The organism is Nocardia concava NBRC 100430 (genome assembly GCF_000308815.1).
GTDB classification, from domain to species: Bacteria; Actinomycetota; Actinomycetes; order Mycobacteriales; family Mycobacteriaceae; genus Nocardia; species Nocardia concava.
Genome location: NZ_BAFX01000119.1, coordinates 1 through 40,688, shown reverse-complemented (window position 1 = coordinate 40,688; position 40,688 = coordinate 1). Strand labels below are relative to the sequence as shown.

The window sequence follows — 40,688 nt, the reverse complement described above, 5'->3', positions numbered from 1 at the left end:
GTGGCCGAGGCCTTGCAGCGCGGTACGACGGTGCTGCTTTCCAGTCACATCCTGTCGGAGGTGGAGCGGCTGTGTAACCGCGTCACCATCATTCGTGCGGGACAGACCGTCGAGACCGGCACGCTGGCCGAGATGCGGCATCTGTCGCGAACCTCCATCACCGCCGAAATGGTCGGCAGCCCAGGCGATCTCAGTCGCCTCGCGGGCGTCGAGGACATCAGCGTCGATGGCAATACCCTGCATTGCCAGGTCGACAGTGAACACCTGGGTGAACTCATCCGGGTACTCGGCGACGCCGGGGTGCGCAGCCTGGTCAGTCAGCCGCCGACACTGGAAGAGCTGTTCCTGCGCCACTATTCACTCGACGGGCAGGCCCCGTCCGATGAGCGGGAGAAGGTGTCATAAATGACCGCCGTCACCGCGACCGCGCCACGCGCGTTCGAAACACCGTCCTTCGCAGCGGATTTCACCGGAACCGGCAAGCTGCTGCGGCTGTATCTGCGGCGTGACCGGATCGTGGCGCCGCTGTGGATCCTGCTGCTGTCGCTGCCGTTGGGCAGCGTGTACATCAAGAGCCTCGAGAAGATCTATCACACGCCGGCCGACTTCCAGGACTACGCCAACGGGATCCTTTCCAACCCGGCCGAATTGGCCATGTACGGGCCGGTTTACAACATCAGTCTCGGCGCCACCGGCATCTGGAAGGCGGGGATGTTCTACACGCTGATCGGCGTGGCGACCATCCTCACCGTCATCCGGCACACCCGCGCCGACGAGGAGACCGGGCGCACCGAACTGCTGGCGTCGACCCGGGTGGGGCGGTTCGCGGGGCTGACCGCCGCGCTGATCGTCGCGTACGGCGGGGCGCTGGCCACCGGACTGATCGGATTCGCCAGTCTGGCGGGCACTTCCGTGCCGCGCGAGGGCTCGCTGGCCTTCGGGCTGGCGCTGGCCGGCTCGGGCATCGTGTTCGCCTCGGTCGCGGCGGTGACCGCGCAGCTGTCGGGCAGTGCCCGGGTGGCGCGCGGGCTCGCCTTCGCGGTGCTCGGCCTGACCTTCACGCTGCGCGCCATCGGTGATGTGCGCTCCGGGGACGGGCCGACCAGTCCGCTCACCTGGATGTCACCGCAGGGCTGGTCGCTGCAGGTCCGGCCGTACGCGGGCGATCACTTCGCGGTGCTGGGGCTGCACGTGCTCACCGCGCTGGTGCTCACCACGGTCGCGTATTACCTGCTGGCACACCGGGATGTCGGTGCGGGGCTGCTCGCCGAGCGGCCGGGCGCACTGACCGCCTCGCCCACGCTGGCCGGTCCGTTCGGCCTGGCCTGGCGGCTGCAGCGCGGCACCATGCTGGCCTGGACCGTGGCACTCGGGTTGTACGGCTTGATGATCGGCAGCGTCACCAACGACATCGGCAAGCAGCTGGGCAGCAATCAGACCATTCGCGATCTGATCACCCGCATGGGCGGCTCGGAATCGCTGGAGAAGGCGCTGATCAGCTACGGCTTCACCATGATCGCGGTGGGCGCGGCCGCCTACGCGGTGTCGGCGGCGCTGCGGCTGCACGCCGAGGAGACCACCGCGCACGCCGAGATCGTGCTCACCGGTGCAGTCTCCCGAATCCGCTGGGTGGCTTCGCATTTGAGCTTCGCACTGCTGGGCCCGGTGCTGGCGCTGACGGTGGCGGGCCTGCTCGGCGGCCTGGTCTACGGCCGCGCCGCCGGTGATGTGGGCGCCAAGACCGGCCAGGTCCTCGCGGCCGCCCTGGTGCAGGTGCCCGCGGTCTGGACCTTCGCGGCGCTGACCGTGTTCCTGTTCGGCGTACTGCCGCGCTGGACCACCGTCGCCTGGGGATTCCTGACCGCCGCCATCGCGATCTTCCTGCTCGGCTCGCTCTCCGGTGCGCCGCAATGGTTCCGCGATCTCAACCCCTTCGAGCACGCCCCGAAGGTCCCCGGCGAACCCTTCACCGCAACGCCGCTGATCGCCCTGCTCCTGGTCGACGTGGCCTTGATCGCGGTGGGCCTCATCGCATTCCGCCGCCGCGACCTCCGCTCCGCCTGACCGCGAACGCCCCGCGAACGGCCGCACCGGAACCTCCGGTGCGGCCGTTCGGCGGTGTGGGCGGTGGAGGGGCAGTGGTGAGGGGTGGATTCGGGTGGAAACGGGTGGTAACCCAGTAAGTGGATCGATTACTGCTGAGGAGGTGAGGGACATGTATGAGGGTCTTGCACTCGGGATACATCTCCCTGCGGGATGGCTGTGGCCGACGCTGATTTTCTTCGGGCTCATCATCTTCGGGGCGCTGCTGGTCCTGCTGCTGGTGAGCGGCGCCCGATTCGACGATCAGGGCTCGAATTACGTGCCGACGACGACCGGGACCTGTGAACCGTTCTGCGGGGCGCGCACTCCGGTTCCCGGATATCCCAACTGATCGGTACCGACGAGGTTTCCGGGCCGTGTGCGCGGATACTCCACGGGAGTAGTTCGACGAGTGGGGGTTCCCATGGGGCAGCGGATCCCGGCCGTGGTCGGGTTGTACTTCCGCGAGGCGGGGCAATGGCGGCGCATCGCCGAATTCCGGCTGGCGCCGGACGGTCACGCCACCTTCCGCGCGGTCGATCCGGTCGAGGGACTGGTCGCGCGGGTCTGGTATCACCAGGGCGTCGACATTCTGAGCGAGAATCGCACCGTGCTGCCCGCCGACGGGGCGGCCTTCCTGCGGGCGCTGTTGCAGCCGTTCGGTTTTCGTGATTACTGGTTCCGCGACGACAGCTCGCCGCGCAGCGGGATCACCCGCATGTCGCACGCGGTCACGCGCAGCGCACCCGTCGTGCATCCGGACGACGGTGAAAACGGTTGGGCAGACGGCGATTCCGAATGCCACCGCTGCGCCGAGGGTGACACGGAAGGTGCCGAGACCGCGCACCGGTCGACGGCCCGGCCCGCCGCGTGGCGACTGCTGGACGCGGACGTCCTCCGGTTCTGATAGGCGTGAATCTCGCTGCGCCACAGTGGAATCGCTACAGGCTGTTGGCCAGCAGCGCGTACTCGGCCGTCGCCTTGCGGTGCACGGCCGCCAGATCGGGTGCGTACACCACCGCGACATAGCGCCGGTAGCCGACGAAGCACCGATACGTGTCGTCCGCGTTGGAATCGGTCCAGTGGCCGCACCGGGTATTGGGCACCTTGTCCGGCGCCCGGTCGGTGGCGAAATCGCTGCCGAGACTGGTGAGGAAGCCGCTGACCAGATCGTTGCCCGCCGCGAGATCGCGCACCCGGTAGATCTCGTTGGCGTCGACGAATCCGATGGCCTCGGTGCCGGTCTTCTCCAGCAGTGCCTTGCGGGTGGCCTGATCTCGCACGGCGTCGAGGATCCAATTCGTGTGGTAGACCGCGAAGGTGTCCGGCTCGGGCGCGCGCCCCGCATCGCGCCTGTCGGTGATCAGTCGGGCCAGCAGGCCGTCCGGATCGGGTTTCAGGGTGTCCAGTTTGTCGGTGGGCGTCTCCTGGAAGGCGTCGATGGCCGGCACCTCGGCATCGAGGGTCCGCTTCGCCAGGCTCTGCAGATCCCGCAGATCGGCGCTGGGCCGGCCGGCGAAGATGGACAGGACGAAGTCCTTGCGCGCCATCCGAACTCCGATGGTGTTCACCCCCGGCCGGTAGTGCGCGAGCGCGTCCGGATACTCCGCGATCGTCACCCGCTGGTTCTGCTGCAGCGCCACCGCGAAATCCTTGTCCTCGAACTCGCGCGCGGCCAGCTTGGCCGAATCGCCGTCGGGGAAGCGCATGAGCACCATGCTGACCTGGTTCGCGTTCGGGTCCGCGTGCTCACTGCCCTTGGGATCGGGCCGATCCGCTCCGCTGGCCGCGAAGGCCACGATGAAACCGTGGCTCTGCAGCACGGCTTTGGCCAGGTCGGGCAGTCCGTCGTACTTCACCAGATCCTTGACGTCGGTGTGCACGAAGCTGCCCCGGCCGACATTGAGGCTCTGATCGATGGCCAGCGTCGGCGCCAGCGCCGCCGCCATCCGAATGCCCTCCAGCACATCGCCGTGCCCGCCCGCGCCGGTGTCGTAGTGGAAGCGGTCGACCGCCATGCCGCCGACATTCAGTGTGCGGACATCCATTTCGGCCGCCACCGGATGCCCGCCCTGCCCGCAGCCGGTCAACAACCCGGCGACCACCAGGCAGATGGACGCGACAACCGTTGTGCCCCTGGTGCTCCGGCCCATGGCGTTCCCTCCCGCACGGCTACCCCGAATTTTCGGCCGCGCACCCGGGGGCTGTCCAGGTTGTTCGAGATGATTCCGCCGCCTAGAGGCTGTTGGCCAGCAGTGCGTACTGCGCGGCCGCCTTCTTCTGGGCGTCGGACTCGCTGGTGCCGTTCACCACGCCGACGTAGCGCTTGTAGCGGACATAGCAGCGGTTGGGCGTCTTGCTCGAGGCGCGGTGCGTGCACTTGGCGTCGGGCACCTTGTCCGGCGCGGTGGCGGAGGTCTCCTGCAGATTGCCGATCATGCCGGTCACGAAGTCCTCGCCCGCCTTGGCATCTCGCACCCGGATCACGAAATTGCCATCGGTGACCGAGGATTGGTCGGCGCCGGTATCGGCGACCAGCTTGGTCCAGAAGCCCATGTCATCGGCGAACAGGATCAGCCAATTGGACGGGAACACCGCGAAATTGTCCTGATCGACGGTCTTGTGATCGCGGTCGTCGACCAGGGTGCGGGCCAGCAGCCGCTCGGAATCGACCGGCAGCCCGGCGATCTGGTCGGCGGGCGTCTCCTGGAAGGCGTCCAGCACCGGCACCTCGGCGTCCAGGGTCTTCTTGGCCCAGGACAGCAGATCCTTGGAATCGGCGCTGGGCCGGATCACGAACAGCGAGATCACGAAGTCCTTGTGCGCCATGGTGACACCGACGTTCGCCACACCCGGCCGCCAGTGCGCGTAGGCATCGGGATAGTCGGGCAGGGTGAGCTTCTGGTTCACGTTCAGCGCCACATTGAAGTCGGCGTCCTCGAGCTCCCGGGCGGCCAGCTTGGCGGCATCGGTGGTGGGGAAGCGCAGCGCCCGGATGGTGATGGTGGTGCCGTTGGCGTCCGGATGGTCGCCGACGTCCGCGCGGTCCGAACCGCTGGCCGCGTACCCGGCCACGAAACCCCGATTGGTCAGCACGCCCCGCACCGCCGCGGCCAGATGGCTGACATCCAGCACATCGTCGACCGTGGACAGCACCGCGCCGCCGCGGCCGATGTTCAGGCTGGGGTCGATCTTCGTGGTCGGCGCGACGGCCGCGGTCATCCGGATGCCCTCGAGGGTGTTGCCCTTGCCGTTGTTGTTGCGGTCGTAGGTGAAGCGGTCCACCGGATAGGAGCCGGTGTCGAGGGTGCGGACATCGATCTCGCCGGGAACCGCGGTGCCGGACTTCCCGCACCCCGCCAATAGCGCGGTCAGTGCCAGACAGGTGATGGCGGTGACGACACGTGCCGGGCGGCCCATGATGCTCCCTCCCGCGCGGCCCCGAGGGCAGCGCTCCAGTTGCACAAGATTTTCCGGCCGATATCGGCCTACTGTCCACCTCTATCCGTGTCGCCCGGGTGGGGCGTTAACGGGCACACTCCCGGCTACACCCAGATGCCCTTGCCGACGGTCACCACGCCGCCATTGCTGACCGCGAACCGCTCCCGGTCCCGGTCCAGATCCACCCCGATGATCTCGCCCTCGGTCACCACCACGTTCTTGTCCAGGATCGCGTGCCGCACCACCGCGCCCCGGCCGATGCGGGCGCCGGGCATGATCACGCTGCCCTCGACCGTCGCGCCGTCCTCCACCATCACATTGGAGAACAGCACCGAATTGCGGACCGTCGCCGCGGAAAGGATGCTGCCCGCGCCCACGATGGACTCCTGGGCCAGGCCGCCGCGGCCGAACTTGGCGGGCGGAAGATTCTCGGCCGCACCGCGAATCGGCCAGTGCTTGTTGTAGAGGTCGAAGACCGGGTCCACCGACACCAGATCCATGTGGGCCTCGTAGAAGGCGTCCAGGGTGCCGACGTCACGCCAGTAGCCGCGGCTGCGGTCGGTCGCGCCGGGGACGATATTGGTGGAGAAGTCGTAGACCGCGGCCGCGCCCGAGCGCACCAGGCCGGGAATGATGTCGCCGCCCATGTCGTGGTCGGAGTCGTTGTCGTCGGCGTCGGCGCGGATGGCGTCCACCAGCACCTTGGTGGTGAAGACGTAGTTGCCCATGGAGGCGAAGGTGACGTTCGGGTCGTCGGGGGTGCCCGGCGGGTGCACGGGCTTCTCCAGAAAGCCGATGATGCGGCCGGATTCGTCGGAATCGATGCAGCCGAAGGAGCCGGCCGTGCTGCGCGGCACCCGGATGCCCGCCACCGTGACGCCCGCGCCGGAGTCGATGTGCGCCTGCACCATCTGCTCGGGGTCCATGCGGTACACGTGGTCGGCGCCGAAGACCACGATGTACTCGGGGTCCTCGTCGTAGATCAGGTTCAGCGACTGCATGATCGCGTCCGCGCTGCCGGTGTACCAGCGCGGGCCGAGCCGCTGCTGCGCCGGGACCGGGGTGATGTACTCGCCGCCGAATCCGGACAGTCGCCAGGTCTGGGAGATGTGCCGGTCCAGCGAATGCGACTTGTACTGGGTCAGCACACAGATCCGCAGGTAACCGGCATTCACCAGATTGGACAGCACGAAGTCGATGAGCCGGTACGCGCCGCCGAACGGAACCGCGGGCTTGGCGCGGTCCTTGGTGAGCGGGAAGAGTCGCTTGCCCTCGCCACCGGCGAGCACGATCCCGAGTACGTGCGGCTGGCTCCTCACACCTCTGAAACTACCGCCTGTAGGGGAACCCCGAATGTCCAGCATGTCCCGTGTTCGTCGCGATCTTGCGGGCCGCGTCGATTGGTTAGCCACGTGGCTAACGTCTAGTTTGGATCGGTGAGTTACGGCGCGGACGGAACTCGCGGACTGCGAGTGGCCATGATGACCCGCGAATACCCGCCCGAGGTGTACGGCGGGGCAGGCGTGCATGTGACCGAACTGGTGCCGCGACTACGGGAATTGTGCGATGTCACCGTGCACTGCATGGGCGTCGCGCGCACGGATGCCGTGGTGCATCAACCGGATCCGATGCTCTACGCCGCCAACTCGGCATTGCAGATGATGTCGGCGCAGCTGCGCATGGCCGATGCCGCCGGCTTCGCCGACGTGGTGCATTCGCACACCTGGTACACCGGGCTGGCCGGGCACCTGGCCGCGGAGCTGTACGGGATTCCGCATGTGCTGACCGCGCATTCGCTGGAACCGCGGCGGCCGTGGAAGGCCGAGCAGCTGGGCGGGGGATACCGGCTCTCGTCCTGGTCGGAACACAATGCCGTCGCCTACGCCGATGCCGTGATCGCGGTCAGCGAGGGCATGCGCGCGGATGTGCTGGCCGCCTATCCGGACATCGATCCGGCGAAAGTCCATGTGGTGCACAACGGGATCGATGCCGAGGTGTGGCATCCGGGCGGGCCCGCGCTCGGGGTGCGGGACGTGCTCGGGGAGCTCGGGGTGGCGCAGGAGCGGCCGATCGCGGCGTTCGTCGGGCGCATCACCCGGCAGAAGGGCGTCTCGCATCTGCTGGCCGCCGCCCGGCATCTGGATCCCGACATTCAGCTGGTGCTGCTGGCCGGGGCCGCCGACACGCCCGCCATGGAGGCCGAGGTGGCGTCCGCGGTGCGCGCGCTGCGGGCCGAACGGGACGGCGTGTTCTGGATCAAGGAGATGCTGCCCACCGAACTGGTGCGCCAGGTGCTCGCCGCCGCAACGGTTTTCGTGTGCCCGTCGGTGTACGAGCCGCTGGGCATCGTGAATCTGGAGGCCATGGCCTGCGGGACCGCGGTGGTGGCCTCGGATGTGGGCGGGATTCCGGAGGTGGTGGTGCACGGGGAGACCGGGCGGCTGGTCCACTACGACGAGACCGCGCCCCACGAGTACGAGCGGGCGCTGGCCCGGGCCGTGAATACCGTTGCCGCGGACCCGGTCACGGCCGCCGCGATGGGGGCGGCGGGCCGGGACCGGGCGATCGGCGCGTTCGACTGGAACCGGATCGCGGCCCAGACGGCGGGCATCTACGACCGGGTTCGCAAGGGCTGAACCGGTTTCGGAGCCGAACGCGGCCGGCTCAGAGCGGGTAGCGCATGAAGACGTCGGCGCGGTCGTACGGGCTGGGCGGTAGCTCCGACGGCGGGACGTGCACGAAACCCATGGACTCGTAGAGGTGGACGGCGCTGGCCAGGCGGGCATTGCTGGCCAGGAAGAATTCCTTCGCACCCAGGTCGCGGACCCGTTCGATGGCGGTGGCCAGGATCGCGCGGCCGATGCCGCGGCCCCGGAAGCGCGGCGACACCGCCATTTTCGACAGTTCGAAGACGCCGGGATGCTCCTGGACCAGGGCGACACACCCGACGGGCTCGCCGTCCAGGCGGGCGATCAGCACCTCGCCGCCGCCGTCGACAATGGCCTGCGGGTTGTCGAGGGTGATGAGGTCGGCGGGCTCGACCGAGAAGAAGGCCTCGATCCATTCGAGGTTGAGGTCCTTGAAGGCAACGGCATCGTCCTTGAAAGCCAGAGAGTCGGCAGGCGAGGACATGGGGGCGACGACGATCGCGTCGGCTTCGGGGGTTACGGCTTCGGTCTGCTGAGTCACGAGAGAAAGCATGTCCGAGGTCGAACCATAACGTCCAATACTTGATAACTGCGATCAATATGATCAACTTATGAACACCGGTGTGGAGCTGCGCCATCTCCGCTATTTCCTGGCCGTCGCCGACGAACTGCACTTCGGCCGCGCCGCCGCCCGCCTGCACATCGCCCAGCCCGCCCTGACCCAGCAGATCCAGCGCCTCGAAACCCTGCTCGGCACCCGCCTTTTCGACCGCACCTCCCGCACCGTCGCCCTCACCCCCGCGGGCGTCGTGCTCCGCGACCGCGCCACATCCCTGCTCGGCCACGCCGAACGCGACCTCGCCGAGATCACCCGGATCGGCCAGGGCAGCCAGGGCACCCTGCACCTCGGCTTCGTCCCCTCGGTGCTGCCCCTCGAACCCCTGCGCGGCGTCCGCGAATTCCGCGACCGCTTCCCGCTCGTGGACGTGGATCTGGTCGAGGGCTTCACCAGCCATCTCATGGAACGCCTCGCCAACGGCACCCTCGACATGGCCATCGTCCGCGACCCCGACGACCAACCCGGCACCGTGACCGTCCCCCTGATCACCGAACCGTTTGTCGCCGTGCTCGCCGCCGATCATCCACTGGCCGACCGGGATTCGATCACCGGCGCGGAACTGGCGGACAACCCCCTGGTCTTCTTCCCCCGCGCCGCCGGCGGCCTGGCCCACGAAAAGAACCTCGCCCCACTACTCGAATCCGGCCGCCGCCCCCACGTAGTCCAAGAAGCCACGAACTGGACGATCATCCTCTACCTGGTAGCCGCGGGCCTCGGCGTCACCATCGCCCCGCGCAGCGCCACCTTCACGGCCCCCGCCTCGGCCCGCATCATCCCCGTCGCCGACACCGACGCCGCCACCACGATCTACATCGCCACCCGAGAAAACGAGGACCGCCCCTTGGTCCGCAACCTCCTCGAACTGCTCCCGAATCAGCGCACCCGGTAGGTCGCCACCACCACCGACGCGGTGACGGTCATCGGATCCGGCAGCGCCTCGATCCGTTCCACCCGCTCGTCGCCGGCATGAAACGCCGACGGTCCCATACCCACCACATGCGCGACATCGGCCCGGTTCAAGGCCATCGGGTATTCGACCAGTTCCCGCCCCATCAACTCGAACCGCTCGCCCAGCGCCCCCGCCAGCCGATCCTGTTTGCCCGCATCCACGCTCACCATTCCGAGCGGCCCGATCAGCTCCCCCAAATGCTTCGGCGTCGGCGTCACCACGATGAACCAGCCACCCGACCCGAGCACCCGCGCGACCTCATCGGCATTGCGCGGCGCGAACACGCACACCACGACACGTGCCGCCGCATCCCGTATCGGCAACCCGCGCCAGGCGTCGGCCATGACCGACCCGGCCCGCGGATGCGCCCGCGCCGCCCGCCGCGCCGCCGCCTTCGACACATCCAACGCGATCCCCCGCGCCCCGAGCACGGCATCGAGCACCGCCGCCAGGTAATACCCGGTCCCCGCCCCGATCTCCACCACCGCTGGACCCGGCGGCACGATCGAATTCGAGGCCGCCGCCGTCACATTCGCCCGCGCATCGGGTGTGCCACCGAATCGTCCCCGAGTGGCGACGGCTGTCGCGGACGCCGTGCTTCGTGGTGCGCCCGTGCCGGTTGGGGTCACGGTTAGGAGTTTCGCGGCCAGCCGTGCCACCGAGGGTGCAACAACGGACATTCCGGGCGTGGCGATTCCAGTGCGGAGCCCAATGCGCCGAGCCGACGCCGCTGGGCCGCGACGACCGGGGTCGCCGCCGCCGACCGGGTCCGCCGAATCACCTTCGCGCGGTGGGGGAGGTGGCTGCGCCTCGAAGATCGAGGCAACCGATCTTCCTGGCGCGGTAGTACCGGCGCGGCGCTCGTGATTTCGAGTCGGCGCCGCCTCGTCGGGTTCACTGGAAGCGCCACCGCTCAGCTGGGCCGCGGTATCGCTCACCGGGGTCGCGGGATCGATGTCGCGCCCGGTGACCGACGAGTTCTCGGCCGCGTTGGCAGCCGTTTGCGATTCCGCTCCGAATACTGCTGTATCGAGATCGACGGCGGGGCGGGATATCGGGTCGGCGGCCGCATAGGGCACCGCCGGGTCCCGGCTCATGTCGCGGCGGACGATGGCGGTCGCCACCTTCGCTGCGACGACTTCGGCGATGGGGGCGAAATGGCCGGCGGATTGGAAGGCGGCTCGGGCGTCGAGCATGGCCGGGGTGTCGCCGGTCATTTTGGTGGAGGCGCCGGTGAGGAGGGTGATGTAGCCCTGTTTGGCCAGGTCGAAGGTGTGGCCGGTGGGGCAGGTCAGGGTGCGGGCTCGAGGGGGTGTGTCGCCGACGGTCGGGTCGGGTACGGGAGCCGCGAGGGGGTGGCCGCAGTGTGGGCAGGCCAAAAGATCGGCGCAGGCGATGAGCCGGTCCGCGGGGGAGGGCTCGACTGCGTCGAGGTGGGGGGCATCGGCCCCGGTGTTCCCCAAGGGGTCGGGGGCGGGGCCCCCGAACGTCCCGTGGGTTGAGTTTTCGCTGCTAGGCGGTGACTTTGGTGAGTTCTTCACCCAGCGCTGCGGCTTCATCCGGCGTGAGCTCGACGACCAGCCGCCCGCCACCCTCGAGTGGAACCCGCATCACGATTCCACGCCCTTCCTTGGTTGCCTCGAGGGGACCGTCCCCGGTGCGGGGCTTCATGGCCGCCATCCTCTGCTCCCTCCAGATCTGCGCGGTCTGCTGCGCACTTTCATGGAACTCCAGTTGTCACCAACCAGGCAGCCCGCCGGTATGTGGCGGGCCGCACCTAGCCCATTCTTCCCTATCGCGGATCGGGGCGGGTACCTGAGTTCCAAAAACCGACCGACGTGGCGTTCAACGAGTACTCACATTCACCCAGCAATCGCTGATGTGATCGTCTACCATCCCTGTCGCCTGCATGAGTGCGTAGGCGGTCGTGGGCCCCACGAATTTGAACCCGCGCCGCTTGAGTTCTTTTGCGAGAGCGGTGGATTCGGCTGTGACAGCGGGCACATCGGACAGGCTCCGGGGCCGTTTGCGCGGGGCCGGGGCATAGGACCAGAGCAGTGTGTCCAGGCTCTCCCCGAGATCCCGGGCAACCCGCGCATTGTGGACGCTGGCCAGTATTTTGGCGCGATTGCGAACAATGCCCGGATCCGCCATGAGGCGTTCCACGTCGGCCTCTCCGAACTCCGCCACCCGCTCGATCGCGAAGCCCTCGAATGCCGTCCGGAAGGCGGGCCGCTTCCGCAAAATCGTGATCCACGCCAAACCCGACTGAAACGCCTCGAGGCACATTCGCTCGAAAAGCGCGTCATCGCCGTGCAGCGGCTGTCCCCACTCCTGATCGTGGTAATCCCGATAAAGCTGGCTACCTTCCGACCACCCGCAGCGAATCCGGCCGTCGCCGTTCGATTCCGTTGTCATCGCGGACCCGGCTCCTCGCTCCGCTGAACCGGGGTCGTTGTGACCTCGGCGGTGGAGGTCGTGGACTCGGCCGGTGCCGGTGCCGGTGCGGGTGCTGGGGCAGGAGCCGGAATGGGAGCGGGAGTCGGAATCGGCGCGGCCGGGGCGGACTCGCCGGGCAGCACCTGTGGAATGGGAGCGCCACCATTCGGGGACGGTTCGGCCGTGGACTGCGATTGCGCCGCGCCCGTCGCCCCCGTCGCCCCTGCCGTCGCGCGGGCCAGCTGCCCCTCCAACTCGTCGATGCGTGCCGCGAGCCGCGTCAGCGCCCAGTCCACCTCGCCCGCCTTGTACCCGCGGAACACCTGCTGGAACCGCAGCGCGCGCACATCGCAGGCGCTGATGCCCGAGGCGGGCAGCACGGTGACGGTCGTCCCCTCCGGTAGCGGCCCGAGCTCCTCGGAGCGCCCGAAGATCGCACTCGCCACCAGGAACAGCAGCGCGGCGACCAATCCGACGATCAGCACGTACAGCAGCATCGTGAGCATGCCCCGAGCTTAGGTGCAGCGCCCGCCCACGACCGCCCTAGCCCCTGGCGGAATCCGGCCCTCGAATTCCTTGCCTCACAACGGGAGAGCAAAACCTCGTCATCTCGGCGTGCACTACCTCGTCATCCCGGCGTGCACTACCTCGTCATCCCGGCGCGTATTTGGCCGGGATCCACAGCGGACAGGGTGGATTCCGGCCAAAAGCACGCCGGAATGACGGGGGGATCCGCGGAGGCGGTTACAGGTGGCGGGTGGTGTCGATGCTGAGGGACATGCCCGCGAGGCCGCGGCGGCGGACGGCGAGCTTGTCGGAGATCTCCAGCAGGGCCTTGCCGGAGGCGCTCTCCGGGGCGCGCAGCACGATCGGGGTGCCCTCGTCGCCGGCCTCGCGCAGCTGCTGCTCGATCGGGATCTGGCCCAGCAGCGGCACATTGGCGCCGATCGCCTTGGTCAGGTTGTCGGCCACGGTCTGCCCGCCGCCGGAGCCGTAGAGCTCCATGCGGGAGCCGTCGGGCAGATCCAGCCACGACATGTTCTCGATGACACCGGCGATGCGCTGCCGCGTCTGCAGCGCGATGGACCCGGCCCGCTCGGCGACCTCGGCCGCGGCCAGCTGCGGGGTGGTGACGACCAGGATCTCCGCGTTGGGGATCAGCTGGGCGAGCGAGATGGCCACGTCGCCGGTGCCCGGCGGCAGGTCCAGCAGGAGGATGTCGAGATCGCCCCAGAACACGTCGGCCAGGAACTGCTGCAGTGCGCGGTGCAGCATCGGGCCGCGCCACACCACGGGCGTGTTGCCCTGGGTGAACATGGAGATCGAGATGACCTTCACGTCGTGCGCGATGGGCGGCATGATCATCCGCTCGACCTGGGTCGGCCGCTGATCGGTGCCCAGCATGCGCGGCACGCTGTGGCCGTAGATGTCGGCGTCGAGGACACCGACCGACAGCCCCTTGGCGGCCATGGCGGCCGCGAGATTCACGGTGACGGAAGACTTTCCGACGCCGCCCTTACCGGACGCGACCGCGTACACGCGGGTCAGCGAGCCCGGCTGGGCGAACGGGATGACCGGTTCGGCGGCATCGCCGCGCAGCTTGCGGCGCAGTTCGGTGCGCTGCTCGTCGTTCATGACGTCGAGCTCGACGGTGATCGCGCCGACCCCGGCCACGTCGGCCACGGCCTTCGTGACCCGTTCCTGGATGGCGGTTTTCATCGGGCACGCCGACGTCGTCAGGTAGATCACAACGTGGACACTGCTATCCGCGCCGACCTCGACGCTCTTCACCATGCCCAGCTCGGTGATCGGCTTCCGGATCTCCGGGTCGTTCACCTTCGCGAGCGCGCCCCGCACATCCGATTCCGTTACCACTGGCATGCCGCCAGTCTAGGGACGCTAGATCCGTGGCAGGGCGGCGGGTGAGGGCGAGACGCCGGAGCCGTACGCGGTCTCCCAGGCCATCACATTCGCGACGTAGGCCATGGAGTTGTTGTAGCGGAGGATGGCCCGGGTCTGCTGGCCCGGATCGCGCATGTCGAGGCCGCCCTGGCAGAGGTACTTGCCCGCGGTCAGCGTGGCGTCGTACATGTTCTGCGGATCGGCGATGCCGTCGCCATTGCCGTCGGCCGCGTACTTGCGCCAGGTCTCGGGCAGGAACTGCATGGGGCCCACGGCGCGCCGGTAGCTGCCCGACAGTCCGTCCAGGTCGCCGCCCTCGGCGGTCGCGATCACGTTGTTGCCGTACAGACTTCCGTCCAGGACCGGTCCGTAGACGTTCTGCAGCGGATACCCGTTGTCGTCGATCTTGCCGAAGCCGTGGGTGGATTCGACGCGGCCGATGCCGGCCAGCAGGTTCCACGGCATATTGCAGGTCGGATTCTCCACGGCCAGAACATGTTCCGCGTTCTGGTAGGCGTCGTACGCCACGCCCGGCATGCCGAGCGGTCCGGCGGGGCGCGCCGACGGCATCCGGTCGTCCGGCTGCGCGACGGTCTTCACCTGCGGAGGGCCAACGGGCCCAACCTGTTTGGCCTCGTGCAGCAGCGGTTCCGGAGCGGCGGCGGGTTCGGCCGCCTCGGGTCTGGGTAGTTGCTCGTCCCCGTCGTTGGACAGCTGTTGCTGGACGGTGGCGGTGAGCTTGTCGGTGAGGTGCCCGTCGCCGGCTCCGGTAACTGTGGCGAGTCCGGCGGGCACCAGCCCGGTTAATGCGATGACCGATCCACGGCGAACCTTCGGGACCGGGGGTTTGCGGTGACGACCCACTGTGTGGTGACCCTCCATTGCCATCGGTAGATACCGGGGTGATGCAGTGGAAGCCACGTTACCTTATCTGAGACCTTCCCGTTACTACTTCGTGACCAATTCTCAGGTTTCGAAGTAATCCCAAGTCAAACGCGAGTTCCGGAGCGACGCTCCGAAACTCGCGAATCACACATTCGTTACGGGGCGGGCGCGGGCGCCGGAACCGGCAGCGGAATCGTGATGCCGAACGGCAGCGTGATGCCGGGCGCGGGAGTGGTGGTTTCGACGGTGTCCGGAGCGGAATCCGCCGGTGCCATCGGCTCGGGCTCGGGCGTCTTGGTCGGCTGAACAGTTTGCTGATCCTGCGGTTGCTGGACGGCCTGCTGCGGCTGATCCTGCTGTCCCGCCTGGACATTGCAACTGGTGAGCGCCTGATCCTTGACCACCGGCTTGCCGTCGGGGCCGAACACGATCGGCTTGCCCTCGGCGGTCGTGACCGGCTGCCCGTCGGACCCGATCACCTGCTCGCCGGGCGTACCGCTCTCGGGCAGCTTCTGATCCGGATTCGCCGGAACCGCCGCCTGCTCACAGGGATTCGCGGGCTGGACCGGGGCCGGGCAGAAGATGCCGCAGGGGATCGGCGGCAGACCCGGGATGGTGATCATCACCTGGGTCGGCGTCTGGACCGTGGTGGTCGGCTGCGTGGTCTCGGCCTCGGTGGTGGCCGGAATCGTGGTGGAGGCCACCGTGATATCGGGACCGCTGACCGGAACGTAGTTGTTGGGCACCAGATCCGGGGAAATGGTGACCTGCTGCGGCGCGCCGCCGGTCTTGTAGGCGTTGGCCCAGCTGAGCACATTGGCCGCGTAGGCGACGGAGTTGTTGTAGCGCAGCACGGCCCGCAGCTGCTGCTGCGAATCGGCCAGATCCAGCCCGCCCGAGCACAGGTACTTGCCCGCCGCCAATGCCGCGTCGAAGACGTTGTTGGGATCCGGTGTGCCGCTGCCCTTTCCATTGGCGGCGTACACCGACCAGGTGCTGGGCAGGAACTGCATGGGCCCGATGGCGCGCACGTAGTTGCCGTCGGCGGCCTTGATGATCTCGTTGCCGGGCAGCGTGCCGTCCAGCGCCGGGCCGTAGATCGGGCTGACCGTGGTGCCCGCGGCATCGGTGCGGCCGTTGTCGGCGTGGTTGGACTCGATGCGGCCGATGCCGGCCAGCAGGTACCACGGCAGGTGGCAGTTCGGGTCCGAGGACTGCAGCGCCAGTTCGGCATTGCGGTAGGCGGCCAGCACGATCTCGGGAATTCCGAGCACGCCGCTGCCGCCGGGCAGGGCGATGTCGTGCAGCGGAACGGTGCCGCCGAAGAGCGGGACGCCGTCCGCGGGCGGGGTCATTGCGCTGAGTTTGCGGGGGGCCTCCGGAGCCGCCGGAACCAGCCCTACGGTTTGATCCGAGGGCGTTTCGACGGGACTGTTCACGCTCGCGTTGTGCGCCGAGGCGGCCGCCAGCAAGGCGTCCGGAGCGGCCTGCGGGGCGGCGGTGTGAACCGTGGTATTGGTGGTCGAACCGGCGGTGACCAGGCCCGCTATCAACAGCGCCGACGCTGTCACCGGAGCAGATATTCTCTTCGCCACCACACAATCCCCTCAGTCGTGCGGCCGGTTCCCGGGGGTGACACTCATACTGCGGCAGTGTCTGGGTCGGTCGCTCGGAACAACGTGATCCAGGTTACCCATGAGTCAGCTCGTTCGGAACAACTTCTGTGGTCAGTCGCCATCTTTTTGTGCCGAAATTGCGACCTCGTCCGTCTTCCGCTCGGTACTCTTCTTTGCTTTCTTGACCCTGACGACCTCCCCGCCGACCGCCAGTTTCTCCAATCTGACCAGGGTCTCCTTGATGTCGTCCAGTTCCCTGCGCACGTAGTCGCGCGTGGCGACCTCGCCTACGGCCAGCCGCAGCGCCGCCAGTTCGCGCGCCAGGAATTCGGTGTCGGCCTTCGTCTGGGCCGCTCGGGACCGGTCCTCCTCCAAGGACACCCGGTCGCGATTGTCCTGACGGTTCTGCGCCAAGAGGATCAGCGGCGCGGCGTAGGCGGCCTGGGTGGAGAACGCGAGGTTCAGCAGGATGAACGGGTACGGATCCCAGCGCAGGGTGACGGCGAAGACGTTGAGCAGAATCCACACCACCACGACCACGGTCTGGATCACCAGATAGCGCCCCGTGCCCAGGAATCGGGCGATCTGCTCGCTGGTGCGGGCGAGCGCCTCGGCATCCCAGTCCAGCCCGCGGAAGCGGTTCTCCATGGGCGTTTCGAGGCGCTGGCGGGCGCTGAGTTTCTCCAGCCGTTCGCTCACGCGCGGCCTCCCGTCCCCTCGATCACGGGCACACCGTGCACGTCGTGATGGTCTTCGTCCTGCTCGCGCCAATCCTCGGGCAGCAGATGGTCGAGCACGTCGTCGACGGTGACGGCGCCCAGTAGATGATTCTCCGCGTCCACCACCGGTCCGCACACCAGGTTGTAGGTGGCGAAGTAGCGGGTCACGGCGGTCAGCGGGGCCTCGGGCCGCAACTGCACCAGATCGGTGTCGACGATGCCGCCGACCATGTTCGCGGGTGGTTCCCGCAGCAGCTGCTGGAAATGCACGCAGCCCAGGTAGCGGCCGGTCGGCGTGGCGGTGGGCGGGCGGACCACGAAGGCCATCGAGGCCAGGGCGGGGGTCAGCTCCGGATCGCGGATGCGGGCGAGCGCCTCGGCGACCGTGGTGGACGCGGTCAGCACCACCGCGTCCGGGGTCATCAGACCACCGGCGGTGTAGGGCGCGTGCTCGAGCAGGCGGCGCACCGGTTCGGAGTCCTCCGGATCCATCAGCGCCAGCAGCGATTCCGCCTCGCCCGCGGGCAGCTCGCCCAGCAGGTCGGCGGCGTCGTCGGGGTCCATGGCCTCGAGCAGGTCGGCGGCGCGTTCCACGCCGAGCTGTTCGAGCAGTTCCACCTGATCGTTCTCGGGAAGTTCCTGCACCACGTCGGCGAGTCGCTCGTCGTCGAAGGCCGAGGCCACCTCGATGCGGCGCTTGTGTGGCAGTTCGCGCAGCATGTGCGCGACGTCGGCGGGTCGCATGCCCTCGAACTGGCCGAGCAGCTGGGTGACGTCCTGGCCGGGCAGGTTGAGTTCGGTCTGGGTGAGCCCGCGCACCATCGCCCAGTCGACCACGTGCACCGCGCCGCGCCGCCCGAAACCGACCCCGAGGCGGCGGCGTTCGCGCACGGCGACCCGCGAGACCACCCAGTCGCGGGTGCGGCCCTGCTCGACGCCCAGATCGACCACGACCACATCGGCGTCGGCGAGTTGCGGGAGTTCGGGATCGTTGACCTTGACCGTGGAGTCCAGGATCTGCGCGACGGCCAGCAACTCGCCGGGCCGCTGCTCGAATCGCCGGACGCTGATGGTCCCGGTGGTGAGCGTGACCGCACCCGGATCGACGGCCTGGACCCGCAGCATGGGCACGAAAATCCGCTTGCGGGTGGGCAGTTCGACCAGGATGCCGAGGACCCGGGGCTGCTGGCGGTCGTACCGTATGGAGATCACGATGTCGCGGAGGCGGCCGATAGACTCGCCGTCCGGTCCCAGTACCACCAAGCCCGCCAACCGGGCGGCGAAAACCTTCGTCGCTGCCATGCTTGATAAGGCTAGTGGGTCGAACGCGTCCGAAATGTCGCGCCACGTGCTGGCGGGCTCGGTCAAGCCCCGGAGGAGGCAGCTTGCGTAACCACGCAGGGGCTCCGAGCACGCCGAAATGGACAAGGAGTGAGGGATGACATCGCCTGGATCGGTCAAGAGTGTGCGCCGGTCGGTGCTCGCCGTGCCCGGCAGCAACCCGCGCATGATCGAGAAGGCCAAGGGGCTGGCCGCGGACGAGGTGTTCCTGGACCTCGAGGACGCGGTCGCGCCGGCGGCCAAGGCGGCGGCCCGGGCCAATATCGTGGCGGCGCTGAACTCGGGCGGCTGGGGCGATCAGATTCGCGTTGTGCGGGTCAATGATTGGAGCACCGAGTACACCTACGCCGACGTCATCACGGTGGTGGAGGGCGCGGGCTCCGAGCTGGACGCCATCCTGTTGCCCAAGGTGATCGACGCGGGCCAGGTACAGGCGCTGGATCTGCTGCTGACCCAGCTGGAGAAGGCCAACGGCCTGCCGGTCGGCCGGATCGGGATCGAGCCGCAGATCGAGAACGCGCTGGGGCTGCGCAATATCGACGCCATCGCCACCGCGAGCCCGCGGGTGCAGACGCTGGTGTTCGGGCCCGCCGACTTCATGGCGTCGATCAATATGCGCACCCTGGTGGTGGGTGAGCAGCCCGAGGGCTACGAGCCCGGTGACGCGTATCACCACATCTATATGACGATCTTGCTCGCGGCGCGGGCGCACGGCCTGCAGGCCATCGACGGGCCCTACCTCGCGGTGCGCGATATCGACGGTTTCCGCCGCAACGCATCCCGTACCGCCGCACTGGGTTTCGACGGCAAGTGGGTGCTGCACCCGGACCAGATCACCGCCTGCAACGAGATCTTCAGCCCACGTCAGAGCGATTACGACCGGGCCGAGGAGATTTTGGACGCCTACGCCTTCCACACCTCCGTCGACGGCGGTGCCCGCGGCGCGGTCATGCTGGGCGACGAGATGATCGATGAGGCCAGCGCGAAGATGGCGCAGGTCATAGCTGATAAGGGTCGGGCGGCGGGAATGGCGCGAACCACGCGTTTCATCCCCCCGACCGTGGACGCGAAATAGCATGATGGAGGCATGACAAATCCCATGGGGAATGCGAACCGGGGCCGCCCGGGCCTCCCGACGCCTCCGTCGGGCTGGCCGATCGGCTCCTACCCGACCTATGCGGAGGCGCAGCGCGCGGTCGACTATCTGGCCGACAATCAGTTCCCGGTCGAGGGCGTGACCATCGTCGGCGTCGACCTCATGCAGGTCGAGCGCGTGCTCTACCGTCTGACCTGGGGCAAAGTCATTGGCGGCGGCATGGTTTCGGGCGCGTGGCTGGGCCTGTTCCTGGGTCTGCTGCTGAGCATGTTCACCACCGGCGGGGCGATCGGCCCGCTGGCGGTGGGTCTGATCGGCGGCATCATCTTCGGTCTCATCTCCGCGTCCATCCCGTACGCGGCCACCCGGGGCCAGCGCGACTTCGCCTCCACCATGCAGTTGGTGGCCGGGCGCTACGACGTGCTGTGCGATCCGAAGACCGCCGAGCAGGCGCGCGACATGCTCGCCAGGCTGGCGATCTAGTTCATGGATGTGCTGGACCAGGTCCGGGCCGGGGTGCTCGGACATTTCGGGGTGGAGTCCGCGGACTCGGCGTCGGTGACGTTCCTCGGGTTGGAGCCCATCGACATCCTGCGCGTGCCGGACGGTGAGTTCGTGCACTACGCGACGCTGGGCGGCTCGCGGCATCCGATGACCGATCCGGCGGCGGCGCTGGCCGATCCGGTGCGCGGGCCGCGCGCGGAGCTGGTGCTCACGCTGCGCGGCGGTGCGGGCGCGGGCTCGGGGCTGACCCGCACGCTGGGCGTGCTGACTGCGGCGCCCTCGGTGGAAGGCGTTGTGCTGCAGGCGGACGCGCTGCTGGATCTGGGTGAACCGCTGTGGGCCAACTCGCCGTTCACCGCTGTCCTGCTGGGCGACAGCGAGATTCCGGAAGTCGTGCTGCCCGAACCCGCCGAGCCCGTGCGATTCCTGACGGTGGTGCCGATCACCGCGACCGAGGCGGCCTGGGTGCGCATTCGCGGCGCGGCCGCGCTGCGGGACGCGTGGGCCGAGGCCGGAATCGACGTGCGCGATCCCGGGCGCTCGGCGGCCTCGCTCTAGGGCACAGCCTCCGTCAACTCGTTTGCAGGAAGGGGTTGCCGTCGATCGGGCAGGTGGCCCCCTTCGCGGGAAGCGTTCCCGCGGTGAGGTATTCGCGCTTCGCGGCCTCGGAGCAGGTGCTGTGCACGTACATGCTGCTGTGTCCGGCGCCCTCGACCACCAGCAGGTGGGCGTCGGCCAGTTCGGCCGCGCCGGCGGCGGCTCCGGCCAGTGGCGTCGCGGGGTCGTTGCGGCTGTTGATGATCAGGATCGGCGCCGACTTCCGATTCCACGGCCCGGTGTAGGGATGCACCGCGGTCTGCGGCCAGTAGGCGCAGGTCATGGCGGTCAGGACGCCGAGGCGGCCGAAGACGGGCACCCGCAGGTCCTCACTGGCCGCGAGCGCGCTGTAGCGGCGTTCGTCGCGCGGCACCCGGCTGTCGGCGCACTGGACGGCGTGGAAGGCCTCGGTGTAGTTGTCGTCGTAGGTGTTCGCGCCGGTGCCGCCCAAGCCCGCTGGAAGTCCCGGAATGGCAGCGCTACCGGTGCCGATATCGGCCACCTGCCGCACCAGCGCCGCGGTCTCGGCCAGCACATCGGTTGGTAGGTAAGGGGTTTCGCGCAGGTCGTAGAGCTGCTGCAGGGTGGCGGCGACGGTGGGCCAACCCGCCGGATTGGACAGTTCGCCCGCGGTGGCGACGACGGTGCCGTAGTCGTAACGCTTGCCGTCCCACGAGATCGGTTCGCGCCGTACGCGTTCCAGAATCCGCTGCCACTTCTGATGCGGATCCCCTTCGGAGAAGGCGCATTCGGGTCCGGCCGCCACACACGCATCGAGCATGGCGTCGAAGGTGCTCGCGAGACCGGTCGCGACATCCTGCCGGGTGTCGACGGGCCGATCGGCCGCGGCATCGTCGGCCCCGAGGGCATTGCCGCGGAAGTCCATCGAGCCGTCGAGCACCAGACCGCGCACGCGGCCGGGAAACATGTTGGCGTACAACGCGCCCACGTAGGTGCCGTACGAAATCCCGTGGTAGGTCAGCTTGTCGTCGCCGACGGCGCGCCGCAGCAGATCCAGGTCCCGGGCGGTGTTCTCGGTCGACATGTACGGCAGCAGGTCGGCGGCCCGCTGTCCGCAGGCGTCGGCCAGGGTCTTCGCGGCGGCGAAGAACGCGGGCTCACCGCCGGGCGTGCCGGGCATCGGGGGATAGGTGGCGAAGAACAGCTGCTGCTCGGTCGCGTCCGGAAAGCAGTGCACCGGTGCGCTGTTCGCGACACCGCGGGTATCCCAGGACACCAGGTCGAAGCGGGCGCGCAGGGCATCGGAGAACAGCCACGGCCACTGCGCCCGCTGCCGCAGGCGCGCCACGCCGGATCGGCCCGGGCCGCCGAAGTTGACGAAGAGGGTGCCGATCTTGTGTGCCGGATCGGACGCGGGGAGTTTGATCACCGACAGCTCGATGGAGCGGGCGTCGGGGTGCGCGTAGTCCAGGGGCACTCGCGCTGTGGCGCAGGAGAATCCGGAATCGCAGTCGGTCCAGTGCAGGTCGGGAGCCGGTGCGGCGTCGGCCAGGGCGTCGACATAGGTGTTGGGCGGTTCGGCCGAGGCGGGCACCGGCACGGCCAGCAGCAGCCCGAATATTGCTGTCCACCAACCCATCCGGCGGCGCGGCGCCGGGTTCCTCATCAAGAACACGCCCGCATTCATAGCAAGCGGGCGCACCCCCGGTCGAGGCGCTCAGCAACGCCCCTGGTGGGGCGGGGTGCTCACAACCACTTGTTGCGATGGAAGTTCGCGTACAGCCCGGCGCACAGCGCCACCATGAGGGCGATCACGGCCGGATAGCCGAAGGTCCACGAAAGTTCTGGCATGTGTACGAAATTCATGCCGTAGACGCCCGCGACCATGGTCGGCACCGCGGCCATGGCGGCATACGCGGAGATCTTGCGCATATCGGTGTTCTGCTGCACGCTCACCTTCGCCAACGCGGCATTGATCAGCGCCGACAATGATTCGTTGAAGTCGATGATCTGCTCGGTGACCGAGGTGTGGTGGTCGGTGACATCGCGCAGATAGCGCCGGATCTCCTTGGGCAGCGGCAGACTCGTGTCATGGGTGAGCACCTGCAGCGGCAGCTGCAGCGGTTTGACGGCCCGGCGCAGTTCCACCACTTCGCGTTTGAGCTGGTAGATGGCTTCGATCTCGATCTTGTTGGCCGGAGTGAAGACCGCCTCCTCCATGGCGTCCACGTCCTCCTCGATGGCGGCGGTGACGGTCACGTAGGAGTCGACCACACGATCGGCGACCGCGTGCAGGACCGCGCCGGGCCCCAGTGCCAGTTGCTTCGGGTCGGCCTCCAGATCCTTTCGGACGCCTGCCAATTCGGTGTGGTCGCCGTGCCGCACGGTGATCGCGAAGTCCGGCCCGGCGAACACCATGATCTCTCCGGTGTCGACGATCTCGGCGACGGTGTTGAGCTCGTGCTCGTGGTAGCGCACGGTGCGCAGCACCAGGAACAGAATGTCGTCGTAGCGTTCGAGTTTGGGGCGCTGGTGCGCCTTCACGGCGTCCTCGACGGCGAGGGTGTGCAGTCCGAAGGTTCGCGCCACATCCGACATCAACTCGACGTCCGGCTCGAGCAGCCCGAGCCAGACGAAGCCCTGCCTACGCTCCCGCACCTCGGCCAGGGCGTCTTTGTAGGAGCATTGATCCCACAGCCGCTGCCCGTCGACATACACCCCGCAGTCGACGATCCGGCCCGGCCGCGCGGGCTTGGGAGCGTCCGGTGCGGGCACCGACCGTCCGGGCCAGTGAAAGGACGGCAGCGGCGAATTCGAGGACACATCAACGATGCTAATCGTCCCTGGCCCGGGCGATCGGCCACCGCGCAGGCAATATAGGGGGCGTGCGCATCGATCTCCACACCCATTCCACCGCGTCCGACGGCACGGACACCCCGGCCGAACTGATCGCGAAGGCCGCCGCCGCGGGCCTCGACGTGGTGGCCCTGACCGACCACGACACCACCTCCGGCTGGGCCGAGGCGGTCGACGCCCTGCCGCCGGGGCTGACCCTGGTGCGCGGCATGGAGATGTCGTGTGTGGGGCTGGGGGAGGACGGGTATCCGGTGCCGGTGCACCTGCTGGCCTACCTGTTCGATCCGAACGACGAGTCCTTCGCGCAGGAGCGCGAGCGGCTGCGCGCCGAGCGCGTGGTGCGGCTGCGGGCCATGGCCGAGCAGATGGCGGCGGACGGCCTGCCCATCGATCCGGATGCGGTGATGGCCTCGGTGGGTCCGTCGGCGGGTCGCCCGCATCTGGCGCGGGCGCTGGTCGAGGCCGGTGTGGTGCCGACGGTCGACGCGGCCTTCCAGGATCTGCTGGCCCCGCACGGCCGCTACTACGTCGAGAAGGCCGACACGCCGTTGCGGCGGGCCGTCGAGATGGTCGCCTCGGCGGGCGGGGTGAGCGTGGTGGCGCATGCCCGGGCGCGCAAGCGCGGGCGGCTGCTGGCCCTGGACCACATTCGCGAGCTGGCCGAGATCGGGCTGGGCGGGCTCGAGCTCGACCACCCGGACCACAATGCCGCCGACCGCGAGGTGCTGGCCGGTCTCGCGGCCGAACTGGGTTTGCTGACCACCGGCTCCTCCGACTACCACGGCGCGAACAAGACCATCCGGCTCGGTGAATTCACCACCGACCCAACGCAATTCGAGGAAATCGTGGGCAAAGCCAGTGGCGTCCCGGTGATCAGCGTATGAGGGTTGTCCGGGGTCTGAGCGGAATCATCGCGGGGGGCACCGTGGTGCTGGCGGCCACGGTCGTCGGCACCGCGATCATCGGTGTTCGGCGCGGGTTTCCAGGCCCCGGATGGCTGGATGTGATGTGGCATGTGGCCGCGGCGGTGGCGGTTGTTGCCGCCCAGATATATGCGGACCGGCGTCAGGGTTTCACGGCGTTTTTAGGGTCGCTGGTCGTTTTCGGGATAGCCGGATATCTGCTCTGGGCGCAGTGGTGGAATTGAAATACGCATAACGGTTGCGACCGGTTGAACTGTGGTCGAACATTTGTCGATATGACCGAATTCGACGCCGATGTGCTGGTGCTGGGAGGTGGCCCGGCCGGAGCCTGGGCCGCCCTTGCCGCGGCCGCCGCGGGCGCGCGGGTGCTGGTCGTCGACAAGGCCCGGTGCGGAACCAGCGGCCCGACCGCGCGCGGCGGGGTCACGCTGTGGAACATTCCGGCCGGCGAAGCGCGCGGGCAGGCGGTGGAGCAGACCCTCGCACACGGTGGCGGACTCGGGGATCCGGAGTGGATGCACCGGGTGCTGGAGGAGACCCACCGGCGTGTCGGCCAATTGGTGCAGGGCGGCTTCCGCTTCCACGGTGAACACGCCGAGCGCCCGGCGCGGGTCTACCTCGACGGCGCGAAATATCTGGGGCGGTTGCGGCGCAGCATGGTCGTGGCCGGGGTGCGGATTCTCGACCACCATCCTGCTCTGCAGCTCATCACCGACGGCGACGGCGTGGTGTCCGGCGCGTCGGGTGTGGCCTTGCGCGGCGAGCCCCACCGGTGGACCGTGCGGGCGCGCTCGGTGGTGCTGGCCACCGGCGGCTGCGCCTTCCTCTCCGGCGGCGCGGGCACCGATGTGGACACCGGTGACGGGCTGCTGATGGGCGCCGAGGCCGGGGCCGAACTGTCCGGTATGGAGTTCTCCAACGCGTATTCGCTGGCGCCGGTGGCCGATTCGCCGCGGCTGGGCGGGCGGCCCGTGGCGGCGGTGTTCGCCTCGGATCAGGTCATGCATTTCGCCACGCTGTACGACGAATCGCGGGCGGTGCTGTGGGGGCAGGGCTGCGGTTCGCGGGCACAGGCTTTCGCGGCCATCGCCGACGGCCGCCGGGTCTACGCGGCTCTGGATGAACTGCCCGAATCGGTGCGCGCCGAGGTGCTGCGGCTGGGGCCCAGCCCGTCGGGGCACGTGCCGCTGTGCGCGGTGCTGCAGGGCACCGTGCGCGGGACCGGCGGGCTGCGGCTGGCCGGATTCGATTGCGCCACCACGGTTCCCGGCCTCTACGGCGCGGGCGACGTCACCACCCGCGAGCCCGTGACCGGCGCGGTCAGCGGTTTCGGCGGGCAGAACGGGGCGTGGGCCATCTCCTCGGGCGTCTGGGCGGGTGCGGGCGCGGCCGGATTCGCCGCGGCGCGCCGCAAGATCGGCAAGGCGCGGCCGGTGCCCGGCGCGGGGCTGGGCGACAAGGCCCGCTTGGATCCGCGCGCGGTGATCGGCCTGGTGCAGGAGCACACGCTGCCGCTGCGGCGCAGCTACTGGCGCAGCGACGGCAGCCTGCGCGACAGCATCGCCGAACTGGACGGCATGTGGCCGGGTGTCGAATTCGCGCTGGGCGGAAAGGGGCCCGATCGGGTGCGGGCCCGGCAGGCCGCCGCGCTGCTGGCTGTGGCCCGCTGGACCAAGTACTCCGCGCTGGCCCGCACCGAGACCCGCGGCATGCATCGCCGCACCGACCACCCGGGCGCCGGAAGTGACTGGCGGGTACGTTTGCTCTCCGGCGGTATCGAAAACGTCTGGGTCCGGCCCGACCTCACCACGGTCCACGCCCGCCCCGCTTGACAGCTCACCGCGCGGCTCGCGGCCGTGTTGTGACAGTTCTCCGAGTTCAGCTCCCCACCAGCGAGTTTCCGTTCATCCGGGTGTGACGCGGCTGCCTTACCCTTCAACGATGGTGAGGCGACGCGACGGCCCGGGGGGCGATTTGGCAGGCCGTCGCAGGGACTGGCAGAATGATCCGATCCTGGCCGTCGCCACCGCCCGGCCCGGGACACTCGGTGATCATGAACTCCGACTCGTGGGTTCTCACGGGATCACCCCGGCTGTATCGGACACACCCCTCCGGTTCTCGCTCGACGATCTGCGCTGCCGCGACACACTTCCCGCATTGCCGTAATACTTTGTCTTCGTTGCCACGACGAGGTGGCGACGGTTTCCTCGGAAGTGGCGTCGACGTCGCTGAACGCGACTGCGGCAAAAGATATATGAGCACCGAAACCATAAATTCAGCTATTACCGAACGGTAACCGTCAAACGGTTGAGTCCGAACCGATCAGGAGTGAAATCGTGTCACCCGTGACTGAAGCAGTGAATGCCACCGCGGCCCCGTCGAACCTGTCCGACATCACCAAGGAAGAAATCTTCGCCGGGCACCTTGGCGGCAAGCTCTCGGTCGAACTCACCGCTCCGCTGGAGACCCAGCGCGATCTGTCCATCGCGTACACGCCGGGTGTGGCGCAGGTCTGCCTCGGCATCGCCGAGGACGAGTCCCTCGCCAAGACCTACACCTGGGCCGAGCGCCTGGTCGTGGTCGTCTCCGACGGCACCGCGGTGCTGGGCCTGGGCGACATCGGCGCCCGCGCCTCGCTGCCGGTGATGGAGGGCAAGGCGGCGCTGTTCAAGAAGTTCGCCGGGCTCGACTCGATCCCGCTGGTGCTCGACACCAAGGACCCCGACGAGATCGTCGAGACCCTGATCCGCCTGCGCCCGAGCTTCGGCGCGGTCAACCTCGAGGACATCTCCGCTCCGCGCTGCTTCGAGATCGAGAAGCGCGTGATCGAGGCCCTGGACTGCCCGGTCATGCACGACGACCAGCACGGCACCGCCATCGTGGTGCTGGCCGGCCTGAAGGGCGCGGTCGCGGTGCAGGGTCGTGACATGTCCGGCCTGAAGGTCGTGGTGTCCGGCGCCGGCGCGGCCGGTGTCGCGTGCACCGACATCCTGCTGGCCGCAGGCGTTTCCGACGTCGTCGTGCTCGACTCCAAGGGCATCGTGAGCCGGGGCCGCGGCGATCTGAACGAGTACAAGACCGCTCTGGCCGAGCGCACCAACCCGCGCAATGTGACCGGCGGCCCGGCCGAGGCGCTGGCGGGCGCGGACGTGTTCCTGGGTCTGTCGGCGGGCACCATCGCCGAGGAGCTCATCGCGTCCATGGCGCCGGAGTCCATCGTGTTCGCCATGTCGAACCCGAACCCGGAGATCCACCCGGATGTGGCGGCCAAGTACGCCGCCATCGTCGCCACCGGCCGCAGCGACTTCCCGAACCAGCTCAACAATGTGCTGGCCTTCCCCGGCGTCTTCAAGGGCGCCCTGGACGCCGGCGCGCGCCGCATCACCGAGGGCATGAAGGTGGCCGCCGCCGAGGCGATCTTCAACGTGGTCGCCGGTGAGCTCTCCGCCGACAAGATCATCCCGAGCCCGCTGGACCCGCGCGTGGCTCCGGCCGTCGCCGAGGCCGTCGGCAACGCCGCCCGCGCCGAGGGCGTCGCGTAATCGCTCGTTGAGCGAGGAAGGGGCGCTTCGTCGTATGGCGAAGCGCCCCTTTCGTTTATCCCTCGAACGGGGGACGGCGGGTCCGCGAGGTAGCGTGCGGCCATGGATGTGACCAGGTCGCTGGCTCGGCAGTCGCTGTTGCTGGCTGCCGTGGCGGCGGTGCTCGACGGCGCGCAGATGGTGATGTGCGGGGCCTTCGGGCTGGCGCCGGTGCTGGCGACGCTGCTCACCGTGGCCACGGTGGCGGCGGATCTGGCATTGGCCGCGCCGGCGGCCACGGCGGCGGTCGTGGCCGTGGCGCAGGTGGTGGTGAAGGTGTCGGTGGCGCTGTTCGCACACCATTACGCGATCTCGGCACGGGTTTTCGATGTCGGGTTTCTGGTGGCCGGGTATCAGGCGGGGGCCTGGCTGAGCGGAGTGGTGTCGGTGGCGACCGTGATCCTGCTGGCGGGCGGGTCGCTGATGGTGAATCTGGTGGCGACGTCCGGCTCGTTCGATCCGCGGCGGCTGGTGATCGTCTCGATCGGGGCCGGGGTGGTGCCGTGGCTGGTGGGGCGGTACACGGCCGCGCGCGGGGCCTATATCGCGGAGCTGGAACAGCGGGAACGGTTGCGGCAGCAGGAACATCGGGCGGCGCTGGATCGGGCGCTGGCCGATGAGCGCGAGGCCATCGCGCGGGATCTGCACGATGTCATCTCACATCATGTGAGCGCCATCGGTATTCACGCGGGAGTGGCGCGAATGGCGTTGTCGCGCAGCGACGATGCGGCCGCGTCGCGGTCGGTGACGGCGGTGGAGGCGAGCAGCCGTGCCGCCATGGTGGATCTGCGGCGGCAGCTGGATCTGCTGCACGGGCGCGACGACGAGGGGCAGCGGCAGCCCGGGCTGGTCGATATCGAGGACTTGGTGGAGCGGGTGCGGGACGCGGGACTGACTGTGCACGTGACTGTTTCGGGGGAGCCGCCGGTGCTGCCGGAGTCGCTGGACGTCATGCTCTACCGGGTGGTCCAGGAGATGCTGACCAACGCCCTGCGGCACGGCCGCGATCCGGCGGAGCTCGAAATCGCCTACCGGCCTGCGAGAGTCGAGATTCGCGAGACCAATCCCGTCGCCTCCACCGCCGTCAGCGACGACGTGCACCGCGGCCTCGACGGCATCCGCCGCCGCGTCGACCTGTTCGACGGCACCGTCACCCACGGCACCGACCCGACCGGAACCCGTTGGGACATACGGGTTTCCGTCCCGATCGGAGCAGCATGACCATCACCGTCCTGATCGCCGACGACCACACCGTCTTCCGCTCCGGCCTTCGCGCCGTCGTCGACGCCCACCCCGATCTGGAATGCGTAGCCGAGGTAGGTGACGGCCGCGCCGCCATCGAAGCCGCCACCCGCACCCACCCCGACGTGGCCATCCTCGACGTCCGCATGCCCAAACTCGACGGCCTGGCCGCCACCGAGGCCATAGTCGCGGCCGGCGGCACCCGGGTCCTCCTCCTCACCACCTACGACAACGAAGCCAACCTCCACCGCGCCCTCTCCGCCGGAGCCAGCGGCTTCCTCCTGAAAACCCTTCCCCCGGAAGAACTCGTAGCCGCCATCCGAGTAGCAGTCCGCGGCGACGCCGTCATCGACCCCTCCATGACCCGCCGCCTGGCCACCCGCCTGGCCACCGCCATAGCCCCACCCACCGAACCCCCTGAACTCGCCCACCTGACGGCCCGAGAACGCGAGGTCCTCCTCCTACTCGCCGACGCCCGCAGCAACGCCGAAATAGCCACCGCCCTGGGAGTAGGCGAGGAAACGATCAAAACCCACGTCTCCCGAATCCTCGCCAAACTCGCTGTCCGAGACCGCATCCAGGCCGTCGTCTACGCCCACCAACACGGCCTTGTCGGCCCTCACCGGTGAGCTTTCCGAGACGGCGGCGCTATCCGCACGGGTACGGGGTATCGCCGTCGTAGCAGGTGTGGGTTCCGTGCTGGTTTAAGTTGTGGCTCCAGGTGTTGATTTGTTGGCTGAGCTGGTAGTACCAGGTGCCTTGATCGGATCCGATGGGGTTACCGCCACCCCCGTACGACCCGCCGAACACGACATTGAATCCGCTGGAGATCGCACCGCCCAACCCTTGGATCCCGTTCCAGAGCGACAGGTCCCAGCTCGCGGTGGGATGGATCGAGGTGGCGGGAGCCGCGGCCGCTGTGCCCGCGGTCGACAGCATGATGCCCGCGCCGGCAACCGTGACCACGATGCCGGAAATAGCGCGATTTGTCCTCATCGGTACTTCAACTCCTTTGAAAGGGTTGGATATTCGGAAGAATGAACTGGAGGAGCTGGTCCGGCCGTGACCTGCCCCCTACGTCGTCCCGACTCCGCCGGTTGTTAGCGGAGTATTGGCCGGAATATGCGGCGGGCCCGGTCGAATCGACCGGGCCCGGATGGGGGAGTGGTTACTTTCGGTGGCCGCAGGCCTTGTGGTAGTCGATTACTGCCTGGCGGGCGGTCTTCAGGTCTTGGGCGGCTTGGGGGTTGGCTTGGCGCCAGGCTTGGCGTTCGGCTTTGCGTTGGTCCTTGGGGAGGGTTTTGATCTTGGCGATTTCGGCGGCTACGTCGGGGTGGGCGGCGAGGTAGGCGGCTACCTTGGGGGCGGCGTCGGCTCGGGCCGCGGCGGCTGCGGCGGGGCCGCAGGTGGGGTCGGCGGAGGCGGTGGCGGGGAGGGCCAGGGCGATGGCGGTGGCTCCGGCGGCGCCTGCCAGGGTCGCGGCGAGGATGCGTTTCATGGGGTCGAATCTGCCCGGCCCGGCTGAAGATGCGCTGAATCCGTTGCTCATCTTCAGGCGATCTTCAGCCACCTCAGCTCCGCCGCAATGCCTCAACCCGACACCGCCGTTCACTGTTCGCAGCTTGGGCTATCGGTGGAGGTGGAGGCTGAAGCCGGTGCGGCCGGGCAACTCCAGGCCTTCGCGGAGGCGCATGGCGGGCATTTCGTAGTCGCCGTAGTTCTGGAGGCGGTAGGGGATGGGGTCGGTGGTTTCGAGGGTGAGGAGGCGTTCCTGCCAGGATTTGGTTGCGTCGGTGAAGGTTTCGGGGGATAGGCGGCCGGTGCGGTAGAGGACGAAGGGCGGGAGGACCTGCATGCCGGGGTGGTAGAGGATGCCGTGCTGGATGGGGTAGAGGAGGTCGTCGATCGGGCCGTTGATGCCGCGGTCGGAGTAGTGGGATTCGGGGCCGCCCACGGTGAGGGAGAGCATGGCGCGTTTGCCGGCCAGGGTGCCCTCGCCGAAGCGGTCGCCGTAGCGGGTTTCGTTGTGTTCGCCTACGCCGTAACCGAATCCGTAGGTGAAGACGCGGTCGACCCAGCCCTTGAGGATGGCGGGCATGGTGTACCACCACAGCGGGAATTGGAGGATCACCGTGTCGGCCCACCGGAGTTTGTCCTGTTCGGCACGGATGTCGGTGGAGAGGGTGCCGGTCTGGTAGGCGCGGCCGGAGTCGTGGACGGCGTCGAGCGGGGTGGAGGCGGCGGGGCCGAAATCGTCGGCGTCGATGACGGACTTCCAGCGCATCGCGTACAGGTCGCTCACCTGGACCTCGTGGCCCGCGCCGGTGAGGGTGTCCACCGCGATATCGGTGAGCGCGCCGTTGAGCGAGCGGCGTTCGGGGTGGGCGTGCACGATGAAGACTTTCATGTCTGCTCCTCGGGTCGATGTGTCTCGATCCTGTCGAGTTCGGCCGCCGCCGTTCAGGGATGCTTTTTCCGTAGGACCGGACTTCCTGGTACTCGCAGGGCCACCCGGTCGGTCGGTTTCGCACCGGATACTGGAGCGATGGACGATTTGGCCGACTTCCTGCGCACCCGGCGAGCCCGGGTCGATCCGGAAACCGCGGGCATTCCGGTCGATTCGCGCCGCCGCGTGACCGGGCTGCGCCGCGAGGAGGTCGCGCACCTGTCCGGCGTGAGCGTCGACTACTACGTGCGGCTGGAGCAGGGCCGCGCGCGGCAACCCTCGGCGCAGGTGCTCGACGCGCTCGCGCGGGTGCTCGGCCTGGACGAGGTGGAACGCGATCACCTGCATCGGCTGGCGCATCGGAGTGGGCGGGCGTCACGGCCGACATCAGCGGCTCGGCTGCGCCCCGAGCTGCTGCGAGTGCTGGGGCTCGTCGCCGACGCTCCCGCGTTCATCATCGACCACCGTATGACGATCCTGGCCACCAACCGGCTCGCCGACCTGCTCTACGGACGCCCCGCCCAGGGCCTGAACATCGCCCGCCACCTCTTCCTCACCGACGAGGGCCGCGCACTGTTCGCCGGTTGGGACGGCTGCACCCTAGACACCGTCGGCCACCTGCGCCTGGCCGCGGGCCGCCACCCTGACGACCCCGAATTGGCTTCCCTCATAGGCGAACTCGCCATGCGCAGCGAGCGCTTCCGCAAGCTGTGGGCCCGCGCCGACGTCCGCACCCGCACCCACGGCCGCAAGACCTACAACCATCCCCTGGTCGGCCCCCTGGAACTGCACCAGGAGAACTTCGCCCTCCCGGACACCGACGCCGAACTGGTCGTGCTGTCCGCCGCCCCGAACACCGCCGCCCACGACAACCTGTCCCTGCTGGCCAGTCTCGGCGCGACCGCCGAAGCCGAGCCGGAGCAGCTGGCGAACGAGCCTCGCGCCGCCCACTGATTCGGCCGTGAGCCGCCCGGATGGGCCTGGACCTACATTTCCGCAGTGAAATTCGCAGGAATCCGCGATCAGTCGGCGGTAAATGTAGGAATAGGCCCATTTCGGGGGATGCGGAGGATGAACACCGCTCCGGAAGTGCCGAGATCGGGTGCGGCGCAGCTCAGCTCGCCGCCGTGAGCGCGGGCCAGGCCGCGGGCGATGGACAGGCCCAGGCCGGAGCCGTCGGGGCGGTGGTCGCGGGCGGTGTCGAGGCGGACCAGGCGGTCGAAGATGCGGTCGCGGTCTTCGGGCGGTACGCCGGGGCCGCTGTCGGTGATCGTGAGTTCGACTGCGCTGGTGGGTGATTCGAGTGCCGGGACCGTGCGCAGGTCGATCGTGATGACGCCGTCGTCGTGCATGGCCTGGCAGGCATTGGTGAGCAGGTTGGTGAGGATCTGGCCGATACGCTCCGGATCGGCGCTGACCGATACGGGGTCGGTGGCGCCGGGTGCGAGGTCGCCGGTGAGGCGGAAGTCGATGTGCGGGTGGAGCATTCGCATGCGATCGACATGGCTGGTGGTCAGGGCGGGCAGGTCCAGGTTTTCGCGGCGCAATTGGAGTCCGGCGTCGATGCGGGCCAGGTCGAGCAGGTCGTCCACCAGCCGCCCGGCGCGCTGGGTTTCGCGGACCAGGAGGAGCAGCATGCGCTGGCGGTCTTCGGGGTCGGTGTCGGCGGGTTGTTGGAGGACGGCCTCGGCGAGGGAGCGGACGCCGGTGATGGGGGTGCGGAGTTCGTGGGCGGCGTCGCCGACGAAGGCTCGGATCTGTTGTTCGGAGGCGCGAGCTCGGGCCTCGGCGGCGGCGGTGTCGCGCAGGGCGCCCTCGAGGGTGTCGAGCATTTCGTCGAAAGCGGCTGCGGTGCGGCCGAGTTCGGTATCGGTGCGGGACGGGTTGAGCCTGCGGCCGAGGTGGCCGTGCGCGATGTCGCGGGCGAGCCGGGTCATGGTGTCGAGGGGTGCGAGCGCTCTGTGCACGAGTAACCACAGGCCGAGCACGATCACCGCGATCGCACCCGAACAGGCCAGCAGCAGAAGGAATCCCAGCCGGGACTGCACTCGCGCCAGCAGCGGCGTATCGATTTGGAGGGTGAGCCGCGAGTCATTGAGCGTCCCCGGCCCGGCGAGGCGGACGAAGCGGGTCTTGGTGGTGCTGTCCTCCGCCAGCCTGTGATCCAGGCTCCCGTAGCTGCGCCCGTCGGCGAGAACGAGCCGCACCCGCACCGAGTGCGTATCCACCCGTCCGATGAGCTCCTCCGGCGAAACACCCTGCTGCGCCAGCTGTTTCGCCAGTTGGACCCGATCGCTCAGCACGGTGTTCTCGCTGCGCGCCACCACCAGCCCGAACAGTCCGCGCACCAGCACGGCGACCAGCACCAGCACGATCCCGGAAACCAACGCGGCCGTGAGGGTTACCCGCCAGCGCAGCGACACCGTCTTCATTCCACGAGCAGCCTTCATCGCGGCGCCCGCAGCGTGTATCCGAGCCCGCGCACGGTGTGTACGACCCGCTCCCCGTGCTCCTCGAGCTTGCGCCGCAGCGCGCTCACGTGCACTTCGACCAAATTGGTGTCGTAATCCTCGTATCCCCAGACGGCCGTGAGGATCTGGGTCTTGGTGAGCACCCGGTCCCGCTGTGCCGCGAGATACGCCAGCAGCTTGAACTCGGTCGCGGTGAGGGTCAGCGAATGCCCGCCGCGCCATGCGCCGCCCGCGTCGACATCCACCTCGACATCCCCGATCACGATGCGGCTCTGCAGTTTTCCCATGCGCCGCAGCAGCGCCTCGACCCGCGCCACCAGCTCAGTGAGGTCGAACGGCTTCACCACATAGTCGTCCGAGCCCGCGCGCAGCCCGCGCACCCGGTCCTCGACCCCGTCGCGGGCGGTGAGCATGACCACCCCGGCCGCCGACCGCGCCCGCACCGATTCCAGCAGCGCGAATCCGTCCCGTCCGGGCAGCATCACGTCGAGCACCACGACATCGGGCCGGAATTGCGCGAGGTCCTGTTCCAGCAGCCCGCCGTCCGCGCGCCCGAGCACCTCGTGCCCGGCGGCGGACAGCCCGGCTCCCACCGCGGCCCGAATGGCCTCGGCGTCCTCGATGACAAGAATGCGTCCCGGTTGCACCCGGCAATAATGCGGCCCGTGACTGTGAATCCGCTGCGAACCGGGACGTCTCACCCGTCATTCCGGCGCGCTTTTGGCCGGAATCCACTGGAGATCCCGGCCAAAAGCCTGCCGGGATGACCGGGCTGGGGCCGGCCGGGACGTCGGGGCTGGGTCATGCCGGGACGACGGGGCTGGGTCATGCCGGGACGACGGGCTGGGACCTAGTGCGGGACCGCGACGGCGGTGATGAACTCGGCCAGCTGTTTGTCGCTGACGTTCTTGGCGAGGTCCGACTCGCAGATCATGCCGACCAGCTGGTTGCCCTTGCGCATATCGAGCACCGGCATCCGCTTGACCTGGTTCTGCTCCATGACGTCGAGGACGGTGTTCATATCGGTGTCGACGTCCACCGACCACACGCGCCCCTGGGCCAGATCGCCCGCGCGCACGCGGCTCGGATCGTGTCCCATGGCCACGCAGTTCACCACGATGTCACGGTCGGTGAGCATGCCGATCAGCTGTTCGCCGTCGCAGATGGGGAGTGCGCCGACGTCCATATTGCGCATGACCTGGGCGGCGCGGTCCAGGGTTTCATCGGCGGGGATACATTCCGCGCTCCGGTGCATGATGTCGCGAGCCTTCACTGCGGACCTCCTGTCTCGGATGGGTATGCCAGGAGACATCGTGACCCCGATCACAGTCAAAGGTCAATGCGGCTGTTTCAAACCCGGCCCGCCACCGGGGGATCAGGCGCGGCCCGTCACCTTGCGGAGCCGACCGGTCCCCGGCACGCTCAGCCAGACCACGAAGGCCAGCAGCCCGTCCAGCGCCAACGCCAGCGCGGCCACCAGGATCGCGCCGACCAGCACCTTGTCGTAGCGGTACAGGCTGATGCCGTCGAAGATGTAGCGGCCCAGCCCACCGAGATTCACGTAGGCGGCAATGGTCGCGGTGGCCACCACCTGCAGGGTCGCCGCGCGCAACCCGCTCAGCAGCACCGGCAGCGAGTTGGGCAGCTCGACCTGGAACAGCACCCGCGGCTCGCTCATGCCCATGGCCCGCGAGGAATCGACCACCAGCGGATCCACATTCGCGATCCCGGCGTAGGCACCGGCCAGCAGCGGCGGAATCCCGACGGTCAGCAGCGCCAGCAGCGGCGGTGTCAGGCCCAGTCCCATGAGCAGCACCACGAACGTGAGCACGCCCAGGGTCGGCAGCGCGCGCATGGAGTTCGCGAATCCCACGATGAGTGCCGACCCGCGCCGGGTGTGCCCGATCAAGAGCCCGATCGGTACCGCGATCACCGCCGAGAGCCCCACGGCCAGCACGCTGTAGTACAGGTGCTCGAGCAGCCGCCGCCCGATCCCGGTGGGCCCGGACCAGTTCGCGCCGTCGGTGAGGAAATGCCAGGCGTCGAGGAAAAGGTTCATGCCGCACGACCTTTCAGCCACGGCGTCGCGAATCTGCCCAGCACATACAGCAATCGGTCCACGATCAACGCCAGCACCAGCACGACGATGATGCCCGCGATGATCTCGTCGGGATAGTCGCGCTGATACCCCTGCGTGAACAGCTTGCCCAGCCCGCCCACGCCGATCAGCGCGCCAACGGTCACCATCGAGATATTGGTGACGGCGACGACGCGCAGGTTGGCGATGAAAACCGGTAGGGCGAGCGGAAAGTCGACGGTGAGCACCCGCCGCAGCCGGGTGTACCCGATGGCGTCGGCGGCCTCGAGGGTCTCCGATGGCACCGAATCCAGCGCCGTCGGCACGGCCGTCACCAGCAGCGCCACCGAGTAGATGGTCAGCGCGATAACGACATTCAGCGGATCGATGACGCCGATGTTCAGCAACGGCGGCAGGATGACGAACAGCGCCAGCGACGGAATCGTGTACGCGATGCTCGCGACCGTGGTGGTGACCCGCCGCAGCCAGCGCGCCCGATGCGCGAGCGCCCCCGCCGGCACCGCGATGGCCAGCCCCAGCAGCAGCGGCACCAACGCCAGATACAGATGCGTGCGCGCGTATCCCGCGATCTCGTCGAAATTGTCGATGAGGTACCTCACCGGGACTCCTCGAAGAAGACCCGGTTGCGTTCGGCGTCCTCGGCGGTGCGCTGGCGGTGCAGTTGTTCGAGCACGTCGCGAGCGTAGATAGCGCCGCGCACCGCGCCGGAATCATCCACGGCCACACCGATTTCCGAGGGGGAGGAGATGGTGGCGTCGAGGGCCTGGCGCAGATCGCCGCCGGGCGGGAAGAGGGAGCCGCCGGCGGCCACGCTGTCGGCCAGCGGGTGTCCGGCGCGAACACCCTCCACGCCGGTGGTGTCGATCCAGCCGACGGGCTTCTTGGCGTCGTTGATGACGAGCCGCCATTCGCCCTTTTCGAGGCGGATGTCGTGGACCTCGTCCGGCGTCACGGTCGAAAGCTCGTGCAGCGGAACGGTATCCGCGGGCCGGAAGGACAGCTCCCGGTACCCGCGGTCGCGGCCGACGAATCCGGCCACGAAGTCGGTGGCGGGCTGGGCGAGTACGGTCTGCGGGACATCGTATTGCTGCAGGTAGCCGCCCGGCCCGAAGACGGCGATGTGATCGCCGAGCTTGATGGCCTCGTCGATATCGTGGGTCACGAAGACGATGGTCTTGTGCAATTCGGCCTGCAGCCGCAGCATTTCGACCTGCAGTTCGGTGCGCACCACCGGGTCGACGGCGCTGAACGGTTCGTCCATGAGCAGGATCGGCGGATCCGCCGCCAGCGCGCGGGCCACACCCACGCGCTGCTGCTGACCGCCGGACAGCTGCGACGGATACCGTTGCGCCAGACCGCGATCCAGTCCGACCCGGTCCATGACCTCCAGCGCCGCCTTGCGCGCCGCGCTGCGCGACTGCCCGCGCAGCACCGGCACCGTGGCCACATTGTCGACCACGGTCCGGTGCGGCAGCAGTCCCGCGTTCTGGATCACGTACCCGATCCCGAGCCGCAGCTTCACCGGGTCGATCCGCGAAATATCCTGCCCGCCAACGGTGATGGTCCCCGCCGTCGGGCTGATCATGCGGTTGATCATCCGCATGGAGGTGGTCTTGCCGCAGCCGGAGGGCCCGACGAACACGGTGAACGACCCGGATTCGATGCGCAGGTCGAGGTGGTGGACGGCGGTGGTGCCGTCCGGGTACGTCTTGCTGACGCCGCTGAATTCGATGTCGGACACCGTGCTTTTGCCTTCCCTTAGGCGATCGGCTTGTCGAGTCCCTGCGCGCTCACCCACTGCTTGGCGGCCGCGGCGGGCTCGGTCTTGGCGGTGCCGGAGACGGCGGTGTTCAGCGAGATCAGTTCGGCCGTGGACAGTTTCGCCGAGACCGCGTTGAGCACCTTGGTCAGCTTGTCGCTCTTCTTGGCGGCGTTGTAGAGCGGCACCACGTTCTGCGGCGGGAAGTTGTGCTTGGGATCGGTCAGCACCACCAGGTTGTTGGCGACGATGGCCGGCGAGGTGGTGAAGATGTCGGCCGCGGTGACCTGGCCGTCGACCAGCGCCTTCACCGTGGCGGGGCCGCCGCCGTCGGCGATCGGCACGAAGTTAGCGGTCGGGATGTCGAGGCCGTAGTTCTTCTTCAGGCCCGGCAGCCCGCCCGGCCGCTCGGAGAACTCCGCCGGCGCGGCCAGTTTCACCTCGGCCGCATGCGGGGCCAGGTCGGCGATGCTCTTCAGGTTCCACTTGTCGGCGGTGGCCTTGGTGACCACGACCGCGTCGGAGTCCTCACCGGGCGCGGGGGTGCCGATGGCGAGCTTGTCGCCGAGCGCCTTGGTCAGCGCGGCGTTCACCTCGTCGGGCGAGGTCGCGGTGGACGACTTGTCCAGGTACTGCAGCAGGTTGCCGGTGTAATCCGGAATCAGCGAGATGGAGCAGTCCTTCAGCGCGGGCACGTACGCCTCGCGGCTGCCGATATTGAGCTTGGTGTCGATGCCGAAGCCGTTGGCGCGCAGCGCTTCCGCGTACACGTCGGCGACGGTCTCGGATTCCGGGAAGTTGGCCGAGCCGACGGTGAGCTTATTGGTGTCGCCGCCGCAGTCGCCCCCGCTGCTGAGCGGGTTGGACGAGCTGCCGCCACAGGCGGACAGCGCCATGGCCGCGGCCAGCGCGACCGACGCGGCGAGAATCCTGAGTACTGTCCGGGAGATGCGCCTGCCGTCGGCGCGCGTGGTGATGAGCGAGTGCACTGTCGTCCTTCCGAGCGGGGTGCCTGCGGCGGGCGGGGCGAAGATCACCCCGAAACAGACCTAACTGTCCATATTGCCCGGGTGTTCCCGTGAACGTTGCCTACCTGTGGTCGGTTTCGCTCATTTGGCCGATCCGGTCGAGTCATATTGCTCATCGCCCGTATTTTGATAGGCACTGTCACCCTGCGGAAGAACTGCGATCACTCTGCGGCAGACTGTTGCGCGTGTCCGCCGCAACAGCCTCCCTCGCGCGCCGCCTGACGCGGCCACTGCTGGTCATCATGGTGGCGGCGGTCGCCGTCGCCTGCGGAAGCAAGGACTCCAGGCCGGTTTTGACGGTCGGCGCCGGGGATTCGGCGGAGTCGATGATGATCGCCGAGATCTATGCCGGGGCGCTGGCGCGGACCGGGCTGCACACGCGGACCAAGGAGCGCATGGGGCAGCGCACGGAGTTGCTGGCGGGGCTGGACTCGGATTCCATCGCGCTGTTCGGGGACGTCAGCGGGGATCTGCTGGCCGCGCTGGACACGACGTCGATGGTCACCAAGCCGGACGCGGTCAATGCGGCACTGTCCAAGGCGCTTCCGGAGGGCGTGGTCGATTCCGATCCGGCCGACGGGACCGATCTGCGGCCCACCGTGGTCGCTCCCGCCTCCCGGCCCGCGGACTTCCCGTCCTCGCTGAAGGATCTGGGGCCGCGCTGTGAGGAGATCACCATCGGCATCACCACCGGGCCGCCGCTGGACGCCCTGCGCGCGCCGCTGGATCCCATCCGCGACGTACTGAACCCCCTGCGCAACGCCTATCACTGCGAGTTCGCGCACGCCGTGACCTTCACGACCGATGCCACGCTGCGAAAGGCCCTCTCCGACGGCGAGATCCAGCTCGCGGTGCTGGCCGGGCCGCCCTCGTTCCTGCCGGACGGCGGTGCGGACCTGACCTCGCTCGCCGATCCGGACTACGCGTTCCGGGCGGCCAGCGTGCTGCCGGTCATGCGCAAGGCCGCGCTCACCGATCAGCAGATCCGCAAACTCAATTACGTCGCAGGCGAACTCACCACTACCGATCTGGCCGACATGATCCACCAGGTTCGCGACCAGCACGCGGTGCCGGCGTCGGTGGCGCGCGACTGGCTCGACGCGCACTCGCTGTAGCCGAGAAGGGCCCGCGCGCCTTCGATCTCGGTCCGCCGCCCGCACGGGGCGAGTAGTCTGATTTGTCGTTCATGCCGTTCCGTCGCCCAGGGAGGCCGAGGCATGTCGAATCGGATCACTTTATCCAAATCCCTTGCGCTGTGCGCACTTACGTTGGCCGTGCTCGCCGGGTGCGGGGTGTCGGGCAAGGAACCCAAGACCACCCATCAAACCGGCACCCCGGCCGCCGCCGCAGACACCGCGCTGGTGCAGGCCGTCACCGACGTCTATCAGAAGTTCTTCGACGGCAGCACCTCCGCTGATCAGAAGATCGCCCTGCTCGAGAACGGGCAGGCCTTCGCCGACACCATCAAGGCACAGGCGGATTCAC

General features: G+C 68.5%; 42 protein-coding genes and 1 pseudogene. 18 read left to right on the top strand and 25 right to left on the bottom strand.

The window, feature by feature from the left end:
• The 4 genes from ON43_RS27675 to ON43_RS27660 all read left to right on the top strand — a co-directional run.
• Positions 1-405, top strand: a 405-nt coding sequence (locus ON43_RS27675) for an ATP-binding protein DrrA1-3 family domain-containing protein (RefSeq protein ID WP_040812134.1), incomplete at its 5' end; no start/stop codon positions are given.
• A complete protein-coding gene (locus ON43_RS27670; protein ID WP_086008032.1) occupies positions 406-2,064 on the top strand; it encodes an ABC transporter permease in 1,659 nt (552 codons plus the stop codon).
• 151 nt (positions 2,065-2,215) lie between these two features.
• Positions 2,216-2,434, top strand: coding sequence for a hypothetical protein (locus ON43_RS27665; RefSeq protein WP_040812132.1), 219 nt, complete (start codon positions 2,216-2,218; stop codon positions 2,432-2,434).
• A gap of 72 nt (positions 2,435-2,506) precedes the next feature.
• Complete coding sequence (locus ON43_RS27660; RefSeq protein ID WP_040812130.1) at positions 2,507-2,989, top strand: hypothetical protein; 483 nt, start codon at positions 2,507-2,509, stop codon at positions 2,987-2,989.
• A 34-nt stretch (positions 2,990-3,023) separates the two neighbouring features.
• Here the strand turns inward: ON43_RS27660 and ON43_RS27655 are convergent, their stop codons facing one another.
• The 3 genes from ON43_RS27655 to glgC form a co-directional block, all read right to left on the bottom strand.
• Positions 3,024-4,235: a DUF7373 family lipoprotein gene (locus ON43_RS27655; protein WP_040812128.1), complete on the bottom strand. Its 1,212-nt coding sequence runs from the start codon at positions 4,233-4,235 to the stop codon at positions 3,024-3,026.
• A gap of 82 nt (positions 4,236-4,317) precedes the next feature.
• A complete protein-coding gene (locus ON43_RS27650; protein ID WP_040812126.1) occupies positions 4,318-5,502 on the bottom strand; it encodes a DUF7373 family lipoprotein in 1,185 nt (394 codons plus the stop codon).
• A gap of 125 nt (positions 5,503-5,627) precedes the next feature.
• Positions 5,628-6,842 carry a glucose-1-phosphate adenylyltransferase gene (glgC, locus tag ON43_RS27645; RefSeq protein WP_040812124.1) on the bottom strand — a complete coding sequence of 405 codons (1,215 nt, stop codon included), beginning with the start codon at positions 6,840-6,842 and terminating at the stop codon, positions 5,628-5,630.
• Positions 6,843-6,989: 147 nt separating this feature from the next.
• Here glgC and glgA point away from each other — a divergent pair, with 147 nt between their 5' ends.
• Positions 6,990-8,159, top strand: a complete 1,170-nt coding sequence (gene glgA, locus ON43_RS27640; protein ID WP_040812152.1) for a glycogen synthase — start codon at positions 6,990-6,992, stop codon at positions 8,157-8,159.
• A 28-nt stretch (positions 8,160-8,187) separates the two neighbouring features.
• Here the strand turns inward: glgA and ON43_RS27635 are convergent, their stop codons facing one another.
• Complete coding sequence (locus tag ON43_RS27635) at positions 8,188-8,712, bottom strand: GNAT family N-acetyltransferase (RefSeq protein WP_218003377.1); 525 nt, start codon at positions 8,710-8,712, stop codon at positions 8,188-8,190.
• Between the two features lie 70 nt (positions 8,713-8,782).
• Here ON43_RS27635 and ON43_RS27630 point away from each other — a divergent pair, with 70 nt between their 5' ends.
• Positions 8,783-9,679 (top strand): LysR family transcriptional regulator, encoded by an 897-nt coding sequence (locus ON43_RS27630; RefSeq protein ID WP_040812122.1) that lies wholly within the window; start codon positions 8,783-8,785, stop codon positions 9,677-9,679.
• Here ON43_RS27630 and ON43_RS46405 read toward each other — a convergent pair.
• The 9 genes and pseudogenes from ON43_RS46405 to ON43_RS27590 form a co-directional block, all read right to left on the bottom strand.
• Complete coding sequence (locus ON43_RS46405) at positions 9,664-11,202, bottom strand: methyltransferase domain-containing protein (RefSeq protein WP_051179348.1); 1,539 nt, start codon at positions 11,200-11,202, stop codon at positions 9,664-9,666. The two genes, ON43_RS27630 and ON43_RS46405, sit on opposite strands and share 16 nt — an antisense overlap.
• Before the next feature lie 49 nt (positions 11,203-11,251).
• Entirely contained in the window at positions 11,252-11,419 is a 168-nt protein-coding gene (locus tag ON43_RS43955) for a DUF3117 domain-containing protein (RefSeq protein ID WP_083913774.1), read from the bottom strand.
• Between the two features lie 165 nt (positions 11,420-11,584).
• The gene (locus ON43_RS27620) at positions 11,585-12,157 is read right to left on the bottom strand and encodes a DNA-3-methyladenine glycosylase I (protein ID WP_040812120.1); all 573 of its coding nucleotides are present in this window, start codon (positions 12,155-12,157) and stop codon (positions 11,585-11,587) included.
• 239 nt (positions 12,158-12,396) lie between these two features.
• Positions 12,397-12,684: pseudogene (locus ON43_RS45785) on the bottom strand (DivIVA domain-containing protein); the annotation flags it as partial.
• Between the two features lie 238 nt (positions 12,685-12,922).
• Positions 12,923-14,059 carry an Mrp/NBP35 family ATP-binding protein gene (locus ON43_RS27610; RefSeq protein ID WP_040812118.1) on the bottom strand — a complete coding sequence of 379 codons (1,137 nt, stop codon included), beginning with the start codon at positions 14,057-14,059 and terminating at the stop codon, positions 12,923-12,925.
• An 18-nt stretch (positions 14,060-14,077) separates the two neighbouring features.
• The gene (locus ON43_RS27605) at positions 14,078-14,944 is read right to left on the bottom strand and encodes a lytic transglycosylase domain-containing protein (protein ID WP_040812116.1); all 867 of its coding nucleotides are present in this window, start codon (positions 14,942-14,944) and stop codon (positions 14,078-14,080) included.
• Between the two features lie 176 nt (positions 14,945-15,120).
• Complete coding sequence (locus tag ON43_RS27600; protein WP_245568776.1) at positions 15,121-16,536, bottom strand: lytic transglycosylase domain-containing protein; 1,416 nt, start codon at positions 16,534-16,536, stop codon at positions 15,121-15,123.
• A gap of 156 nt (positions 16,537-16,692) precedes the next feature.
• Positions 16,693-17,229 (bottom strand): DUF1003 domain-containing protein, encoded by a 537-nt coding sequence (locus tag ON43_RS27595; protein WP_086008035.1) that lies wholly within the window; start codon positions 17,227-17,229, stop codon positions 16,693-16,695.
• 47 nt (positions 17,230-17,276) lie between these two features.
• Positions 17,277-18,602: a magnesium transporter MgtE N-terminal domain-containing protein gene (locus ON43_RS27590; protein WP_040812113.1), complete on the bottom strand. Its 1,326-nt coding sequence runs from the start codon at positions 18,600-18,602 to the stop codon at positions 17,277-17,279.
• 136 nt (positions 18,603-18,738) lie between these two features.
• On the opposite strand from ON43_RS27590, the gene ON43_RS27585 reads away from it, so the two are divergent.
• Genes ON43_RS27585 through ON43_RS27575 form a run of 3 tightly spaced genes read left to right on the top strand, consistent with a single transcriptional unit; the run spans position 18,739 to position 20,799 of the window.
• The gene (locus tag ON43_RS27585; RefSeq protein ID WP_040812111.1) at positions 18,739-19,716 is read left to right on the top strand and encodes an HpcH/HpaI aldolase/citrate lyase family protein; all 978 of its coding nucleotides are present in this window, start codon (positions 18,739-18,741) and stop codon (positions 19,714-19,716) included.
• A 12-nt stretch (positions 19,717-19,728) separates the two neighbouring features.
• A complete protein-coding gene (locus ON43_RS27580) occupies positions 19,729-20,220 on the top strand; it encodes a YflT domain-containing protein (RefSeq protein WP_040812110.1) in 492 nt (163 codons plus the stop codon).
• A gap of 3 nt (positions 20,221-20,223) precedes the next feature.
• Positions 20,224-20,799, top strand: coding sequence for a suppressor of fused domain protein (locus ON43_RS27575; protein ID WP_040812108.1), 576 nt, complete (start codon positions 20,224-20,226; stop codon positions 20,797-20,799).
• A gap of 13 nt (positions 20,800-20,812) precedes the next feature.
• Here ON43_RS27575 and ON43_RS27570 read toward each other — a convergent pair whose 3' ends face one another.
• Together ON43_RS27570 and ON43_RS27565 are read right to left on the bottom strand one after the other, a co-directional pair.
• Entirely contained in the window at positions 20,813-22,465 is a 1,653-nt protein-coding gene (locus ON43_RS27570; protein WP_086008034.1) for an alpha/beta fold hydrolase, read from the bottom strand.
• An 80-nt stretch (positions 22,466-22,545) separates the two neighbouring features.
• Positions 22,546-23,622: a magnesium and cobalt transport protein CorA gene (locus tag ON43_RS27565; RefSeq protein WP_083913772.1), complete on the bottom strand. Its 1,077-nt coding sequence runs from the start codon at positions 23,620-23,622 to the stop codon at positions 22,546-22,548.
• A 62-nt stretch (positions 23,623-23,684) separates the two neighbouring features.
• Here ON43_RS27565 and ON43_RS27560 point away from each other — a divergent pair, with 62 nt between their 5' ends.
• The 6 genes from ON43_RS27560 (at position 23,685) to ON43_RS27535 (ending at position 30,030) form a co-directional block, all read left to right on the top strand.
• The gene (locus tag ON43_RS27560) at positions 23,685-24,539 is read left to right on the top strand and encodes a PHP domain-containing protein (protein WP_040812106.1); all 855 of its coding nucleotides are present in this window, start codon (positions 23,685-23,687) and stop codon (positions 24,537-24,539) included.
• A complete protein-coding gene (locus ON43_RS27555; RefSeq protein ID WP_051179346.1) occupies positions 24,536-24,802 on the top strand; it encodes a hypothetical protein in 267 nt (88 codons plus the stop codon). The genes ON43_RS27560 and ON43_RS27555 overlap by 4 nt, the downstream gene beginning before the upstream one ends.
• A gap of 51 nt (positions 24,803-24,853) precedes the next feature.
• Entirely contained in the window at positions 24,854-26,410 is a 1,557-nt protein-coding gene (locus ON43_RS27550; protein ID WP_040812102.1) for an FAD-dependent oxidoreductase, read from the top strand.
• A 504-nt stretch (positions 26,411-26,914) separates the two neighbouring features.
• A complete protein-coding gene (locus ON43_RS27545) occupies positions 26,915-28,120 on the top strand; it encodes an NAD(P)-dependent malic enzyme (protein WP_040812100.1) in 1,206 nt (401 codons plus the stop codon).
• 102 nt (positions 28,121-28,222) lie between these two features.
• Complete coding sequence (locus ON43_RS27540; RefSeq protein WP_040812099.1) at positions 28,223-29,380, top strand: sensor histidine kinase; 1,158 nt, start codon at positions 28,223-28,225, stop codon at positions 29,378-29,380.
• The gene (locus tag ON43_RS27535; RefSeq protein WP_040812097.1) at positions 29,377-30,030 is read left to right on the top strand and encodes a response regulator; all 654 of its coding nucleotides are present in this window, start codon (positions 29,377-29,379) and stop codon (positions 30,028-30,030) included. Before ON43_RS27540 ends, ON43_RS27535 begins: the two co-directional genes overlap by 4 nt.
• 19 nt (positions 30,031-30,049) lie before the next feature.
• Here the strand turns inward: ON43_RS27535 and ON43_RS27530 are convergent, their stop codons facing one another.
• The 3 genes from ON43_RS27530 to ON43_RS27520 form a co-directional block, all read right to left on the bottom strand.
• Positions 30,050-30,397, bottom strand: a complete 348-nt coding sequence (locus ON43_RS27530) for a hypothetical protein (protein WP_157514213.1) — start codon at positions 30,395-30,397, stop codon at positions 30,050-30,052.
• Between the two features lie 172 nt (positions 30,398-30,569).
• Positions 30,570-30,899: a hemophore-related protein gene (locus ON43_RS27525; protein WP_040812094.1), complete on the bottom strand. Its 330-nt coding sequence runs from the start codon at positions 30,897-30,899 to the stop codon at positions 30,570-30,572.
• Positions 30,900-31,028: 129 nt separating this feature from the next.
• Positions 31,029-31,808 carry an NAD(P)H-dependent oxidoreductase gene (locus ON43_RS27520; protein ID WP_040812093.1) on the bottom strand — a complete coding sequence of 260 codons (780 nt, stop codon included), beginning with the start codon at positions 31,806-31,808 and terminating at the stop codon, positions 31,029-31,031.
• 138 nt (positions 31,809-31,946) lie between these two features.
• On the opposite strand from ON43_RS27520, the gene ON43_RS27515 reads away from it, so the two are divergent.
• Positions 31,947-32,801, top strand: a complete 855-nt coding sequence (locus tag ON43_RS27515) for a helix-turn-helix transcriptional regulator (RefSeq protein ID WP_040812091.1) — start codon at positions 31,947-31,949, stop codon at positions 32,799-32,801.
• Between the two features lie 68 nt (positions 32,802-32,869).
• On the opposite strand, the gene ON43_RS27510 is transcribed toward ON43_RS27515, so the two are convergent.
• The 7 genes from ON43_RS27510 to ON43_RS27480 form a co-directional block, all read right to left on the bottom strand.
• Positions 32,870-34,279: a sensor histidine kinase gene (locus ON43_RS27510; RefSeq protein WP_051179345.1), complete on the bottom strand. Its 1,410-nt coding sequence runs from the start codon at positions 34,277-34,279 to the stop codon at positions 32,870-32,872.
• Between the two features lie 14 nt (positions 34,280-34,293).
• Positions 34,294-34,965, bottom strand: a complete 672-nt coding sequence (locus tag ON43_RS27505; RefSeq protein ID WP_040812089.1) for a response regulator transcription factor — start codon at positions 34,963-34,965, stop codon at positions 34,294-34,296.
• A gap of 203 nt (positions 34,966-35,168) precedes the next feature.
• On the bottom strand, positions 35,169-35,591 hold the full coding sequence (locus ON43_RS27500; RefSeq protein WP_245568775.1) for a CBS domain-containing protein: 423 nt from the start codon (positions 35,589-35,591) through the stop codon (positions 35,169-35,171).
• Positions 35,592-35,693: 102 nt separating this feature from the next.
• Positions 35,694-36,377: an ABC transporter permease gene (locus tag ON43_RS27495; protein WP_040812088.1), complete on the bottom strand. Its 684-nt coding sequence runs from the start codon at positions 36,375-36,377 to the stop codon at positions 35,694-35,696.
• Positions 36,374-37,015: an ABC transporter permease gene (locus ON43_RS27490; protein WP_040812086.1), complete on the bottom strand. Its 642-nt coding sequence runs from the start codon at positions 37,013-37,015 to the stop codon at positions 36,374-36,376. The genes ON43_RS27495 and ON43_RS27490 overlap by 4 nt, the downstream gene beginning before the upstream one ends.
• Positions 37,012-38,157, bottom strand: coding sequence for an ABC transporter ATP-binding protein (locus ON43_RS27485; protein WP_040812084.1), 1,146 nt, complete (start codon positions 38,155-38,157; stop codon positions 37,012-37,014). The genes ON43_RS27490 and ON43_RS27485 overlap by 4 nt, the downstream gene beginning before the upstream one ends.
• Before the next feature lie 17 nt (positions 38,158-38,174).
• Positions 38,175-39,071: an ABC transporter substrate-binding protein gene (locus ON43_RS27480; RefSeq protein ID WP_083913770.1), complete on the bottom strand. Its 897-nt coding sequence runs from the start codon at positions 39,069-39,071 to the stop codon at positions 38,175-38,177.
• Positions 39,072-39,388: 317 nt separating this feature from the next.
• On the opposite strand from ON43_RS27480, the gene ON43_RS27475 reads away from it, so the two are divergent.
• Positions 39,389-40,318 (top strand): glycine betaine ABC transporter substrate-binding protein, encoded by a 930-nt coding sequence (locus ON43_RS27475; protein ID WP_051179344.1) that lies wholly within the window; start codon positions 39,389-39,391, stop codon positions 40,316-40,318.
• A 102-nt stretch (positions 40,319-40,420) separates the two neighbouring features.
• The coding region (locus ON43_RS27470; protein ID WP_505779153.1) for an MTB12 C-terminal domain-containing protein at positions 40,421-40,688 on the top strand (268 nt) is incomplete at its 3' end.

Coding starts and splice junctions, on each gene's coding strand:
- ON43_RS27670 (WP_086008032.1), top strand. CDS start 406: ATGACCGCCGTCACCGCGACCGCGCCACGCGCGTTCGAAACACCGTCC.
- ON43_RS27665 (WP_040812132.1), top strand. CDS start 2,216: ATGTATGAGGGTCTTGCACTCGGGATACATCTCCCTGCGGGATGGCTG.
- ON43_RS27660 (WP_040812130.1), top strand. CDS start 2,507: ATGGGGCAGCGGATCCCGGCCGTGGTCGGGTTGTACTTCCGCGAGGCG.
- ON43_RS27655 (WP_040812128.1), bottom strand. CDS start 4,235: ATGGGCCGGAGCACCAGGGGCACAACGGTTGTCGCGTCCATCTGCCTG.
- ON43_RS27650 (WP_040812126.1), bottom strand. CDS start 5,502: ATGGGCCGCCCGGCACGTGTCGTCACCGCCATCACCTGTCTGGCACTG.
- ON43_RS27630 (WP_040812122.1), top strand. CDS start 8,783: ATGAACACCGGTGTGGAGCTGCGCCATCTCCGCTATTTCCTGGCCGTC.
- ON43_RS43955 (WP_083913774.1), bottom strand. CDS start 11,419: ATGGCGGCCATGAAGCCCCGCACCGGGGACGGTCCCCTCGAGGCAACC.
- ON43_RS27620 (WP_040812120.1), bottom strand. CDS start 12,157: ATGACAACGGAATCGAACGGCGACGGCCGGATTCGCTGCGGGTGGTCG.
- ON43_RS27610 (WP_040812118.1), bottom strand. CDS start 14,059: ATGCCAGTGGTAACGGAATCGGATGTGCGGGGCGCGCTCGCGAAGGTG.
- ON43_RS27595 (WP_086008035.1), bottom strand. CDS start 17,229: ATGGAGAACCGCTTCCGCGGGCTGGACTGGGATGCCGAGGCGCTCGCC.
- ON43_RS27590 (WP_040812113.1), bottom strand. CDS start 18,602: ATGGCAGCGACGAAGGTTTTCGCCGCCCGGTTGGCGGGCTTGGTGGTA.
- ON43_RS27585 (WP_040812111.1), top strand. CDS start 18,739: ATGACATCGCCTGGATCGGTCAAGAGTGTGCGCCGGTCGGTGCTCGCC.
- ON43_RS27580 (WP_040812110.1), top strand. CDS start 19,729: ATGACAAATCCCATGGGGAATGCGAACCGGGGCCGCCCGGGCCTCCCG.
- ON43_RS27575 (WP_040812108.1), top strand. CDS start 20,224: ATGGATGTGCTGGACCAGGTCCGGGCCGGGGTGCTCGGACATTTCGGG.
- ON43_RS27570 (WP_086008034.1), bottom strand. CDS start 22,465: ATGAGGAACCCGGCGCCGCGCCGCCGGATGGGTTGGTGGACAGCAATA.
- ON43_RS27555 (WP_051179346.1), top strand. CDS start 24,536: ATGAGGGTTGTCCGGGGTCTGAGCGGAATCATCGCGGGGGGCACCGTG.
- ON43_RS27550 (WP_040812102.1), top strand. CDS start 24,854: ATGACCGAATTCGACGCCGATGTGCTGGTGCTGGGAGGTGGCCCGGCC.
- ON43_RS27540 (WP_040812099.1), top strand. CDS start 28,223: ATGGATGTGACCAGGTCGCTGGCTCGGCAGTCGCTGTTGCTGGCTGCC.
- ON43_RS27535 (WP_040812097.1), top strand. CDS start 29,377: ATGACCATCACCGTCCTGATCGCCGACGACCACACCGTCTTCCGCTCC.
- ON43_RS27530 (WP_157514213.1), bottom strand. CDS start 30,397: ATGAGGACAAATCGCGCTATTTCCGGCATCGTGGTCACGGTTGCCGGC.
- ON43_RS27525 (WP_040812094.1), bottom strand. CDS start 30,899: ATGAAACGCATCCTCGCCGCGACCCTGGCAGGCGCCGCCGGAGCCACC.
- ON43_RS27520 (WP_040812093.1), bottom strand. CDS start 31,808: ATGAAAGTCTTCATCGTGCACGCCCACCCCGAACGCCGCTCGCTCAAC.
- ON43_RS27515 (WP_040812091.1), top strand. CDS start 31,947: ATGGACGATTTGGCCGACTTCCTGCGCACCCGGCGAGCCCGGGTCGAT.
- ON43_RS27510 (WP_051179345.1), bottom strand. CDS start 34,279: ATGAAGACGGTGTCGCTGCGCTGGCGGGTAACCCTCACGGCCGCGTTG.
- ON43_RS27495 (WP_040812088.1), bottom strand. CDS start 36,377: ATGAACCTTTTCCTCGACGCCTGGCATTTCCTCACCGACGGCGCGAAC.
- ON43_RS27480 (WP_083913770.1), bottom strand. CDS start 39,071: ATGGCGCTGTCCGCCTGTGGCGGCAGCTCGTCCAACCCGCTCAGCAGC.